This window comes from Bacillus sp. RB3 (assembly GCF_030164735.1).
Lineage (GTDB): Bacteria > Bacillota > Bacilli > Bacillales > Bacillaceae_G > Bacillus_A > Bacillus_A cereus.
On record NZ_JASNGE010000036.1, the window covers coordinates 1 to 48,278 of the forward strand.

The window sequence follows — 48,278 nt, forward strand, 5'->3', positions numbered from 1 at the left end:
AGAAAATTTAGCCATAAAAAATGCACCTCCAATTGTTAGTTATGTGTCTAACAATTGGGGTGCACTTCAAATATAGGAGTCTTTTTGTTACGTTATTTCTTTCGTTTCTTCAAACTTTTTTGATATGCATAAAGCTTATGAATCTCTTCCTTAAATTCATGTAGAAGTACAGTGTTTGCACCATTTGAATACCGCACAGTATTATAAGCATCTATAATAATATCACTTTGAATATTTACATCTTCTTCATCGTTTATTCTTTCTAGCCAAGTTTCAACAGTTTCTCCCCGTTTTCTATTTAAAGGAGAGGTTAACTTACTCTCTAGCTTAAAAATTTCCTTCCGAATTTCGTTATGTGGCGGTTTATTTCGTTTAAAACGATTTTGGCTCATTCCTTCTTTATCAGTAATGATAGTAGATTCGAAGACGTGCATATTTGGTAAACTTAAATGTTTTCGTTTTTTTAATATTTTCCAAACGACGTAAATAGCGATAGCTGTACAGACTATTATTGTAGCGCTATTTATGAGTATTGGATCAAAATCAGGAATTTTTTTCCCGTCTTCAATTTTTGGTTTTAAGAGATGTCCTTTATTTGCCCAAACATCTTCAGTATCTTTTAATTCCGCTGCTTTAATTAATGGCATTAAAGCATAGCCGACGCCTAATGCGACTACTTCCGTTATAAAACCAAAAATAAGTCGAATGAAAGGAAATACTTGAACAATTAATATGCTCATTAAGCCAATCGTAATGATAGAAGCAAAACGTAATAGTTGTTGTTTGCGATTTGCCCCGGTTAACCAAAATGTAATTATAAGATGCAAGGCTAACATTAATAGTTTCCACAACGGTGGAAAGGGTGCATAAAATATAGTTGAAACAACAAACCATACAATACCACCTAAAGATTTTTGAACTGGATATCCAGGTCCGATCGCATGTACGATAAAGAAAAATAGTGGTAATATGATTGTGCCAAAAAGAGAAAAAAGTAAAAATAAAGAGAAAAGAACGATTTGAAGAACTAAAAGTATTACAAATCCTGTTGTTTTTTTCTGCATAAATTTATGAATAAGAAATACTCCAATATAGCCTGTTGTTAAAAATATTGCAATACTAATTAGTTCATCTCTTTCTGTTAATAATGAAAGCAGGAGGAGCAGAATGAAATCATGAATGTGATATAGCCAAGTTTTCAACTGGTTCCACCATCCCTTCACTAGTAATGAGAAACGTTGGCTGCGAGAGAAGAGGGAGTTCATTTCTTTGTAAACCAATGTATATCATTGTAGACGATCGTTCTCTCTTTCTCTTTACATAATGAAGGAATCCTTGTTTCGGAAGTAACGTACTATCATCTGAAATACGGGCTAATTCTTCTAAAGCTTTTGCATATTGTGTTTGTCCTTCATTTAACGGTACATGTAATGCACCGCCTTCTGCTAATACACTAATAAACAATTCAAACGGAATGTGGTGCTTCGTTGTGTACTGGAAAATGTATGTTGCATATGAAATAAGTTCTTCTACATTATCTTTCCAACCAAATCCACGATCGGCAGCTAAAGAAAGACAAATCGTCCAACTATAATTTTTTACAGGTTCATATTGCTTCGCTTGTAATTGTTGCATTTTAGCAGATGCCTTCCAATGAATAGAGCGGAAAGACTCACGCTCATATCGCTTTACACCGATAATAGATGTTTCATCATTGTAAAAAGAAAAATTCGTTCGATAAAATCCATTCAAAAGTTGCTGAAGTTCTTGCAAACCTGCTACTTCTTTAGGAGAAGGATACACAATAATTTCAGTCCTTAATTTATCAAAAACAGGTAAATGTACAGTTAATAGATGAAATGGATCTTTTAATACACATTCAAACTGTTCAATTTGAAACACACCACGCTTCGTTGCGGTTAATGTTAAACCCCATTTTTGTGCCGAATGTGCGGGTTGTGAAAATGGGAAAGAGAATAATGTTTTTGATATTTGTTCAATGCCTTGCTCTTTATGCGGTATAAGGGACGAATTTAAATGAAAGTAACAAACACCATTAACGAGCGGTATGCTGGCTCCATTTTTTAAATGAATAAAAAACTGTCCAGATTCCTCAGGAAAAAGCCGTGTAGTTTGTTTCTCATTTATGATTTGAAACTTCTTCTCTATGAAAGCGACATATTTATAAATAAAAATCGCAAATATATAATAGAAGAAAAAGAGAAACATAAGCATTCGTTGCGGGAAAAAGAATGTGAAAAGTAACGCGATTGGAACGGTTAGTTGAATAATATGGAGTTGAAAAAATAAAGGCACAGTTACAACACGCTGTCCATTCATGCTTGCTCAATCTCCACAGGTACGTCAACTTCTTTTAAAATACTTTTCATAATATCATTTTTTGTCGTACGTAATGCACCTTCCATTGATAAGACGATACGGTGATTCCAAACAGAAGGAACTAACAATTGTATATCTTCTGGTGTGCAATATTCTCTCCCGCGTAAAAAGGCTAAAGCTTGAACAGCACGTACTAAAGCTAATGTGGCACGTGGGCTTACACCGTTAGCGATATAATCATGATTTCTTGTAGCATGAGCAAGTTTAATAATGTAATGTTCTAACGGTTCCGAAACAAATATTTCTTTTACTCGTTTTTGAGATTCTAAAATATCTTCTAATGAGATGACAGATGTGACACTTTCTAATGGTAAATCGTTCCGAAAACGTCGCATCATTTGTAGCTCATCTTCAGGAGTAGGATAACCGATTGAAATCGTCATTAAAAAGCGATCAAGCTGTGCATCTGGAAGAGGGAAAGTCCCTTGTGATTCAATTGGGTTTTGCGTCGCAATAACAAAGAACGGTTTCGGCAGAGGCGTAGATTGTTTTTCGAGTGTCACTTGTCGTTCTTCCATCGCTTCTAACAAACTCGACTGCGTTCTCGGCATTGCACGGTTAATTTCATCTGCTAGCAAAATGTTTGTCATAACTGGTCCAATTCTTAATTCGAATTCGCTTGTTTTTGGGTTGAAGTATTCAATACCTGTTATATCACTTGGAAGTACATCGGGGGTGAATTGAACGCGAGAAAAACTACCACCAATACTTTTGGAAATGGTTTTTGCCAGTAACGTTTTCCCAGTACCAGGCACGTCTTCGAGCAATACATGCCCACCAGCAAGAAGTGAAACGAGCAGTAGATCAATAACATTTTCTTTCCCAACAAACACAGATCCGATGTTTTCTTTCAATTTATTTATCATATGTACCATTCCTTTCATTATAAAAGAGCTAATATTTCTATATTTTAACAAATTATTCAGAAAATTTGTATGGTTTTTTAATTCAAAGAAATGGATATTTAATTATTAAATTACTCTTGCATATTTTGGAATATGATTATACAATATCGATATACGATGTATCGTAAGTCGATATATCATAAGGCGATGTATCGGAGGTAGTTATAATGAATGCGAAGGCGCAAAAATATATTCCGTTAACTGAGGCGACATATTACATATTGTTATCACTAGTGAAACCAATGCACGGATATGGAATTATGCAAATGGTAGAAGAGATGACAAATGGGGAAGTAAAGCTCGGTCCTGGTACTTTATACGGGAATACGACGAAATTACTTAAAGAAAAATTAATTGTTGAAGTTGCCTCTACAGATAGAAAGAAGTGCTATGAGTTAACGCCGTTTGGGAGAGAAGTGTTAGAGCTAGAATATAACAGATTGCAGAGATCTGTAAGGAATGGAAATAGTATATTAGGGGAGTGAATGGAAGATGGAGATAAAAAGGGTATTTAAATTTTTTACGGCATGGAATTTAGAAAAAGAAGAAGCTTTTTTACGAAAGATGCATCAGCAAGGTTGGGCATTACAAAAATATAATTTAATGTATACGTTTCAGAAAACTGAGCCAAAAGATGTAATATACAAAGCTGATTTTAGATTGGTTTATAGAGATTCGAAAGAACAACAACAAGAGTATTTCGAAATATACGAAATGTCAGGTTGGAAACGCGTAACAAGTTTCACAAGATGGAATTATTTTTGTAAAGAGGTAGAAGAGGTTAATGAATTGCCTGATATTTACTCAGAAAAAGAGACGAGGATACAAAAACTAAATGAATTATTGCTATTCCTTGTTATTATATCAGCAAGTATATTACCATCAATGTATAACCTATTTTTAAGCCCGATGGAATCAAGATTGCCAATGTGGGCGAAAGTTACGACAGGTCTTTCAGGTTGTATGTGGATGTACTTTTTTATAAGACTCTCTTGGAAAATCAAAAAATTAAAAAGTGAAATATTATAATAAAGAGTGGAGTTTAAAAGAAGTTGATGAGAGGGAAAACCGGGATCAACTTCTTTTGTTTCTATATAAACGTAATTTGCTCACTCTTTTTTACATAATAAAAACTATGCAATTAAGGTGTAGAACTACTAGTTAAGTATTAAAAATTTTATAACCAAATAAAAATCATAAATGAATAAGAAATGATTCTTAATAATAAACCACTAGTTAAAATGATCCGAAATCCTAAATATTAATATTACTTGATGTATTGCCCTTTTTTGGATATTAGCAAAATAGTGCGAAGTTTAACATATAATAAGGAAGAAATCCATTTTTAATTAACTTATTAAACGAAAAAATCCCTTATAGAAAAATCTATTTCTATAAGGGATAATCATGTTTTTATTAGAAAGACTGATTTTGAGCAGGTTTAATAAATTGTTCTGGGTTTTCAACAAGCCCACATACAGCGCATTGGACGCGATAAGTAGGTCCTTGATAGGCCATATGAAAAGCATTCATCGTTTCATTTGTGTATTCTTCTTCTACTTGACCAGTTTGTGGATTTAATTTGACTGGTTTTACTTGTTGCTCAAGAATATTAAAGCGGGTACGGTTTGTTTTACAACTTGGACATAGCATTGGTTCCATATGTATACACCTCCATTTGTATCATTTCTTAAAATCTTTAATTTTATGCAAGCAAAAAACTTTCTCAATATAAATAGGTGTTTAATGTATTTAAAATTCAGAAAAAATAAAATATAATAAAAGTACGAACTGGTTATGTCCAAACCAAATCTCCTGTTTTATGCCAATAAGCTGGGGGGCCGAGAAATCGGCCTCATTTTTTTTTGCTCATTACTACAAGGAACAAGGTTTTTATGAGACTTTTGTCGAAATTTTAGGAATAGATACAAAGGGGGATGTAAAATGAATTTGAAAATGAAGTACATCATTTTATATGTAGAAAAGTTTGAGGCATGTTTAAGGTTCTATAAAGATATTTTACAGTTACCTATAAAAGCAGAGCACGGAACATATATTGAATTTAATACTGGAACTACCATTTTAGCGATGAATACGCGGCAAGATGTGAAAGAATTAACAGGACTACCGCTTACAGAAGGTGAATTACAGTCTTCTCATTTCGAATTAGGATTCGTTGTTGAGAATGTACAAGAAACGATTGAGCAATTTAGAGAACAAGGAATCAAGATTTTAGTTGAACCTATTGTAAAACCGTGGGGACAAACAATTGCCTACATTGCTGATCCAGATGGAAATTATATTGAAATTTGCAGTTCATTAGAATAGAAGGAGAAAAAGAGATGGGGTTTCCGAGACTAGAAACAGAACGTTTACAATTAAGAGAACTAACACTGTTAGATGCAGAAACGATGTTCCGTTATTTTTCAAAAGAATCTGTTATACGTTATTTCGGAATGGATTCTTTTGAAAATATTGAGCAAGCGAAAACAACGATTCAAACGTTTAAAAATCGTTATGAAGAGGGCAGTGTATTTCGCTGGGGAATCGAGAAAAAAGGGACGGGCCAATTAATCGGAACGTGCGGATTTCATTTAATTAATAATCATCATAAACGAGCTGAAATTGGTTATGAATTAGACGATACATATTGGGGACAAGGGTATGCAACGGAAGCGTTACAGGCAATTTTAACTTACGGGTTTGAAACATTGCAACTTATTAGAGTTGCTGCTGTTGTATATGTAGAAAATAAAGCTTCTCAAAAATTATTAAGTAAAGCAGGATTTCAAGAAGAAGGATTACTTCGAAAACATATGATTCAAAATGGAGTTGCTCATGATACCATTTTATATTCTTTATTAAAAGAAGAGTGGAAGAAGTAATGAGTACAAACGAACTTATAACGATTATGAAGAAGCATAGGGAAAATAGATTCATTTTAGGTATAGATGGTTTAAGTCGATCTGGAAAAACAACATTTGTAGCCAATTTAAAAGAAAATATGGAACAAGAAGGCATTCCGTTTCATATTTTCCATATTGATGATCATATAGTGGAGCGTAATAAACGATATCATACTGGATATGAAGAATGGTACGAGTATTATTATTTACAATGGGACATTGAATGGCTAAGGCAGAAATTTTTTCAAAAGCTACAACACGAAACAAAATTGAAATTACCTTTTTTTCATGAAGAAACAGATATATGTGAAATGGAAAAAGTACAGATTCCTATTGTAGGCGTAATTGTTATTGAAGGAGTTTTTCTGCAGCGAAAAGAATGGAGAGATTTCTTTCATTATATGGTCTATTTGGACTGTCCAAGAGAGACAAGGTTTCTACGTGAGAGTGAGGAGACACAGAAGAACCTTTCAAAGTTTGAAAATAGGTATTGGAAAGCAGAGGATTATTACTTAGAAACGGAATTGCCGAGGGATAGGGCGGATTTAGTCATCCAATGATTTGAAAATAGAAGGTGAATAGAATGAATATTTTATGGGATTTTGATGGGACGTTATTTGATACGTATCCTGCATATACAACAATGCTTTCTGAAATATTAGGTGACTCAGTAGAAAAACAAGAAATATACAAAAACTTAAAAATATCATACTCTCATGCAATTCAGTATTATAATATTTCATGCGAGCAGGAAGAAAAGATTAAAGTTTTGAAGGGGAAATTCACGCCAAAAGATATGAAACCTTTTGCAGGTGTCGAAGAGGTTTTGAAATTTGCAGATAAAAATGTGATTATGACCCATAAACATAGGGCAGGGGTTATGGACATTTTAAAATATTACGGCTGGGAAAAATACTTTGTAGATATGGTTACAATTGACGATGGCTTTCCCCGAAAGCCCAACTCTTTAGCTTATAATCATTTACATAAAAAACATAATATTGATTTAGCTATTGGAGATAGAGAATTAGATTTATTACCTGCAAAAGAATTAGGTATTTCAACATGTATGTTTCAAGGTAATTGTGATGTAGCGGATTATTCTTTATCAAATTACCCGGAGTTTTTTAAGGTAGTGAGTGATAGAGAGTTTTCTTTATAAAAAAAGTTATTAATAAGGACTGAATCTTTCATTTTAAAGGTACAGTCTTTATTTTATATAATTCTTTCATTTTATTCCGCATTAACGGGCAGCCTGATTGCTTCAATTAATATTCAGTGGAGGGTGAACAAAACCTCCACTGATTAAAGTTTCACTTTATTTTCTGTATATAATAATTACTAGAGATTAAAGGATAATCGTCCATCTTTATTAAGGAAGTGGCCAGTTTATTTTAACTAAATTATGGTTATTCATGTTAATATGAACTCATAGCTATATAGAAGGGGTGGGGTTAGTATGAAAACTGAAATAGTTCCTAAAAAGAAGTACAGTATAATAAGCTATGCATCTTTACTCATCGGCATTTTGTGTTTTCTATTCGTTTTTATAACGCCAACAAGGATAGCCAATGCAGGTAATATAGTTGGGGATTATATTACAATTGCCCTGACAGGTGTAGGTATCATGCTTTCAATAATCACAATGACGAAAAGAACAGAGAAGAAGGGAATTGCTATTCTTTCATTAATACTGTCCTCATCATTTTTTATATTTTGGATCATAGCAATTATCCTATTGTTTACTGGTCAAATTAGTTTTGCGCCGTAATGTGTAATAAAAAGAGTCCTTCTCGTATGATATCGGGTTCAGTTACGGGAGAGAAAATATAAAATAACACACAAATTAGGGATGTAAATCACATATGATTTAGCACCCTTTTTTTATTGTTATTATAGTGTTTAAGCACTTTTATATAGTTAAATAGTGTTCTAAATAAAAAGATAAATGGAAAATTTATGTTAAAATAGTTGTAGAGATTATGAAAAAATGTTCTTAAACTAACAGTCAGGTTACTTTAAGAAGGTTTTTTCAAAGGAAATGGTAAATATCATATTTTGAAGGGGTGATTGCAGTGGAGTAAGTGATTTTTTTAATCTTAGTTAAATACTTTGAAGGAAGGCATTTATAACTATGAATACAAAACTAATAATAGTAGAAGGGTTACCTGGATTTGGAAAATCAACCACTGCAAAGCTAATAAATGAAATTCTAAGCCAAAATAAAATTGAAGTTGAACTATTTTTAGAAGGAAATTTGAACCACCCAGCCGACTATGATGGTGTATCTTGTTTTAATAAATTTGAGTTCGATAGATTATTATCTAACAGTGGGGATTTTAAAGAAGTGCTCCTTAAGAAAGTTCTAAAAAAAGGAAGCAATTATTTATTACCATACAGAAAGATAAAAAATGAGTTTGGTGACCAGTTTTCGGACGAATTATTTAACATTATTTCTAAAAATGATATATACGAATTACCATTCGATAAAAATGTTGAATTAATTGCTGATAAATGGAATGACTTTGCTGAAACCGCTCTAGAAGACAATAAGGTTTATATCTTTGAATGTTGTTTCATACAAAATCCATTAACTATTGGGATGATTAAATATGGTGAACAAAAAGAAAAAATAATAAATTATATAATGAAAGTTGCAAAAATCATAGAGAATTTAAATCCAATGTTATTGTATGTAGAACAAGATAATCTTGAATTTTCATTTAGGAAGGCGTTAAAAGAAAGAACTCCAGAATGGTCCACAGGAATTATTGACTATTACACTAACCAAGGCTATGGAAAAGAACATAACCATTCAGGTATAGAAGGAGCGATAAAAGTTCTTGAAGCTAGAAGAAATTTAGAATTAGAAATATTCGATATGTTAAAAATGAAAAAAGAAAAAATCAATAATACAAAATATGAAATTGACTCATATAGGTCAATGTTAAAAGATAAGTTAGCCATACAAATGGTGAAATAGCTTTTTACACTAACTGGTGCTTTAGTTGAATAAGGAAATAAAAACGCTCAGAATATCTTCTGAGCGTTTTAGTTTGTTATTTCTAATGGTTATTAGCATTTTTCTCTTCCTACACTGAACCCATTACTCATATGAAGGACTCTTTTTACTCGGTATCTTCAGGTTGATACTCTAAAATATCACCCGGTTGGCATTCTAATGCTTTACATATTGCTTCTAAAGTTGAAAAACGGACTGCTTTTGCTTTTCCATTTTTCAAGATAGAAAGGTTAGCCATTGTAATTCCAACCTTCTCCGAAAGTTCTGTTACACTCATTTTTCTTTTTGCTAACATTACATCAATATTAATAATAATTGCCATATTATTCACCTCAGACCGTTAAATCATTTTCTGATTTTATATCTATAGCATCTTTTAATAGTCTTTGGAGAACGGCAGCAAAGACCGCGATTACCATTGAAGCAAAAATCATAATCATTCCGATAATAATAATGCCAGGGGCATCATCTCTCTCTGCCACGAGATAAAAAAGTGGCATACCTAATACATATAATACACTAATTGCCAATGCGCTGTACTTAATATTTTTTAAAGCTTGAACAGATAGCTCTGAGAATGCGTTATTTTTATCAATATAGTTTAAAAGCTTAAATGTTTGGTACAGTGCGAAGTAATAAGGTATTGCTGTTGCGTATAAATTGATAAATACAAGATATTTAATATATGCAATAGCTGGATATAATTCTGCGGCGAAATTTCCTATTTTAGGGACTAAAAAAATGCACATAGCAAGAACGGGGATTCCGATCAGAATTACAACGGTCTTTAAAAAGAGTGTGGATCCTTGTTTCATAAAAAGCACCTCATTTATTTAATATCTTATTAATTTAACATGGAATTTATTGTTTAACAATAAATTTTTATTTCTTTTAATCGAGGATTTATTGTTAAACAAGTAATTAATGAAAAGGATGTTAAATCTTTTTTATAAGATAAATGATACATATCAATATTTAATTAAAGAAAGAGAAAGTAACTATTGTTAGCTTTATGAGAATTGGGAACTAATAAAACATATGTAGGTTTTGGTATGGAAAAGGAAATAAGGTGTATTGAAATGAATGCAAAGTTTATGGAGGAACAATCATGTTGAATTATGGTGTGAAGATGAAAAAGTTACTATTAGTGGGAGCTATAATAGTAAGCGTATTAAGTACGGAAAGTATGATGAATTATCATGCGGCCAAAGCTAAGGTGAAAAAAGTAGAACACCAGCCTAAAAATATAATTATGATGGTTATGGACGGAACGAGTTCAACGGCGACAACATTGGCTCGCTGGTATAAAGGGGCACCGCTTACGTTAGATCAAATTGTAACAGGAGGTGTTCGTACGTTTTCGGCGGAATCAGCTATTACAGACTCGGCGCCAGCAGCAACAGCTTTAGCAACTGGAAATAAATCGAATTCAGGATATGTAGGTGTATTACCTTCTATTGTAAGTTCGCCTAGCTTACAGCCAATAAAAGAAGAAGACAAGTTACGGCCGGTCGCAAACGTATTAGAAGGCGCAAAACGTACTGGTCGTGCAACTGGCATTGTTGCTACATCTGAAATTCAGCATGCTACTCCGGCCGGATTCTCCGCTCACCATGTCAATCGCAAACATTTTGACGTAATTGCGAAGCAGCAAGTATATCAAAATATAGATGTCGTATTAGGCGGGGGAAAAGCGGCGCTGTTACCTATGAAAAGTAATGGAATCCGAAAAGATGGTGAAAATTTAGTAAAGGTGATTCAAGACAAAGGATACGATTTCGTTGAAACGAAAGATGCGTTATTGAACTCCAAATCTAATAAAATTTGGGGCTCTTTCTCACATCATGCTCTTGCGTTTGATATGGATCGTATAGCAACAAATCCAGAACAACCAACACTTTCTCAAATGACAGAAAAAGCAATTCAAACATTATCAAAAGATAAAGATGGCTTCTTTTTATTCGTAGAAGGTAGTAAGCCTGATTGGGCAGCCCATGCTAATGATCCAATTGGGATGATTAGTGATGTATTGGCATTTGATGAAGCGGTAGCAAAGGCGTTACAATTTGCGAAGAAAGATGGGGATACGATGCTCATCGCTTTAACTGATCATGGTAACAGCGGCATCTCTATAGGGAATAGGAATACGACAAAAGGATACAATACTACACCGGTTTCTGCATACATTGATCCATTGAAAAAGGCGAAAATGACACTTGAAGGAACTATAAATAAACTGAAATCTGATTTATCAAATGTAGAAGATGTAGCTAAACTATACGGTTTGGATAATCTAACTCATGATGAAAAAGAAAAATTAAAAGTGGCAAAAAAGAAAATGGATGTAGGACGAATTCTTACTACATTATTGGCTAATCGTGCAAATATCGGCTTTACGACAGGAGGACATACAGGTGAGGATGTATTCTTACATTCTTATGGACCTCAAAAACCAGAAGGCTTAATCCAAAATACAGACATTGCGAAGACGATGGCGAAAGCGATGGGCTTTAACTTAGAAGAAGTAACGAATAAAATATTTTTAGAGAGTGAACAAGCCTTTAAGAAAATCGGTGCAACTGTAACAGCCGACAAAACCGAAGGAGCAAACCCGTTACTCGTAGTAAAACATAATAAAGTAGAAGCACAATTATTTGGTAACAAAAATATAATTCGTATCAATGGTAAAGGGTATGAATTAAGAAGTGTTATTGTAGAGAGTAATGGAAAGTGCTATGTACCAGAAGAAGCAATTCAACTATTTGTAAAGCATTCTCGTTAAAAAATTGCCAACCAGTTAAGCTAACTGGTGGCAATTTTTTGTGTTTATTCTAAATATAAGTGTTCGAATTGTTTTGTAAAGTTTTCCATATGAGACTTGTATAAATGTTAAAGGGAAATTATATTTTTTTCTTACATTAAAAAATTTCGTTTTGTAGAATAAGAAGTTATACATATAGTAAAGTCTAATGTGTTATCAATTAATATTTACGAAAAATATATTAATACTTTAGAATTTCTTTAATGTTCATTATTTTTTATTTAAGGTTATCCGTTATATTTATAATATGTTTATTTCAATTTATTGTATTGAAGCTCAGTTTTATATAATTATAAAGCAATCATCAAAATAAAATCTCCACTAGAGTAAATTTATTATTTTTTTGCGGAAATTATTATGCAGCTAAGAAAACTGTAATTTATTGAATTAGAAATATATTAGAATTTAGTTGAAGAAAGAGAGAGGGAATAAAATGAATATAGTGCACTTACGTCCTAAACAGCGGTCTAAGTATCGCATTATGCTAGGGAAGTGGTATTACTCTACAAAGAGGTACATTCAGTGGTTAGCAGACGGAAAAACATATGCAAAAAGGTTTCAACAAGAAAAGCTACCTTGTACAGCAATTCAGCACCGAACGATATTACTTCGTAAGCTCAAAGATGTAGATATGTGGTATCAACAGAATAAGGTTGTTAATTTGAAAATTGCTGTTAAAAAACTAAATGGTATCGTCATTAGACCGGGAGAAACATTTTCTTACTGGCGTTTAATAGGTAAGCCAACGAGGAAAAAAGGGTATGTAGAAGGTATGGTATTACATTACGGATCTTTTCAAACAGGTATTGGAGGAGGTCTTTGTCAGCTTTCGAATTTAATATATTGGATGACTTTACATACACCACTGACAGTAACAGAACGATATCGTCATAGCTTTGATGTCTTTCCTGACTCTAGGCGCACTCAACCGTTTGGGAGTGGGGCGACTTGTTCCTATAACTATTTGGATTTACAAATTAAAAATGAAACGGACCAACCGTATCAACTTCACCTTTATATGACAGATGAACATTTAGTTGGTGAATGGAGAACAGTCTATCCGCAACTTTATCAATATGAAGTGTATGAGAAAGAACACTCAATTCAACCTGCATACTGGGGCGGTTATATACGACATAATGTGATTCAACGTAAAGTATATAATCAACAGAAACAGTTAATAGAAGATCAATATGTAACAGAGAATCACGCTATAATGATGTACGAACCACTATTAGCTTGTAATAATGAGAATAGTGAGTAATATGGTAATCCATAGATTAAATAGTATAGAAAATATTTAATTCTTATTTTTATTAAAAAAGCATGAATCCCAGATTTACTGGATTTTGATTGTAACTAAGAACATATAAAAGTTCACTGTTATTTATAGGAGAGTCTGTTTGTTTTTATATCTTATGTATTTCACCCTGCATAAAAAAATATTTCTCAACATTTTATTTGTTGAAAAAGATTGAATATTCGTATTATAACGAATATTATGTTGTTATCGGCAAAAAACGATAATTTGCAGACACTGGGGAGGAAATACATTGAAAAAGAAAAAGAAATTAAAACCATTAGCGGTATTAACAACAGCAGCAGTACTAAGTAGTACGTTTGCTTTTGGAGGTCACGCAGCGTATGCTGAGACACCAACATCATCTCTACCAATAGATGAGCACTTAATACCGGAGGAGCGTTTGGCTGAAGCGCTAAAACAACGGGGGGTAATTGATCAATCTGCATCACAAGCTGAGACTTCAAAGGCTGTCGAAAAATATGTTGAGAAAAAGAAAGGGGAAAACCCTGGGAAAGAAATCTTAACAGGAGATAGTCTTACGCAAGAAGCCTCTGACTTTATGAAAAAAGTAAAAGATGCAAAAATGAGGGAAAATGAACAGGCGCAGCAGCCTGAAGTAGGCCCAGTAGCTGGACAAGGTGCAGCATTGAACCCTGGGAAATTAAATGGAAAAGTACCTACTACATCAGCGAAGCAAGAAGAATACAATGGAGCTGTTCGAAAAGATAAAGTACTTGTTTTACTTGTAGAATTTAGCGATTTTAAGCATAACAATATTGATCAAGAGCCAGGATATATGTATTCTAAGGACTTTAATCGTGAACATTATCAAAAAATGTTATTTGGTGATGAACCATTTACTTTATTTGATGGATCGAAAATTAACACATTTAAGCAATATTATGAAGAACAATCTGGTGGTAGCTATACAGTTGATGGGACTGTAACAGAATGGCTTACTGTTCCAGGAAAAGCATCAGATTATGGTGCTGATGCGGGTACTGGGCATGATAACAAGGGGCCCTTAGGACCAAAAGATTTTGTGAAAGAAGCATTAAAAGCAGCGGTAGCAAAAGGAATCAATTTAGCAGACTATGACCAATTTGATCAATACGATCAAGATGGTGATGGAAATAAAAATGAGCCAGATGGCATTATTGATCATTTAATGGTTGTACATGCTGGCGTTGGTCAAGAAGCTGGCGGCGGTAAATTGAAAGATGATGCGATTTGGTCACATCGTTCAAAACTAGGTTCAAAACCATATGCAATTGATGGCACGAAATCTTCTGTTTCGAACTGGGGCGGAAAGATGGCTGCATATGATTATACAATCGAGCCTGAAGACGGAGCAGTTGGTGTGTTTGCACATGAGTATGGCCATGATTTAGGCTTACCAGATGAATATGATACAAAGTACTCAGGACAAGGTGAACCTGTTGAGTCATGGTCTATTATGAGTGGTGGTAGCTGGGCTGGAAAAATTGCAGGAACAGAGCCAACGAGTTTCTCGCCACAAAATAAAGAGTTTTTCCAAAAGAATATGAAGGGGAACTGGGCGAATATTCTTGAAGTAGATTATGACAAACTTAGCAAAGGAATCGGTGTTGCAACATATGTAGATCAAAGTACTACAAAATCTAAACGACCTGGAATTGTTCGTGTTAACTTGCCGGACAAAGATATAAAAAATATCGAATCAGCGTTTGGTAAGAAGTTCTATTACAGTACAAAAGGAAATGACATTCATACAACACTTGAGACACCAGTATTTGACTTAACAAATGCAAAGGATGCTAAGTTCGATTATAAGGCATTTTACGAACTTGAAGCGAAGTATGATTTCCTTGACGTATATGCGATTGCAGAAGATGGAACGAAGACACGCATTGATAGAATGGGCGAAAAAGATATAAAAGGCGGCGCGGATACAACTGATGGTAAGTGGGTTGATAAATCATACGATTTAAGCCAATTCAAAGGAAAAAAAGTAAAACTGCAATTTGAGTACTTAACAGATATTGCAGTAGCTTATAAAGGATTTGCGTTAGATAATGCAGCCTTAACTGTAGATGGAAAAGTTGTTTTCTCTGATGATGCAGAAGGTCAGCCTGCAATGACGTTAAAAGGCTTTACTGTGTCTAACGGATTTGAACAGAAAAAACATAATTACTATGTAGAGTGGAGAAATTACGCTGGTTCTGACACTGCGTTACAATATGCACGTGGCCCAGTATTTAATACAGGAATGGTTGTATGGTATGCGGATCAAAGCTTTACAGATAACTGGGTAGGCGTTCATCCAGGTGAAGGGTTCTTAGGAGTAGTAGATTCTCATCCAGAGGCAATTGTAGGGACATTAAACGGACAACCTACTGTGAAGAGCAGTACGCGTTATCAAATTGCCGATGCGGCATTCTCATTTGATCAAACACCAGCATGGAAAGTAAATTCACCAACACGCGGTATCTTTGATTATAAAGGATTACCAGGAGTGGAAAAATTTGATGATTCTAAGCAATACATCAACAGCGTTATTCCTGATGCAGGACGTAAGTTACCGAAGCTAGGACTGAAGTTTGAAGTGGTAGGCCAAGCTGAAGACAAGTCTGCAGGTGCAGTTTGGCTTCATCGATAAAATAAGGTAAAAAGAAGAGAAGCTGCGATAAGTCGGTGAAACTGACTGATTGCAGCTTTTTTCTTCTTGTGAAAAAACTCGCTGTTTTTTATGTACTTATTGGAAAAATATGAAGTTTCTTTGATACATAAAATGCTCCGTCTGTCCAATTATAGAAGCTATTTTGGACGTAAGAAATTTGTAAGTAATGAGTAAGAAAAAAGAGATTTTCATAGTATAAAATATTTATTATAGCTACTTTTAACACCTGATACTAATAGTGTGCTATAATATGAATTAGCAACAAAAAGGAAAGGAATTAGAACAATGACCTTAGAAAATACTAAAAATTTAAAAAAACAAGTTGCTCCTTTTGAAAAATCAACGATTAAAAAAAGTGTTTGGCAACTGATCAACACAATCGTGCCATTTATTATTTTATGGTACCTTGCTTATAAAAGTTTGTCAGTTTCTTATTGGTTAACATTAGTTCCAGCACTGTTAGCCGCTGGATTTATGACAAGGATTTTCATTATTTTTCATGATTGTACCCATTATTCATTCTTTAAGAGTCGACGTGCAAATAGAATAGTTGGAACGTGTATGGGTGTTTTAACATTATTCCCATTTGATCAGTGGGGGCATGAGCATTCTATTCACCACGCTACGAGTGGTAATTTGGATAAGAGGGGTACAGGGGATATTTGGACGCTTACAGTAGATGAATATGTAGCAGCACCATTTAGACTCCGTTTAGCATATCGTTTATATCGCAATCCATTCGTTATGTTTGGGTTAGGCCCGATTTATGTTTTCTTGCTTAAAAATAGATTTAACCGAAAAGGTGCTAGAAAAAAAGAACGTATGAACACTTATTTAACGAATATTTTAATCGTTGCTATTGTAGGAATGCTTTGCTGGGCAATTGGATGGCAATCGTTTCTTTTAGTACATGGTTCTATATTTTTAATAGCAGGTTCAATAGGGATTTGGCTGTTTTACGTACAGCACACATTCGAGGATTCTTATTTTGAAGAAGATAAAGAATGGGAATATGTGAAAGCGGCAGTGGAGGGAAGTTCTTTTTATAAACTTCCAAAAATTTTGCAATTTCTAACGGGTAATATTGGATTTCATCATGTTCACCATTTAAGTCCAAGAGTACCTAACTATAAACTAGAAGAGGCACACAACAATACCCTTCCTTTAAAAAATGTACCAACAATTACGCTTGCTACAAGCTTGCGTTCACTCCGTTTCCGTCTTTGGGATGAGAAAAGTAACAATTTTGTTAGCTTTAAAGATGTCAAAAATATAATTAAAAATAATGTTTCTGTTCGGATGAAATCTGAACTATAATTGCATCGTATATAAAACTCCCCTTAATCATTTTCGATTTAAGGGGAGTTTTTGTTTAAAGATTAGATGCCAGATAAGAAGAAAAATTAAATGTTTCAAATTGTAATGGAAGCAGATTAGGAATTGCTAGTACGTAAGTACAAATACAAGGTGGCAATAAATGTATTATGTTAACAAGTGGAGTTATCATGAATGTTCCATTACGATAACTGTTCATAAATCCAACGAAAATTAATAGCAAAAGGGGGATCGTACAACAGTATATCTAAAAAATTAGAAAAGACTTGAACGGAAATTTCATTCATTTTTCTTGGTGTTCCGCATTCCATACACTTAAATAGGATGCATATTCTAATTCATCTGGATTGTCATGTAACATAGAAATGAATTCTAATTTATTTCTATCACAATCTAGAAAGTATACACTTGCAGCGGGCATCCACCTTTGGACAATTGGCTCTTGATTTCCTTTTCCTTGACTTCCTATCACTTCTATTCCACGCTCCTCTAACCACGCTTTAGAAGTCATTAAAAACTCTAAATTTACACCAAAAGCAAAATGTCTCAGCTCAAAGTCTTCGATATTATTTACTTCCCATAGTCCAAGCATTTGTTTTTTATTTTCTCCGACCCAAAAGAAAGCCACTCTTCTTTTGGAGAGTTTTCTTGCTAACGTTAATCCTAGCTTGTTTTGATAGAAATTTATCGCTTTTTCTAAATTTCTTACATGTAAATGAGTCTCGTATATGTTCTGTATCATTATGATCATTCCTTTCTTTCTTGGTAACTACCAGTTGAGTAATGAATGTAATTCTAATAATGTACAGCTATATCTGATATACCTATTTATTATTATATCGAAATTGAAATACGATAAATCCAACTGAGGTAGCAAGTTCAAATGAAAATTTTACTACTTTTGTAGGAGAAGAGAAAAATCCATTAAATTCAGGTGAACTCATATTTAAATAATAAAAAAAGACAACACATGAAGTGAAACGCCACGTGTTGTCTTTTTTGTATCGTACAATATTACGAAGTTTCGCTAATTTTAGTTTCACTTTGAGTGTTAGTTGCAATTCTTTTCTTAACTTTAAAGTGATAGTAGGTATAGCAAAAGATGATAAATGGTACAGTACAATAAATGCCTAGTCTTTGATCTGGGATAAAGATAAGACTTACTAATATAATGCCATACAATCCAAAACCAAGAATTGGTACAAGGGGATAGAGTGGAGTTCTGAACTTCAAGTCGTCTAATTTTCCACCTTCAGCTAAATAGTGTTTGCGGAAAAAGAATTGAGAAACACAAATTGACATCCAAACAATAATTGTTATGACTCCAGAAATGGAAATTAACCATAAGTAAACCGTTTCAGCAGCTACGACGCTTGTTAAAAGAGAAAAAGCAGAAATAGCTATTGTCATGATTAAAGCGTTGAGAGGAATCCCACGTGATGATAATTTCTTTAAAAATGCTGGAGCCATTTCGTTTTTTGATAAAGACCAAAGCATGCGAGTAGCAGCGTATAGTCCTGAGTTTGCAACAGAAAGAACAGCAGTAAGAATAACAAAGTTCATAATATCAGCTGCATATGGAATACCGATATTATCAAAAACAGCAACGAATGGGCTCTTTGTGAGTCCTGCTTCTTCCCAAGGAATTAAAGCAACAAGAACAAAGATTGCTAAGACGAAGAAAAACATTGTGCGCCATATAATATTTCTAATAGAACGAGGTAAAGTTTTTGCTGGATCTTCACTTTCACCTGCTGCGATTCCGACAAGCTCTGTACCTTGGAAGGAATAATTGACTGTAACCATTGTTAATAGAATAGCTGCAAGTCCATTCGGAAATAAACCACCATGATTTACGAAATTTGAAAGAAGTGGAGCTGGTTCGTCGCCTTTTAAATCAATAAAGCCGAACATAGCGGCGCCACCAAGAATTATAAAAGCTATAATGGCAGATACTTTTATACTTGAAAACCAAAATTCTGTTTCTGCATAACTACGAGCAGATAATGCGTTAATAGTAAAGATTGTAACGCCAAATATTAAACACCAAACCCAAACAGGAATATCAGGAAACCAGCGCTGCATTGTAATACCGGCAGTTGTAAATTCAAGACCGGTCGTATTCGCCCAGCTTAACCAATACAACCATCCGATTGTAAAGCCAGTTGCAGGATTGATGAATTTAGTGGCATATTCCTGGAAAGAACCCGAAACAGGCATGGCTACAGCGAGTTCACCAAGACATAGCATAACGAAATACATTAATAATCCACCGGCCATAAAGGCAAGTACGGATCCACCAGGTCCAGCTTGACTTATTATAAAGCCAGATCCGTTAAATAATCCCGTTCCAATCACACCACCGAGTGCAATCATGAATAAGTGTCTACTTTTCATCGTACGTTTTAATTCATTGTTTGTATTGTTTACTTGCGCCATTGTTTTCCTCACTTTCGTAGTTGATAGAATAAAGTTTGATGTTTTTCCGTATTATGGAATGTATTCCGTGATGTGAAATATTGTTATAATTTTCAGATAATTAAAAAGGAAAGTCAATATTTTTTTGTTTGCGTTTTCAATTCGTTGTTAGTGATATATTTTTATTGTTAGAAAATTGAATAAATATATTGATTTCATTTCGAATGTTTGCTAAATTGATAGTTAATTAAACGTACTAACATACTACGAGTAAAGTTGAGGCGAGTTATGGTACAGTCCATTGATCGAGCGATAAGTATTATTAAATTATTGAATTCTACAAATGAAAAAGAGTATTGGGCTATTTCTGATATAGCTGATGGAACACATCTCCCAGTTAGTACAGTACATAGATTACTTAACTCTCTAATGGAGCATGGGTTAGTTACACAAATTACAGAGACAAAACAGTACAAAATTGGACCAATGTGGATGGAAATAGGGTTACGTCAATTGGAGAAGGTAGACTACAGATCTGTTGCAAGAGAAGTGATGAAACGTTTGGCTGCTGAAGTGGAAGAAAGTGTCTATTTGAATATTCCAAACGGAACGCATTCTATTATCATTGAAAGAATTGATAGTCCTTTAAAAATTCGGGTTATCGATAATCTAGGAGAACAAATTCCACTTTCAATTGGTGCTGCAAATAAAACGATGCTTGCCAATATGAAAACGAATGAAATGGAACATATTGTAGAGTATTTACTTCCTTCATTACCAGAACAAAAGCAAATTCTTCTTAATCAAATAAAGCAAATAAAAAATGAAGGATATGCTGTCAGTTATGGTGAAAAAACAGAAGGGACAGCTTCAGTAGCTGCACCTATTATCGGATTTAATCATAAAGTAGTAGGAGCATTAAGTGTTGGGTTAATTAGTCATCGTATTAATGATGATCGACTATCTTTTCTTATTAGCAAGGTAAAACAAGCAGCTCATGAAATATCAATAAAAATCGGCAGTACATCAGAACTATAATTTTGATAGCTGTCGTCATTTTTTATTCATATATTGGAATTCGTTTTCATAATGCGGAAAAATAGGGGGATTTATATGTCAAAGTGGCAATCAAAAGAACAATTGATTCAATTATTAAGCAGTCTTGTTGAAATTCCTAGTATTACAGGTACAGAGGCTGAAGTGATATTGCCAGACTTTGTTGTGGAGCAATTATCTGATTTACAGTACTTCAAAGAAAACCCGCACCATGTGCAAAAAAATCCGACGGGGGACGGACGATATTTTGTTACAGCACTAGTAAAGAAAAGCGATAGTACAAAAAATACTGTAATTCTAGTAAGTCACTTTGATGTTGTAGATGTACAAGATTACGGAGTGTGGAAAGAAGATGCATTTAATCCTAAAAAGTTAACATCTATGTTTTATTCTCATAAAGATGAACTTCCAGACCATGTACGTGAAGATATAGAACATGGAGATTGGCTGTTTGGTAGAGGAACAATGGACATGAAATGCGGCCTCGCATTACAAATGGCAATGATTGAACAAGCATGTGAAGGAAGATTCGATGGGAATGTTCTTTTATTGGCTGTACCAGATGAAGAAGTGAATTCTGTAGGGATGAGGGCCGCTGTTCCGAGACTATTAGATTTAGCAAGAGAGCATAATTTAGATTATAAAACGGTCTTAAACTCAGAGCCTATGTTTTCAAGACATCCTGGTGACCAAAATAAGTATATTTACACTGGCTCTATTGGTAAAGTGTTACCTGGTTTTCTTTGCTACGGAAAAGAGACACATGTAGGTGAACCTTTTGCAGGGTTAAATGGGAGTTATATGGCTTCATTAATAACAGCAGAACTAGAGTTAAACACAGACCTTTGTGATATTATAGAAGGGGAAGCGAGTCCTCCACCAACTAACTTACTTCAAAGGGACTTAAAAGAGGATTATTCTGTACAAATTCCGCATCGTGCAGTCACATTATTTAATTTGTTTTTATTAGAAAAATCAATGACAGATGTAGTTTCATTGTTACGTCAAAAAGTAACGAAAGTAGCAGAGAAAATAGAAGAGTCGTATGAAAAACATGCATATCGTTTTTCTAAATATAATCCATTTATACCACCTAATCTCAAAGTAAATGTATTAACTTATGAAGAGCTTATCACATATGCAATTGAGCAACATGGACGAGAAAAAATAGATCATATTCAATCTAATATTATAAAAAATAGAGGAGATAAAGATGATCGTGCGGTAACGATTGATTTAGTAGATAAATTAGCGATTTTATGTAAAGAAAAGGCACCGATGATTGTACTTTTCTTCGCTCCGCCGTACTATCCAGCTGTGAGTTCACGCAACAATCCTTTAATAAAAGAGGTAGTTGTAGAAATGGAAAAGTATGCACATTACAATCATAAAATTACATTTGAAAACCAAAATTATTTTGGGGGGATTTCAGATTTAAGCTATGTAGGCTTGCAGTATCCACTGGATTCAATGAGTTCGCTTGTAGACAATATGCCATTATGGGATAAAGGCTATTCAATTCCGCTTCAGGAATTAGAAGAGTTTGATGTTCCAGTATTAAATATGGGACCGGTAGGAAAAGATGCACATCAATGGACAGAACGTCTAGATGTAAACTACGCATTTGAAACACTATTAGATATGTTACCGAAATGCATTGAAAAATTATTAGTTTCTAATAAAATTACACAATCATAGTAGGGAATAGGTAAGGGATAAAACAGAACCTTTAAAGAAGAGTCAAATAAAATTATTTTAATATAATTAAAAAGTAGAACGGCCAAGCTCAATTTTATATGAGTTTGGCCGTTTATCATGTAGTGAATTTTTAATTAAAAGTATGTGAATTCATAGCTAACGTAATCTCTTTTATAGTTTTATTTTTTAGTTTGACCAGATAGTTCAACAGACTTTTTCGTACAACGCTGCATAGCTGAAATAATCGCTGTTCGTAATCCTTTTTCCTCTAATGTCGCTACAGCTTCTATTGTCGTTCCGCCAGGAGAACAAACCATATCTTTCAATTCACCTGGATGTATTCCTGTTTCTAGTACCATTTTTGCAGAGCCTAACACAGCTTGAGCAGCGAATTTATATGCTTGATTTCTTGGCATACCATCTAGTACAGCAGCATCTGCCATCGCTTCTATAATCATATATACATAAGCTGGTGAAGAACCACTTACGGATGTGACAACATCCATTAATTTTTCACTTACGATCTCTGTTTGACCAAAACTATTGAAAATGTTTAGTACATCTTCTAAATCTTTTTCTGTAACCATTTCATTAGGGCATAATGCAGACATTCCTTCTCCAACAAGAGCAGGAGTATTAGGCATTACTCTTACAACCTTTACTTTTTTATTAAAGGCATTTTCAGTACTTTCAATACTTTTTCCAGCAGCGATCGTAACGATGATAGCATCGTTTTTGATTACTTCTTTTATTTCATTAATTATTGATGAATATAGGTCTGGTTTGATTGATAAAATTAAAATATCAGCATTTTTAGCTACTTTATTGTTGTCGGTAGTTGTAGTTAGCCCATATTTTTCACTAGCATTTTTTAAATTAGCAGTGTTTAAATCTGAACAAATAATTTGATTTGCAGACACTATATTTTTGTTTATCATTCCGCCAATCATAGCCATTCCCATATTTCCGCAACCGATGAATCCAATTTGTTTATCCATAATAACTCAATCTTGCTCCTTTTATAATCAATTATATCGGTTTGATATTATTTTCTTAGAATAAGAATAACATCCCTGTGCAATATAAAGAAACATTCTAAGAGAATATATTCCTTTTTGCAACACTAAAAGACAAAAATTAATTATATTCGACATTATGTAAATATATACACTATAATGTAAGGTTTTATGTTTATGAATATGAGTTAAACTTATATCATTTTGTATTTTCATTCAGTAGGGCGATAATTTCATACAAATAACTTGTGGCTCTATTTATTTTTAAAAATACCTCTTGACACCGAATCGAACTATATCGCATAATATAAAAAAATTAGATTGAAAATCGTTGAAGGGAATTAGTACATATGTCTTCTTGCGAAAGAGAGTGGAATTCACCGGCTGAAAGATTCCTCGTATAGAATATATCGAACCTATCCCTGAGTCTTAAATGAAAGTTTAGGCGTTCGCCTGCGTTATAGGCACCAAGTGGATATCTATGTATATCAATTAAGGTGGTACCGCGGAACAATGACCGTTTCGTCCTTTTTATTTTATTAAGGGCGAAGCGGTCATTTTTATTTTGCTCTTAAATACTTCAGTGCAGCATTGATGAGAATAGATATAGTTACAAAGTGAATGAAGTGTAATTTATAAAAAAACTTTGATTTTAGACTTGGGGGATAAAAAAGTGAAAAAACAACGAATTGTTGTAAAGATTGGGAGTAGTTCCTTGGCAGATAGTCATGGAGGCATCTCTACAGAACAGCTTTCAGATCACGTTGCCGCATTGGCTCGGTTGAAAGAAGATGGGCACGAGGTTGTGTTAATTACATCTGGAGCCGTCGCTGCAGGTTTTTCAGCGCTAGGATATCCTAGCAGACCTGTAACGATTAAAGGGAAACAGGCTGCAGCAGCTGTCGGACAAAGTTTGTTAATGCAGGCGTACACGGAGGAATTCCGTAAATATGGCATCGTTACTGCGCAACTTTTGCTGACGAGAAGTGATTTTTCTAGAAAAGAACAATATAGTAATGCTTACGCTACGTTAGGAGAATTATTAAACCGTTCCGCTCTTCCAATTATTAATGAAAATGATTCCATCTCTTTAGAGGAGCTAACGTTCGGTGATAATGATATGCTGTCAGCTTTAGTAAGCGGGCTTGTTTCGGCGGATATGCTTATGATCTTTACGGATGTGAACGGGTTATATGACAAAAATCCTCAGAAAAATGCGGATGCAAAAAAATATTATTTTCTTCCTGAAGTTACGGAAGAAATTTCTTCTCTTGCAGGAGATGCAGGCTCAAAACTTGGGACTGGCGGTATGAAATCAAAAATCGATGCTGCAAAGACAGCACTCTCTCTTGGTGTGAGTGTATTTATCGGAACAGGACGTGGACAGGAAAAGTTTGTAGATGTTTTGAAGGGTAAGGGTGATGGAACGTATGTTGGTAATGCTCCTCAAAAAGAAATGAAGATGAACAAGCAATGGATTGCCTTGCATTCGCTTGTTAGCGGACAAATTGAAGTAGATGCTGGGGCAGCTACTGCCATCATTCAGCATGGGAAGAGTTTACTTCCAGCTGGTGTTACGAATGTATCAGGATTTTTCCAAGTGGGTGAAGTTGTAGAGGTTGTAACGCAACAAGGGCGCGTAATAGGAAAAGGACAATGCACATATAGTGCAGAGGAACTAAGAGATGTAAAAGGTATGCAAAGCCAAGATATTCAAGTAAGAGGCGAGAGACATAGTTATGAAGTCATCCATAGGGATCATTGGGTTTCACTTTAAAAAGGAGGAAATAAAAATGAATGAAGTGTTGGCAAAGGGGATAAAAGCAAAAGAGGTTGCTAGAGAACTTGTGCTTAAAACTACAGATCAAAAAAATGAAGCACTTGCTGCAATTGCTAATCAGCTGATAGTAGAAACAGCTTATATTTTAGAAGAAAACAAACGGGATATTGAAGAAGGTAAGGAGAAAGGATTTTCTCATTCAATCCTTGATCGCCTTTTGCTGAATGAACAGCGAATTGTTGATATGACAGAGGGTATTAAGCAGTTAATTGAATTACGTGATCCTGTAGGAGAATGTGTAAGTGCATGGGAACGACCAAATGGACTATCTATTCAGGAGATGCGCGTACCACTTGGTGTTGTCGGAATGATTTATGAGGCAAGACCGAATGTAACTGTTGATGCTGCTACAATTTGTTTAAAAACAGGAAACGCAGTAATACTACGTGGTAGTTCTTCTGCTATTCATTCTAACAAAGCCATCGTTAGCGTTATTCACAGGGCGCTTAAGCAGACTAGCTTGCCTTCAGAAAGTGTACAGCTCATAGAAGATACAACGAGAGATAGTGCAAAACAGTTGTTTACATTGAACGAGTACTTGGATGTTCTTATACCAAGAGGCGGTAAACAATTAATTGATACAGTAGTGAGGGAAGCGTCTGTTCCAGTACTTGAAACAGGTGCGGGGAATTGTCATATTTTCATTGATGAAACAGCGGATAAACAAATGGCATTTGATATTATTATAAACGCAAAAACGCAGCGTCCATCTGTATGTAATGCAATTGAAACGATTGTACTTCATGAGAAGTGGGCAGAGCAATATGGTAGCGAGTTGTTTTCTTCCTTGAAGGAAAGAGGAGTGGAGCTACGTGGTGATAATAAAGCAGTGGAGATTGATCCTTCTATCTTACTTGCGACAGAAGAAGACTGGGAAACTGAGTTTTTATCTCTCACACTAGCAGTGAAAGTGGTTTCCACTGTTGAAGAAGCGATTCATCATATAAATACGTATGGATCTATGCATTCTGAAGCAATTATTACTGAAAACGAGGAAAACGTCAGCAAGTTTTTTACTTCTGTAGATGCCGCGGTACTTTATCATAATGCATCGACTCGTTTTACAGATGGATCCGAATTTGGATTCGGAGCGGAAATTGGTATCAGTACACAAAAGTTACACGTAAGAGGACCAATGGGGCTTCCAGCATTAACTTCTACAAAATATGTGATTCGTGGAAATGGGCAAATTCGAAAATAATAATAAAAGACACTCAATTGGCTTGGGTGTCTTTTATTATAAAAATTATTTACCATACAAATAGCCCAACGAGCATAGCACTTAATAAAGAAACAGCCATCCCGCTAACAAGAAGCTTCCAAACATTTTTACCGATGACTGATGATTTTTCTCCGCCAAATAATGAATTGTAAGTTCCATAAATCATACCTACTGTACTAAAGTTAGCAAAAGAAGCTAGAAATGTCGTTGCAACCGCAACCGTATGCGGTTGTAGCGACTTTAAGTTTGATTTTAAATCCATCATTGCAACAAATTCATTCGTCGTTATTTTGATCCCCATTAATTCAGCTACATACATAGCATCACTGCCTGATAAACCGAGTAAAAATGCAAAAGGACTAAAGATAATGGAGAAGATTTTTTGAATTGTTAACCCTGTTACAAAAAATCCTAAAATCCCATTTAAACATGCTGTTAAAGCTACATAACCAATTACCATAGCTAAAATAACGATAACCATATTCATCCCAACTAACATACTGTTTGAAATAGTAGAAAAGAAATCCTTTTTTTCATGTTTTGAAGGTGTGTAAACAACGTCTTCTTCTTTCGAAACTTCCACAGGATTTAATACATTGGCTAAAATTAATGCGTTAATACAGTTTAATGGGATTGCGCTGAAAATATATGTTGCTGGCACCATTGATAAATAAGCGCCAAGAATGGATCCGCTAACGCTACTCATACTCATAATTCCAAAAGTTAATAATCGATTTTCTTTTAACACAGATAATTGATCACGAACAACCGCAAGTGCTTCGGTGTTTCCTAAAAACATCATTTGAATCGAAAAGAAACTTTCTAACTTTGGTAAACGAGAAATCTTTGAAATAACTGCACCTACTTTATCAATAATCCAAGTTAAGATTCCGAAATAAGATAGAATATCGAAAAAAGTAATAACAAAAATGATAGGAAGTAACGCACTAAAGAAGAAATCAATGTGCTGACTTTCCATAGCTGAAGGAAATGCAAATCGAATACCTTCATTCGCACATGCTAGTAGCCAACTGAAAAATGACGCAATTTTATTAATGATAATACTGCCGAGCTTTGTGCCTAACATAAACCATGTAATAAAAAGCTCCAATAGGATGAGAATTACAATTGGTCTCCATTTTATATGTTTTTTATTAGGCGAACATAAGAAAACGATTAATATGACAACGAAAATCCCTAACATATTCAATATGAAATACATGTCAACAACTCCTTGAGGCTTATTATTTGTATATAAAAAAGCCTCTATTCTTCCAAATTTGGATTATGATCAGAAGTTATGAAGAGGGTAAATGATGTTTGGGATTCACGTATTTTAATTTGCTTTATTTTGAGCAATCGCAGTAATTATCGAACAATTAGTTGTTTTCAATTGTTTTGTTGGATATTAAACGTATGCGATTTTAAACATCGTTTATCCCGGATTAACGGGCAGTAAGACTTTTACCTCAAAATTCAGGGAAAGCAAAGAAGTGAAGTGGGGATGGGCTGCCCGCAAAATCCCGATTGGTAAGAGCTGATTAAAATTTCACTTTATAAATAAGAACGGTGAGTTGGCCATGAACCTTGAAGTTTCCGAAGCTGTATAATTTGTCCTGTATGATAAGCATCATGCAAAAGGATATTCATATATTGTTGCCAAACTGGTAGAGAAGGACTTAGTTGATCTAGTTCTGCTTCTTGAAGGGCGGTTAATGAAGATTGTAAGGCATCATGTACTTGAAGCGTTCGCTTTTCTCTTCAATAAACCTTCTCTATAGTTGAACAAGAGAGTGAAATACAACGTATAATTGAGCCATTAAAAAATCTCATTTTTAATATGATATTTAATAATCAAGGCTTTCATTGAGTCAGAATGAAAAGAGTATAAACCTTTTTCTGTTTGCTCATTGATTAAAGTTTTTTTAAAGTTGCAAAACGGTTCTAAAAATATAGAAGGTAAAATTCGATAAAAATAGAATATATTATATAGCAAACAAGGAGGGGATAAAAATGGAGGTCTATCACATAACGAGCAGAAAAAGGGAAACATACAACGTTCAGGTGAAATATTCGATACTTTTCGAATGTGCACTTGGCATTGCTGCGATTACTCATAAAAGGTTAATTGATACTCTTGAAAAGAGTCAAAATGAATGGGAAGAAATTAAGGAAGCATTAACAGAAGAAATGAGAGAACACTTACAGTTTGTAGAAGAACATAATACGTGGAAAGCATTACTCCAGTTATTGTATGAAGAGGATTTTCAAGATTTATCGCAGTTTAATTTTAAAATTGATTCATTTTCAGAAGAAGATTTGAAATTTATATGTTTACCGTTTTTAGGAGAGAAGTATGAAGAGAAAAGACGTTTAGCTGCAACGGGAGTTGTATGTGCAATACACGAACTAAAGGAACTAACAGATAATCATCAGTTTTTTTCTACTTATATTAGCTTTATATGTAATGTAGATGTACAAGTGCTGAAATCGCATTTAATCGCTGTTATGACAGGTTGGTATGAGAGTGTTATTAAAAGAGAGGAAGAACAAATACTTTCTATATTAAAACGAGATTATGAAGCGAAAAATGAAATGAATAAAAAGATGAAGCCGGAAGAGTTTGTCGAGTGGGCGACTGGCGGAGTGAACTATATGCCAGAGCCAAGTGTTCATCACGTACTTCTTATTCCGCAAATGACGTACAGACCGTGGAATATTGAAGCGGATATTGATGATACGAAAGTATTTCATTATCCAGTTGCGAATGAAAGCATTCATCCTGAAGATCCGTATGAACCGAATTATTTTTTAGTTCAAAAACATAAGGCTCTTGGGGATGAGGCGAGATTGCGAATTGTAAAAATGTTATTTGAAAAAGAACGTACATTACAGGAAATAACGGAAAGATTACAGCTTGGTAAATCGACTGTACACCATCATTTGAAATTGTTACGTGCAGCGAAGTTAGTTGATATACATGACGGAAAATATGTATTAAGAAAGAAAGCAGTACAGTCTTTAGCGAAAGAATTAGATATGTTTTTGAATAGATAATTAACAACGAGAATGTACATAAAGGGAGGAATATAAAAGAAAAGTTGGTGTGTGAAATTGAAAAATATATTGAAAAATCGTTCGTTCTTTTTCATGTGGATTGGTAGTGCAATCTCTGAATTAGGAGGGGCTTTCGGAACGTTATGTAATTCAATTCTAGTATATGAGTTAACAGGATCGGAAATGGCTTTAAGTAGTATGTGGCTATTATATTTCATCCCATCACTCATACTGCAATTAATAAGTGGCCCATTTATTGATAAATGGAGCCGGAAGTGGATTATGATTTTTTCACAATGGATACGGGCGTCCGTATTCTTATTACCTTTGGTGATGCTAGTTACAGGTAGTATAGAAGTTTGGCACATTTATGTTGTTCAAATTGTAGTGGGACTTATTACACCTCTTTATACACCTGCAAGTCAAGCAATTACACCGAGCATTGTAAGTCAAGGACAACTTCAAGACGCAAATGCGTATATTGATGGAATGACTCGTCTCATGATGTTTCTTGCGCCAGTATTGGGCGGAGTAGTCATTCATTTCATTGGAACAGAACTTACATTATCTTTCGTATGTATTTGTCTATTTGTTAGTGGTGCTTTCTTACTTTATATAAAAGAAAAGAGAACTACAACAGATATACGAAAAACGTGGCTAGAACAATTTCTTCAAGGTTTTACATATTTTTTTACAAAACCAATCATCGTTTGGCTTGGTATATTTCTTACTTTCGTGCAGTTTGGAGTAGGGGTAACGATGGTCACAAATCTTCCTTATATAAAAGACGAGCTGTTAGCGGGATATGCAGAGTACGGCTATTTTATGGCAGGTTTTCCACTTGGCTACGTAATTGGCTCAGTATTAGTCGGAAAAGTAACATATAAAAGCCGGCGTATACTTATGCTTGGGGGATTGTTTATAGGGGGACTCACATACATTTCGCTAGGGTTCAATCATAGTATTATCATTGCAATACTAATTGAAGTAATAGCAGGGATTTGTATTGCATTTTTCAATGTTCATAACACAACAATATGCCAACAAATCGTCCCAAATAATATGATAGGACAAGTATTTTCAGTGCGTTTATTTTTCATACGATCCGCTATGCCATTAGGTGTGTTAGTAGGGGGAATATTGAGTGAAATGTGGGGAGTAAGAGCGCTATATGTAATTATCGGTGCAGTTATATGTGTTACATCTTTAATAGGGATGTTACTTCCATATTTCAAATTTTTAGATGAGGCGATAGAAAAGAAATCAGCATAATTCAAAAAATTAAAACTTTACAATTGAAAATAATTATCATAATCAATTATAATAGAAGAATACTAGTATTCGTATAACAAAGAGGGAGTGGAATATATGTTTATCGAAACGAAAACATTTACAGTAAAAGAAGGTACATCAAATATAGTTGTAGAACGTTTCACTGGAGAAGGTATTATTGAAAAATTTGAAGGCTTCATCGATTTAAGTGTTCTCGTGAAAAAAGTAAGACGCGGCGACGAAGAAGTTGTCGTAATGATTCGCTGGGAATCGGAAGAAGCATGGAAAAACTGGGAAACAAGTGAAGAACACTTAGCTGGACATAGAGCGGGCCGTGATAAACCAAAACCAGATCATATTATTAATGTGGATCATGCGGTTTATTATGTGAAATCATCGAAATCGGCTTATCAACAGTCGTAATATATAAGTAGAGGATACATGTTGTAGATGCTAACATGTATCCTCTTTTTGTAGTAATGGGGGATGGAAATGATGGAGAGTTTTTCATTCATTACAAATGAAAAACATAAAAAATTGGTACAAACAATTTTAAATGAATATTTATTTAGAGATAAAGTAAATGGATTCATGCTAATTGGATCTGTCGCAAGAGGCGATGCATATCCTGAATCTGATTTAGACTTCTATATTATTTTAGAAGAAGGACAAAAGAAAAAATTTCATTTTGAAACGAGAGATGATATTTTAGTTGAATATAAGAGTGCAGATTTTAATCAAATTCAAGTAAACTTTAAAAACAAGATGGAATTTTACTCATTTCTAGAAGGGGAAATTTTGTTTGATAAAAGCGGTGAGTTGAAAAAGTTAAAGGAAATAGCTACATATGAATTTGAAAACTATCGTGTTTCTAGCGACAAAATGAAGGGCATTTCTCATTGGTTGCATAGTTCATTAATTAAAATTCAATCTGCCTTGAAAGCAAATGATGAGTTAAAAGCTTCATACATAGTTCAAATTTCAACTTGGACATTGTTAGATGGGATATGGGCTGTTAATAATAAGCCTATACCACCAGCGGGATCTGTTTTGAAGTATATTGAAACATTATCTAAAGTACCAACTCATTTTAAAGGTTTTATAAATAAACTGTTTTTAGGTGATACGACAGAACGTACCTCTGCAGCAATTTTCTTGATTGAGTGGGTTTTACACAATTTGAAAAATAAATAATGTGGCTATTTTATATAGGTAAAATAATATTTCGCGTCGAACAGTTTATGGAATTACAGTCATAAAAAACGTTCTAGGCTATAGAAAAAAATATTAGACTTATAAAGCATAGTCTTAGACGGAACGCTTGAATATTTTCCCTTACATATTTAAGTGTTATGAAAAAAATGAATCCATATACCCTCAGTTTAAAAGGAGATGAGTACATGAAGCTGAATCATTTAAATTTATGTGTTGATGATTTATAGGAAGCGAGACATTTCTTTGAAACATTTTTTGATTTTCAATTTTTGGAGCAAAAAGGGAAAGCACTTGTAGTCATGAGTGATGAGAGTGGTTTTATACTTGTACTAAGTGATCCAAAAGCATTTAAAGGGAATAAGGAAGTTACGTATCCGGAAGCTTTTCATATTGGTTTTTTAGTGGATACATCAAGTGAAGTGGATCAAGCATATAATCGTTTAGTAGCCGGCGGCATTGAAATAGACAAGGAACCTTATTCGATGAGAGGTAGTAGTTATGGTTTTTATTTTACAGTATTTAATGGCTTATTAATTGAAGTGTCTTGTCTTGATTATAGAGAAGATAAGAAAGTTTCAAAGCTTAATAGTAATCATCAAGAGTAATCATTTGAAGGTGTATAAAATTTAAATATGTATCATATTAGAAGACGGATTAAGAAAGTTTCACTGTAAAGTAAAAAAGACAGACTAATAAATAGTCTGTCTTTTTTACTTTAATTCTTCACATCATCATAAAGTTCAAGTGCCTCTTTCACATTCAATCCATTTTTTACAATGCCATGTATTGCTTGAATCATCGCAGCTGGATGCTCGGATTGCCATATGTTTCGGCCCATGTCTACTCCAATTGCGCCTTCTTGCAGCGCATTGTACGTAATGTTTAATGCGTCTTCAATTGAATCTAGTTTTGGGCCGCCCGCGATGACGACTGGGGCAGGGCATGTGCTCGTTATTTTTTCGAATCCTTCGCAGTAATACGTTTTAATAATATCAGCACCCATTTCAACACATACGCGGGAAGCAAGTGCTAGAAAGCGAGCTTCACGTTTTTGTAATTCTTTTGCGACTGCGGTAATGCCGAGTACAGGTAGGCCGTAATCGTGAGCTTCAGAGACTACATTTGCGAGATTCGAAACAGTTTGTGTTTCATAGTCTGATCCGACAAAAACAGAAACGCCAACGCCAATTGCGTTTTGCTTCACTGCTTCTTTCACAGGTGTAACAATTGTTTCATTCGCTAAATCTTTACCGACGACAGTAGCGCCGCCAGATACACGCATAACCATCGGTGTGCTGCAGTTTTCAGGAATGCAGGAGCTAAGTACACCGCGCGTTAAAAAGAGGGAGTCTGTATAAGGAAGTAAGTTTTTTACTGTTTCAAGTGGTTGTTCTAGTCCGTGAATTGGTCCTAAGAAATAACCGTGATCTATTGCTAACATAACCGCTCTACCATCAGGTAAAATTGTATTTAATCGATTTTTAAATCCCCAAGTCATTCCAAATCACTCCTTCGTTAATGTTGGATTTTCCGTTTGTACCGTATCTTTATTTGGTAAATGTGGTGACTTAATAAAAACAGCTTTAAAAGGTTTGTCAGAATGGTTAATAAGATAGTGAGATTCATGAGGACGAACTTGCAGGACATCACCTTGTTTAATTGGAACTCTTTCATTATTCACATAGAAATCTATTTCACCTTCTAATGCATAAAAGACCTCTTCGCACGTCGTATGATAATGGTTTTGAAACTCCTGGCCCGGTTGAATGACAACAAGGCCAAGATCAATATTTGGACCTTGTATTAAATATTTCGGCCCGTTATCACCGAAGCGATAGGAGAAGTCATTTTCATTCGCTTTTAACATACAGTTCACTCCTTTATGTAATGTGTTACAGTGCACCAGGCGCAATCCACATATGTGAGGTGAGCCCTTTATCAGCTAAAGCGAGCTGACTGTCATATACAGTTTTCCATGTTTCATAGAACTCTTTATATAGTTCGTGATTTTCAGTAACTGGTTCGAATGTTTGCTCCCACTGTACAAACTCTTCGGCAGTTTCTTCCATAGATGAATATATGCCAGCACCAACTCCAGCAGCAATCGCAGTTCCTAAAGCAGCTGCTTCTTTCACAACAGGTACTTTTACAGGAATACCGAGTACGTCTGATAGAATTTGTGGCCATAGTTTTCCTTTAGCGGCACCGCCAGCAAAAATAACTTCAGAAGGGAATGTGCCAGTTAGATTTTTTATTAATTTTAAGTTTCCAAGTGTAATGAAGGCTGCATTTTCTTCAATAGCACGAAACAGTTCTTTTTTTCCGCATTTGTCAGCGTCTAAACTTAAATTTAAAAAAGAAGGTGCGGCATGACGCCAAGAAATGTAGTTCATAACGTTTGAAAAAGTAGGGATAATGCCATGTGAACCGACAGGTACGTCTTTCGCTTGTTCTTCTAGTAATTCATAAGCATCTACACCGAGTTTATCAGCAAGTTTCTTTTCTTCTTGGCAAAAAGCGTCTCGAAACCAGCGCATAACGAGACCTGGGAAAAAGGCGATTGTTTCATATTGCCATAGGTTCGGAACGACGTGACAATTTACTCGAATCGCAGCATGTGGATCTGTTATTGGCTCAGTAACATTCACTTCTTGTTGCCAAAAGCTACCCCCGCATATTAACGTTTGATTCGGTTTCACGATTCCTGTTCCGAGCGATGCCATTTGAGCATCTCCCCCCCCGGCGACGACAGGAATCCCTTCACGTAATCCAGTTAATGCTGCACACTCTTTTGTAACGTTGCCAATTACTGTACCAGCTTCATTTACTGTTGGTGAAAATGGCAAAGATAGACCGCACTCCTTAGCGACATCGTTATCCCACACTCTATTTTGTAAGTCAAAAATACCTGACGTGCATCCGTTTGAGGGATCAATTTGCAGTACGCCGCTTAGTTTATATAAAATCCAATCGTTTAACATTGTAAAAGAGTAAATATTATTATAGACGTCGGGTTCATGTTTTTTTATCCAGAGTAGGCGTGGTAAAGCACCTAATGAAAAAGTTTGACCAGACTTTGCATATAAATCTTTTTCAAGATGTGACCGAATTTCTTTTAATTCACTAACTTCGACGGATGCACGGCCATCAACATTTGCACATGCCCATATTTCTTGCCCATGTTTATCATATAAAACAAAACCTTCTCGCATACTTGTAGCGCTAATAGCTTGAATAGAAGAGGGAAGTATATTACTTTTTTGCAGAACTTCTTTCGTACACTGTTGTACAAGTTGCCAGTTTTCTTTTACATCAAAATTCATAGAACCGGGGTAACGAGGATCAGTTTTATGAACCCATTCCTTTTGGCTTACTGCAATTTGATTGCCATGTAAATCAAAAAGAACAGCTCGAATGCTTCCTGTACCAGCATCGAAAGCTAATAAAGTAGACATTAAGAATCACCTTCCTTTCTTAATAAGGAGAGCGCAGTTTCTTCATCAGTAATTAATGTATGAATAAAATTCCCTTTTAAAGCCCCATAAATGGCATCTATCTTTTGAGTACCTCCAGCCACACCAATGACATGCTTCATGTTGCGAAGAATCGTAAGTGGTGTGCCAATTAGACGATTATGATGCGAGAGCTCTAATAACTCACCATTCGTATTATAAAACTGTCCTAAAATATCGCCCGCCCCGTTTTGACTTCGAATATATGTCATTTCACGTAGCGTTAATTTTTCTTCTTTTACAATTGTAGCGTCTTGAGATAACCCGCCAATACCGACAACTGCTGTATGTGCAAGTGAAGCGACATGAAGCATATCTTTCACACTTGGTTCTGATAAAATACTTCGTGCCATTTCAGTAGAAGATGCTAGAAAAGGAGTAGGAATAATATGAAGTTCGCCTTGCATGTAGTGTAAATAGTTTTGTTTTCTTGGGAGATAGTGGTTTACTCCGCCTGTTAGCGTTACGAATGAAAGATTAATAGAACTTTCAAAATGAATGTTTTCTAGCATTTTACTTATCGTTTCACCCCAGCCGATGCCGAGTAAATCACCTTGTTGGAGATGAGTCTCTAAATATTGTGCAGCGGCTTTTCCGAGAGAAGTAGCATAATTGTTTATTGGAGTAGGGATAATGAAAGCATCTTTTAAGTGGAACTTTTTCATTAAGTCACGTTCAATGCTCAAGCAATGCAAACCGGTTCCTTTTACGTGAAATGTAACGATACCTTCACTGCGTGCCTTATCTAATAACCGGACGACTTTATTTCTTGAAATATGAAGAAGTGAAGCAATCTCTTGTTGTGTTAATTGATCTTTATAATAGTACCAGGCTACTTTAGTTAATAAATTTTCTTCAAAGTTCAGCTGTGACATACTCTTCATCCCTTTCAACAATTGACCAATGCTTAAACATATGTGTCACATATTTTGTTTATTCCAGTTGAAACGATTAATAGTACATTGAAAAAAGTGTTCTAGATATGAAAAAAGGAATATACAATGCTACAAAACAAGTAGAACAAATAATCATTTTCTCAAAAAATGTTCTGGGTAAAGGCAGGTGACATCATGTGGAGAATGTGCCCTTATTACAAGTGAAGAAAATGAGTAAGGCGTTTTCGAATCAACTTGTGCTAAAGGAAGTGAACTTACAAGTAGAGCATGGTGATATATACGCTTTAGTTGGTGGAAATGGCGCCGGGAAATCGACATTAATGAAAATATTAACGGGGTTATATTCGTATGATAGTGGAGAAATGTATGTGAAAGGAAAGAGACAGCAGTTTGCAAATCCAAAAGAAGCACACCAAGAAGGGATTTATTTAATACCACAAGAACCGCTCATTTTTCCGCATATGACCATTGAAGAAAATATATGTATTGGATTAAAGGGGAATAGAAAGAAGCTTAAAGTAAAAGTTCAGCAATTAATTGACAGTTTAAGTTGGGATATTGATCTTAATGAACAGGGAGAATCGTTATCTATTGCGCAGCAACAGTTAGTAGAAATCATTAGAGGATTAATAAGAGAAGCTGAGATTCTTATTCTAGATGAGCCAACATCGACATTAACAACACACGAAATTAAGAGTCTTTTTGTGTTGATGAAAAGTTTACAAGAAAAAGGAATTGGGATGATTTATATTACGCATCGTTTTCCAGAAATCTTTGAAATTGCCAACAAAGTAGCAATACTACGTGATGGAATGGTTGTAAGCCAAGGTGATGTATGTGACTATACATATGACATGCTGATGGAGGGACTATTGCCAAAAGGATATAAACAGAAAGAGAAAATAGAAGTAGTTCAAGAGACAGTAAAGACGAAAAAAATATTAGAAGTGGTTGATATAAATGGTCACGCATTCGAAAATATATCATTCACTGTACATGCGGGTGAGGTTGTAGGTGTTGCTGGCATTATAGGATCTGGCAGAACGGAATTAGCAGAAGCGATATTTGGATTGAAAACTATAAAATCAGGGTCTATCTTATTGGGTGGAAAATCAATTGATACGTGTTCTTTGCATAAAAGGCTAGATGAAGGACTAGTTTATGTGCCAGAGGATAGGGCGAGGAATGGAATTTTCTCAATTGCTTCTGTTAAAGAAAATATTGCAGCGGCAAGTTTATATCAAAATAATCGCTTTTTTATAAATCAAGAAAAAGAAAGCGCTTTAGTTAATTCGTTTATAGAACAATTCCGAATTGTTGTACAGAATATGAATAAAGAACTGGCATCTTTATCAGGAGGTAATCAGCAGAAGGTCGTGCTTGCGAAGTATCTTGCATGTAATCCTAAAATTATTATTCTTGATGAGCCGACTCGCGGAATTGATGCGAAAGCAAGGCTTGAAGTGTATGAGACGATAAAAAAAATGAAAAGGGAAGGACTCGCAATTTTATTAATCTCTTCGGATGTTGAAGAGATTGTCCAATTAGTAAAACGTGTATATGTAATGAGAAATGGGCGATTTGTTTCTCATATGGAAAAAGAACAACTGAGTGTGAATGAAGTTACACGCCTTGCATACGGAGGTGTAACGGAATGAAACGTATGTATAAAAGGCACGAAACGTCTATCATACTGTTATTACTAATTTATATAGCCATTGTCGGTATAATAAATCCTAGTTTTATTCAATTTAACTCGTTATCTTTACTGATGAAATCAAGCGTTATTTTAGTCGTTCTAGCAATTGGCCAATCGTTCGTTTTATTTACGAAAAATATAGACGTATCAGTTGGTTCAAGCATGGGATTAAGTGCAGCAGTTTGCGGAATGATGTTAACGAATGGGTATAGTGCATTCTTGTCGATATTTGTAGCTATTATACTTGGGGCCATTATCGGTTTCGTAAATGGTATTGGAGTTGCAAAGTTTCGGATACCAGCCATTATTATGACATTAGGGATGCTAGGAATTGTTAGGGGTGCAATGTTAATCTTCACAGGCGGGAAGTGGATTGAAGATATTCCAAACGATTTTAAGCAGCTGTTATCTATCATCATTCTTGGTTTACCTATAACTGTATGGTTCGTTCTTATTATTTTACTACTACTATACTTCTTTTTAAGAAAAGTGCCATTGGGAAGATACTTTTATGCGGTAGGTGATAATGAAGATGGCGCGAGGCTTATTGGTATACCTGTTAATCAAGTGAAGATATATGCGTTTATGATTTCAGGCATAAGCGCTGCGCTCGCTGGTTGCATATTTGTTATGAATATCGGGTTCGTCCCAAATCAAACAGGTACAGGATTAGAATTACAAGTAATCGCAGCCGCTGTACTAGGAGGAATTCATTTAAAAGGAGGAACAGGATCTTTATTTGGAGCTGCATTAGGAGCGTTATTTTTAGAAACAATAAGTAGCTCACTCGTCTTTTTAAAAATACCAGCATTTTGGAATAATGCTATTTCAGGTTTTTTACTATTACTTATTATTATATTAGATAGCGTCATGAAGAGGTGGAAAGCAGAAAGGAGGATGAATCTATGAAGTATTTTTACAGATGGGAAGGTGTGTTAATCATATTACTTCTTATAGAATTCATTCTCTTTAGTTTTATAAATAGCGATTTCTTAAATATTAGTAATCTCCTTTTTAGTACAAATGATTTCCTATTTATCGCAATTGCGGCGATACCAATGACTTTTGTTATAGTAACAGGAGGAATTGATGTATCTGTAGGATCAATTATGGGGCTAACCTCGATTTTAATTGGTGTGTTTTGGATGAATGGGATTCATATTTTACTAGCAGTAATAATGGCACTTATAGTCAGTTGCTTAGCAGGAGCTTTAAATGGACTCATTATAAAAATGACAGATGTAGAACCACTAGTCGTTACACTCGGAACGATGTTTTTATACGGAGGAATTGCGCTTGTCGTTTCAGGAGGGGCGGGTGCTTCTGGATATGAAGGGATAAGCGGTTTACCTGATACTTATGTACAACTAGCAAATGGTAGTTTTATAGGAATACCCAATTTATTAGGGCTACTTATTTCATTAACAATTGTATGCACGATTTTGTTTCACCGAACGATATATGGGCGCCACGTACAATTAACAGGTGCGAATGAAAATACAGCAAAATACACCGGGATTAAGACGAAGAAAGTAGTAATCATTGCTTACATACTTTCTGGGTTAGGAGGTGGATTAGGAGGAGCTTTCTTAACTGCATATTTCGGTTCTGCACGTGCTGATATAGGAAGCGAAACAATATTACCAATCATTACAGCAGTCGTCTTAGGCGGTACACTTATTACAGGCGGAAAAGGAAGCATTATCGGTACTGTACTGGCGAGTATTTTCATTGGGCTCATGCAGTATGGCTTGCAAATGACGGGTTTAACAAATGAACAATCCAATGTAGTAATAGGTATTATCCTTATTCTTTCAGTTATTATGAGACATTTCAAATTACATCAATTTTTAGCGGGGAAAAGACAGAGTTTGCATAAGGGGGAAATGTCATGAAGAGAAAACTAGGGATTGTATTGATTGTATGTATTTGTTTAATCGGTTTAATTGCGTGTTCTAGCCAAACGGCAGATAAGAAAAAGACTGATGATGTGAAATTTGCATTTATTCCGAAATTAACAGGAGTTGGTTTCTTCACATCGGGAGGTGAAGGAGCAAAGGAGATGGGAGAGAAGCTAGGCGTACAAGTGAAATATGATGGGCCGTCTGAAGCGAGTGTATCAGGGCAAGTAAAGTATATAAATAATTTTATTAACCAAAACTATGATGCACTTATAGTTTCCTCTACATCAGTTGATGGTTTATCGCAATCACTACAACGTGCTAAGAAAAAAGGAATGACCGTCTTAACATGGGATTCTGATGTGAATCCGAAAGATCGTTCTTTTTATATAAGCCAAGGAACACCAGACCAACTTGCTAACTTATTAATAGAAATGACTTCTAAGCAAATTGGAGATAAAGGAAAAGTAGCATTCTTTTATTCTAGCCCGACAGTAACGGATCAAAACCAATGGGTAACGAAAGCGAAAGAAATTATTAAAAAGAAATATCCGAACTGGGAAATTGTAACGACGCAGTACGGTGAAAATAATGCACAAAAATCTTTATCCGTAGGGGAGAACATATTAAAAACGTATCCAGATATTAACGCAGTTATTTGTCCAGATGCAACAGCACTCCCAGCAATGGCGCAGGCAGCTGAAAACTTAAAAATGGATAAAAAAGTAATGGTAACTGGATTTTCTACACCGAACGTTATGCGTGATTATGTAAAACGAGGAACAGTACAACAATTTGGTTTATGGGATGTAAAACAACAAGGTGCTCTCGCAACGTATGTAGCAAATGAAATTGTTGTAAAAGGGAAGAAGTTAAAAGTAGGGGATAGCTTCGAAGTAAAAGGAATTGGAAAAGTGAAAGTAGAGCCAAACTCCATTCAAGGATATGATTATGAGGCAGAAGGGAACGGAATTATCGTATTACCAGAACGAGTTGTATTTACGAAAGATAATATTGATAAGTATAATTTTTAGTAGACAAAAAAACGTCCGAATATATCGGACGTTTTTTTATTTCTGCATTAATTATGAACAGTTTCTTTTTCGTTTAATCCAAGTGTACGACCAGTAGAAGTGTGAAGATCTTGGAACAATCTTGGATTTTCAGTTAGTGAAATGCCATATGAAGGAATCATTTCTTTTATTTTTTCTTCCCATTCTACCATGCGGCTTGGGAAACATTTTTCTAATACTTCAAGCATGACGTGAACAGCAGTAGAAGCACCTGGTGATGCGCCTAGTAATGCGGCGATTGAGCCGTCAGCTGCACTTACTACTTCTGTACCAAATTGAAGTGTTCCTTTACCGCCAGCATCAGTATCTTTAATTACTTGTACACGTTGTCCAGCAACTACAATATCCCAATCTTCACTTTTCGCGTTCGGAATGAATTCGCGTAATTCTTCCATACGTTTTTCATGTGATAACATAACTTGCTGAATTAAGTATTTTGTAAGTCCCATTTCTTTTACACCAGCGGCTAACATCGTTAAGACATTATTCGGTTTTACAGAACCGATTAAGTCAAGATTTGAGCCAGTTTTTAAGAATTTAGGTGAGAAGCCTGCGAATGGTCCAAACAGTAAAGCTTTTTTATTGTCTATATATCTCGTATCTAGATGAGGTACAGACATTGGCGGAGCGCCAACTTTAGCTTTACCGTACACTTTCGCATGATGCTGCTCTACAACTTTTTGGTTTTTACATACCATAAATAGTCCACTTACTGGGAAGCCACCGATATGCTTTGATTCAGGGATACCAGTCTTTTGAAGTAGAGGTAGGCTACCGCCACCGCCGCCAATAAAGACGAATTTAGCAGTATGATGCTCAATTTTACCACTATTCATATCGTGTACTTTTACTTCCCACAAACCATTTTTCGTGCGCTTAATATTTTCGACACTATGCTTGTAGTTTAGCTCGACATTTTTTGTTTTTAAGTAATCAAACAACATACGTGTTAATGCACCGAAGTTAACATCTGTTCCAGAGTCAATCTTCGTTGCCGCCATCGGTTCATTAGATGTGCGACCTTCCATAATGAGTGGAAGCCATTTTTTTAATGTTTCAGGAGCATCAGAAAATTCCATTCCTTGAAACAGTGGATTTTTTGAAAGCGCTTCAAAACGGTTTTTTAGAAACTCAACATTTTTTTCCCCTTGTACTAAACTCATATGAGGTAGTGGCATAATAAAATCTTGTGGATTACGAATTAATTTGCTCTTTACAAGATATGCCCAAAATTGTCTTGAAAGCTGGAATTGCTCATTCACTTTTACAGCCTTACTAATATCTATAGATCCGTCAGCTTTTTCGGAAGTATAGTTCAGTTCGCATAGCGCAGAATGCCCTGTACCTGCATTATTCCATTCGTTAGAGCTTTCTTCCCCGGCACTTGCGAGTTTTTCAAAAACTTTAATTTCCCATTCTGGTGCTAATTCTTTTAGTAATGAGCCTAACGTTGCACTCATAATTCCTGCACCAATTAAGATAACGTCTGTTTTTTGCTGCATGTTGCTCATGATAATCTCTCCATCCCCTATATTGGCAAAAAAGTGTAGGTGTTTTCTATGTCTAAGCCGTAAAAGAGAAACACCGCCTAGGCCCCACCTAGGTGTATACCTTTTTTGTCTCAATTATATAACCATCTCATACTCTATTATAATAATTAATAGACTAAAATATCTAGTGTTATCTGATAATTTTAAACTATTTAACGTTTTATTCGCTAAAAATCTTATTTAACAAGCTCTTTTAAGGTGGTAAATAGAAAAAAATTTCAGTTTGAAATTATCTCGAAAAAGCTTACGTATCCTTAAGTGACTAAATCGAGTACCTTTTTATGGGATTATTCTTTCTGTAATGGTAAGATTATTCTGAAAAATGAAAAGGAGGGACTCTAATGTGTACAAAAGAACAAATTTCAAACTTATTTCGAAACTTTTCAATAAAGGAATGTAAAGGGTCAAGTGATTTATATGAATGTTTATCAATGAAAATTGCTGAAGATGAGGAAGTACTTACACTATCGTCCTATGCTCAGGTAGGTCAACCAGTCCCAAACTTACTATTAGGTGCAGTACATTATTTATTGCTAGCAGGGAAAGAACATCATTTAAAAACGTATTATAGTAGTTTAGTTGAAAATGCTGATACAAATTTAGATAAAGCTTTTAATCATTTTAAAGATTTCTGTAAAGAGTACCGAGAAGAAATCATTACTTTGTTACAAACGAAACTCGTTCAAACAAATGAAGTAAGACGGTGCGCATACTTATACCCAAGTTTCTGCTACATATTTAACAAAGTGAAGAAGCCGTTAGCGTTAATTGAAATTGGGACAAGTTCTGGGTTGCAACTGTTCTGGGACCAATATCGTTATTCGTACGGGACGGATGAAATGTACGGAAATATAGATTCAAATGTGCATGTAACTTCTGAAATAAGAGGGGAGAATGTGCCGCATTTTCTAAAAGAAAGCCCATCTGTCGTAGAAAGAATCGGACTGGACTTACATGTGAATGATTTACATAATGAGGAAGATTATTTATGGTTACGTGCTTTAATTTGGCCAGAGCATAAAGAAAGGTTTGAGATGTTTGATCAAGCTGCATCTTTAGTGAAAAATGAATCTGTCCAATTAATAGAAGGAGACGGTGTAGAGCTATTATCATCTATTATTGAACAAATAAGTGAAGAAGCTGTTATTTGTATTTTCCATACACACGTCGCAAATCAAATACAAGAACAAGTAAAACATAAGTTAGAAAAACAAATACAAGAAATTGGCGCAAAACGTGATGTATTCCACCTGTATAACAACATGTGGGATCGTGACCTTCATATTGATTATTATATTAACGGAAATGAATATCGTGAAACGGTTGGAGAAACAGAAGGGCATGGGAGATGGTTTAGCTGGAAGATTGGAAATGAGACGCTTATTTAGATTAATAGGGGCGCCCTCACTTGTAAAAGAAGGGACCATAGGCTCAAGCATTGACTAAATGGTTAAGGAATAAATGTATTAGTAACATACAAAAAATGCTTCGGAGAAATCCTAAGCATTTTTTGAATTACATTTAAACCCCATAATGGATCATGTACTTCTGTTCTGCTGTAGCTTGTACAATTTTTGAAGCTAACTCATTCAGCTCATCAGATTTTCTGAAGAACTTTGAAGATGTAACTGTTTCATAGAAAATTGCTAAAGATTCAGGAGGGATAATTGTAATCCATCAACTTGTGATCCGATAAAGAGATTTTTTAACACTTTTTCAGCGTAAATTTTATCCTCTGTATTCATTCTTGAATTCCTCCTTTTCATAAAAATATACCTTATATTTTTATTGTAATAAATAAATTTTCATGTAAAATGAACCTTTTGTGAAAAACAAGCGAATATAGTGTGAAGGATCATGAGAGGGGAACGGAGCTTTGGATGAAGTACAATTAAAAGAATGGCTATATAAACGAAAGTATGTTGTCCAAAAAAGAGTTTGAGAAAGTGTTACTTTGGATTGTTGAATAGATATTTAGTAAAAGAATTAACCAATAATTATATTATGTAAACTTTATTTATAAAACACCCATTTAAAAAATGGATGTTTTATATTTTAATATATTATGTGTAATATATAGTTTAAAAAAGCGGAATACTTTGCGGAAAGTTAAAAATATTTTTCGGATCATATTTCGCTTTTACTTCCATTAATCGGTCAAAGTTGCAACTGAAGTATGCATCTGGCCAATTTTTAATGGATAGGTCAGGCGTATTAACGTAGACACCTTTTGTAAATGGAAGCATCGCTAAGCGGAAGTCTTCAACCCATCGAATACTTCCAGCGGCACCTTCTGGTTGCTCCCAAGTAGCGAATATTGACATGTTTGATAGTGCTTTTCGGTAAAAGTAAGCAGTTGCCTCATTTGGCACCTCAGCAACAGCACCGCCTAATCCGTGGAAAAATACGGAGGTGGTGGAAAAGGGAGGTGCATTATTAATAAAGTGATCGATAATGGATAGTCCTTCTTCTGGTAATAGTTCATATACATATGGACCAACACTTTTAAATGGTAAAGGTGTTGCAGGTTGCTTTTCAGCTATTTTCGCTGCTGCTTCTGCCCATGGTATTTCTTCGATAGTTACTTGCATTGGTGAACCAGCTTCTAGTAATGGCTGTAGTAGCGACTGCAATTCTTGTACAGAACCGAGAAATACACCTTGCATTAATAATGATGGTTCTAATCCTGCAGACATAAAAAGAGTAGTTGTAAATCGTTTATTAGCGCAAGGTAGCGTATATTCTTGCCAAGAGGTTAATACAGGTTTTAAATCTGATATCCCCCAGCTTATTTCTGCAAATCCTACCGTATTAATTTTATGTGTTCGAAACTTAAACGAAGTACATATTCCAAAGTTACCACCACCAGCACCGCGCGAAGCCCAATAGAGATCGGAGTTACACTTGGCGTTAGCGCGTATTATACAACCATTCGCGTCTACCATTTCTAATTCAAGTAAATGATCGAGAGTTAATCCAAACGGACGAGAGAGAATACTATGTCCGCCACCTAAAGTAACACCTGCAATCCCGGGAGTAGGACAAACACCACTCGGCACAACTAACCCTTCAGCTGCAAGTGTTTCAATTAAAGAAATATTTCTCCATCCAGTCCCGATAGTTACAGTTCCATTATTGTGATCTATTTCTAATTGTTTCATTTCACTTACATCAATTACAAGACCAGCATTACTGACGGATAATGCCTCATAATTATGACGTCCAGAGCGCATGCGTATAGGAACGTTATGTAGCCTTGACCAGCGAACAGCGTTTACTACATCCTGCGTATTTTGAGCAAAAACAATGATTAACGGAAATTTGTTGAAGAATGTATTGAATTCTTCACGCGCTGAATTATAATCAGGATCATTAGGTGTAACGATACGACCAGTAAGTTCAATTTTTTGATTATTCATTTCAGTCATCTCTCCTTGACGTGAAATATTTATAATGTGGAAATACAGAACATAAAGAAGAACTGACAATACTTTATAAGTAAATGAATAAAGGAAAAGGATTATTCCAATAAAGAAAAAGGCAGTGCTACATAAGTAGCGTTGCCTTTTTGGAATTATATGTATGTGCTCAAAATTTCCCCAGGTAATCCATCAATCTCACAAACTTTCTCCGATGTAAAACCTACACTTAGTAAAATTTTGCGAGAAGGGATATTATTCGGATGGATAATTGCTTTTAGTACGTTTACATCTGTTTGCTTCGCTATTAAAGCTAGTTGTTAATTTTTGATTATGTACGTACATACAATATGTAATTAAGTGAATGACCATCATAGTAATTACAGAAAAGGGTGAATACAGCATATGAATCAATTTGAGCAAATGATGTACGTTGGTGTCATCATGTCTATTGTACTATCTGTAATGATTTTAGGGTCCTTATATTATAATCCTCGACTATCGTTAACTGATTATCCGAAAGATATTCAAAAAGTAGTTTTTCCAAAATCGATTCATGAAAAAAAGCAAAGCATTTATTTTAATATTGTATATAATACTATTCTTTTCGGTAGTCCTTTCGTTTCTACATATATACTACATAAGCATGAAAAGTTAATGTATATGGATGCCTATTTACACACTTTTGGTATTTTAATGATTTTCAATTTAGTAGATTTACTTATAATTGATTTGCTAATTTTTTGCTGGATTACTCCAAGGTTTGTTGTGATTCCTAGTACGGAAGGTATGAAAGGATATAAAGATTATAAGTTTCATTTAAGAGGGGCTATTGTTGCTACTCAAATTTTAGCAATCGTAAGTTTATTTTTGGCGGGAATTGCCACAACTATTTAGTGTGAAGAAGGGTATGGAGCTTTGATAAAAGATAAGGAGATTTATAATATATAGAATTAGAAATGAGAATTTGATAGTATTGGAGTAAGGAGTTTTAATAACAGTATATTAAACAATATTAATATACTGTTGCAAATGTTTTGATATTATGTAAAATTATACAATTTTACGGAGGCATTTGATAAAATTCAAAAAAATTTAATGGAGGTTAATATGAAAAAAGTAATTGGCGCAGCAACAGCAACTGTTTTTGGATTGGGAGCGTTTACCACAACTGCTACCGCAGAAACAATTGTAACAGCAGATGTACTTAACGTACGTGAAAAACCGACTACAGAATCAAAAGTGGTCGAAAAAGTAAAGAATGGGCAAGAGTTAAAAGTCATAAATACCGAAGATGGCTGGTCAAAAATTGAGTTGAATGGTAAAGAAGTGTTTGTAAGTTCGGAGTTTACAAAAGATGTATATCATGTAACGGCGAATTTGTTAAATGTACGCACTGAAGCAAACACGGATTCAGAAATTCTTGGCAGACTAAAAAAAGATGATGTAATTGAATCAACGCATCAAGTAAAAGACGGATGGCTGCAATTTGAGTATAAAGGAAAAACTGCTTATGCAAACGTTTCTTTCCTATCAAGTACAGCACCAACTGAAAAGAAAACTGAAGAGAAAACGAAGCAAGTAGCGAAAGTACAAAAATCAGTTAAAGAAAAGAAAGAAGTAAAGACGCAGAAAGTAGCAAAAGCGAAAGAAACAACGAAAGCACAAGAAATAGTAAAGCCTAAAGAAGAGTTAAAAGTCAAAGAAGAAGTAAAAGTTAAAAAAGAAGAGAAAGCGCAAGAAATAGTAAAGCCTAAAGAAGAGGTAAAAGTCAAAGAAGAAGTAAAAGTTAAAGAAGAACCGAAAGTGCAAGAAATAGTAAAGCCTAAAGAAGAAGCAAAAGTCAAAGAAGAAGTAAAAGCGCAAGAAATAGTAAAGCCTAAAGAAGAGGCAAAAGTCAAAGAAGAACCGAAAGCGCAAGAAATAGTAAAGCCTAAAGAAGAGGCAAAAGTCAAAGAAGAACCGAAAGCGCAAGGAATAGCAAAAGCTAAAGAAGAAGAAAAAGCGCAAGAAATAGCAAAAGCTAAAGAAGAAGAAAAAGCGCAAGAAATAGCAAAAGCTAAAGAAGAAGAAAAAGCGCAAG

The 48,278-nt window shown here is 34.8% G+C and carries 43 protein-coding genes, 4 pseudogenes and 1 other annotated feature; of the genes and pseudogenes, 28 read left to right on the forward strand and 19 right to left on the reverse strand.

Annotation, left to right across the window (positions count from 1 at the left end):
- Positions 1-92: 92 nt before the first annotated feature.
- The 3 genes from QO049_RS26285 to QO049_RS26295 are packed head-to-tail and all read right to left on the reverse strand — an operon-like array spanning position 93 to position 3,266.
- Positions 93-1,202, reverse strand: coding sequence for a DUF4018 domain-containing protein (locus tag QO049_RS26285; RefSeq protein ID WP_284489638.1), 1,110 nt, complete (start codon positions 1,200-1,202; stop codon positions 93-95).
- The gene (locus QO049_RS26290) at positions 1,174-2,340 is read right to left on the reverse strand and encodes a DUF58 domain-containing protein (RefSeq protein ID WP_001014390.1); all 1,167 of its coding nucleotides are present in this window, start codon (positions 2,338-2,340) and stop codon (positions 1,174-1,176) included. Before QO049_RS26290 ends, QO049_RS26285 begins: the two co-directional genes overlap by 29 nt.
- On the reverse strand, positions 2,337-3,266 hold the full coding sequence (locus tag QO049_RS26295) for an AAA family ATPase (RefSeq protein WP_144501453.1): 930 nt from the start codon (positions 3,264-3,266) through the stop codon (positions 2,337-2,339). The genes QO049_RS26290 and QO049_RS26295 overlap by 4 nt, the downstream gene beginning before the upstream one ends.
- A 206-nt stretch (positions 3,267-3,472) precedes the next feature.
- Between QO049_RS26295 and QO049_RS26300 the strand changes: the two genes are divergently transcribed.
- Both QO049_RS26300 and QO049_RS26305 read left to right on the forward strand, forming a co-directional pair.
- The gene (locus QO049_RS26300; protein WP_000991891.1) at positions 3,473-3,790 is read left to right on the forward strand and encodes a PadR family transcriptional regulator; all 318 of its coding nucleotides are present in this window, start codon (positions 3,473-3,475) and stop codon (positions 3,788-3,790) included.
- Positions 3,791-3,797: 7 nt separating this feature from the next.
- A complete protein-coding gene (locus QO049_RS26305) occupies positions 3,798-4,334 on the forward strand; it encodes a DUF2812 domain-containing protein (protein ID WP_058839993.1) in 537 nt (178 codons plus the stop codon).
- Between the two features lie 387 nt (positions 4,335-4,721).
- Here QO049_RS26305 and QO049_RS26310 read toward each other — a convergent pair whose 3' ends face one another.
- Positions 4,722-4,967: a hypothetical protein gene (locus QO049_RS26310; RefSeq protein WP_000433609.1), complete on the reverse strand. Its 246-nt coding sequence runs from the start codon at positions 4,965-4,967 to the stop codon at positions 4,722-4,724.
- A 282-nt stretch (positions 4,968-5,249) separates the two neighbouring features.
- Between QO049_RS26310 and QO049_RS26315 the strand changes: the two genes are divergently transcribed.
- The 6 genes from QO049_RS26315 to QO049_RS26340 all read left to right on the forward strand — a co-directional run bounded on the left by QO049_RS26315 (position 5,250) and on the right by QO049_RS26340 (position 9,194).
- Entirely contained in the window at positions 5,250-5,633 is a 384-nt protein-coding gene (locus QO049_RS26315; RefSeq protein WP_001049847.1) for a VOC family protein, read from the forward strand.
- Positions 5,634-5,647: 14 nt separating this feature from the next.
- Entirely contained in the window at positions 5,648-6,190 is a 543-nt protein-coding gene (locus QO049_RS26320; protein WP_098569765.1) for a GNAT family N-acetyltransferase, read from the forward strand.
- On the forward strand, positions 6,190-6,771 hold the full coding sequence (locus QO049_RS26325; protein WP_098569766.1) for a kinase: 582 nt from the start codon (positions 6,190-6,192) through the stop codon (positions 6,769-6,771). Before QO049_RS26320 ends, QO049_RS26325 begins: the two co-directional genes overlap by 1 nt.
- Before the next feature lie 23 nt (positions 6,772-6,794).
- On the forward strand, positions 6,795-7,373 hold the full coding sequence (locus tag QO049_RS26330; protein WP_246960335.1) for an HAD-IA family hydrolase: 579 nt from the start codon (positions 6,795-6,797) through the stop codon (positions 7,371-7,373).
- 297 nt (positions 7,374-7,670) lie between these two features.
- Positions 7,671-7,982 carry a hypothetical protein gene (locus tag QO049_RS26335; RefSeq protein ID WP_000845547.1) on the forward strand — a complete coding sequence of 104 codons (312 nt, stop codon included), beginning with the start codon at positions 7,671-7,673 and terminating at the stop codon, positions 7,980-7,982.
- 363 nt (positions 7,983-8,345) lie between these two features.
- Entirely contained in the window at positions 8,346-9,194 is an 849-nt protein-coding gene (locus QO049_RS26340) for a P-loop NTPase family protein (protein WP_001093189.1), read from the forward strand.
- Positions 9,195-9,339: 145 nt separating this feature from the next.
- Here the strand turns inward: QO049_RS26340 and QO049_RS26345 are convergent, their stop codons facing one another.
- Positions 9,340-9,555 (reverse strand): helix-turn-helix domain-containing protein, encoded by a 216-nt coding sequence (locus tag QO049_RS26345; protein ID WP_000974619.1) that lies wholly within the window; start codon positions 9,553-9,555, stop codon positions 9,340-9,342.
- Positions 9,556-9,565: 10 nt separating this feature from the next.
- Positions 9,566-10,048 carry a DUF2975 domain-containing protein gene (locus QO049_RS26350; protein WP_246960332.1) on the reverse strand — a complete coding sequence of 161 codons (483 nt, stop codon included), beginning with the start codon at positions 10,046-10,048 and terminating at the stop codon, positions 9,566-9,568.
- Positions 10,049-10,341: 293 nt separating this feature from the next.
- Here QO049_RS26350 and QO049_RS26355 point away from each other — a divergent pair, with 293 nt between their 5' ends.
- The 4 genes from QO049_RS26355 (at position 10,342) to desA (ending at position 17,333) form a co-directional block, all read left to right on the forward strand.
- Positions 10,342-12,015 (forward strand): alkaline phosphatase, encoded by a 1,674-nt coding sequence (locus tag QO049_RS26355; protein WP_246960330.1) that lies wholly within the window; start codon positions 10,342-10,344, stop codon positions 12,013-12,015.
- A gap of 472 nt (positions 12,016-12,487) precedes the next feature.
- The gene (locus tag QO049_RS26360) at positions 12,488-13,318 is read left to right on the forward strand and encodes a VanW family protein (protein WP_001028242.1); all 831 of its coding nucleotides are present in this window, start codon (positions 12,488-12,490) and stop codon (positions 13,316-13,318) included.
- A 289-nt stretch (positions 13,319-13,607) separates the two neighbouring features.
- The gene (locus tag QO049_RS26365) at positions 13,608-15,995 is read left to right on the forward strand and encodes an immune inhibitor A domain-containing protein (RefSeq protein WP_098280089.1); all 2,388 of its coding nucleotides are present in this window, start codon (positions 13,608-13,610) and stop codon (positions 15,993-15,995) included.
- 306 nt (positions 15,996-16,301) lie between these two features.
- Entirely contained in the window at positions 16,302-17,333 is a 1,032-nt protein-coding gene (gene desA, locus QO049_RS26370) for a Delta(5) desaturase DesA (RefSeq protein ID WP_078438946.1), read from the forward strand.
- Positions 17,334-17,634: 301 nt separating this feature from the next.
- Here desA and QO049_RS26375 read toward each other — a convergent pair whose 3' ends face one another.
- Both QO049_RS26375 and QO049_RS26380 read right to left on the reverse strand, forming a co-directional pair.
- Complete coding sequence (locus tag QO049_RS26375; protein ID WP_000615639.1) at positions 17,635-18,093, reverse strand: VOC family protein; 459 nt, start codon at positions 18,091-18,093, stop codon at positions 17,635-17,637.
- A gap of 272 nt (positions 18,094-18,365) precedes the next feature.
- Positions 18,366-19,790 (reverse strand): amino acid permease, encoded by a 1,425-nt coding sequence (locus QO049_RS26380; RefSeq protein WP_000079967.1) that lies wholly within the window; start codon positions 19,788-19,790, stop codon positions 18,366-18,368.
- A 267-nt stretch (positions 19,791-20,057) separates the two neighbouring features.
- Between QO049_RS26380 and QO049_RS26385 the strand changes: the two genes are divergently transcribed.
- Both QO049_RS26385 and QO049_RS26390 read left to right on the forward strand, forming a co-directional pair.
- Positions 20,058-20,807 carry an IclR family transcriptional regulator gene (locus tag QO049_RS26385; RefSeq protein ID WP_061655471.1) on the forward strand — a complete coding sequence of 250 codons (750 nt, stop codon included), beginning with the start codon at positions 20,058-20,060 and terminating at the stop codon, positions 20,805-20,807.
- A gap of 51 nt (positions 20,808-20,858) precedes the next feature.
- Positions 20,859-22,523 carry a M20/M25/M40 family metallo-hydrolase gene (locus QO049_RS26390; RefSeq protein ID WP_246960327.1) on the forward strand — a complete coding sequence of 555 codons (1,665 nt, stop codon included), beginning with the start codon at positions 20,859-20,861 and terminating at the stop codon, positions 22,521-22,523.
- A 179-nt stretch (positions 22,524-22,702) separates the two neighbouring features.
- Here QO049_RS26390 and proC read toward each other — a convergent pair whose 3' ends face one another.
- Positions 22,703-23,521, reverse strand: coding sequence for a pyrroline-5-carboxylate reductase (proC, locus tag QO049_RS26395; RefSeq protein ID WP_284489639.1), 819 nt, complete (start codon positions 23,519-23,521; stop codon positions 22,703-22,705).
- Between the two features lie 340 nt (positions 23,522-23,861).
- Positions 23,862-24,072: a binding site (T-box leader), on the forward strand.
- Positions 24,073-24,212: 140 nt separating this feature from the next.
- On the opposite strand from proC, the gene proB reads away from it, so the two are divergent.
- Complete coding sequence (gene proB / locus QO049_RS26400) at positions 24,213-25,316, forward strand: glutamate 5-kinase (protein WP_000744736.1); 1,104 nt, start codon at positions 24,213-24,215, stop codon at positions 25,314-25,316.
- Between the two features lie 16 nt (positions 25,317-25,332).
- Positions 25,333-26,580 (forward strand): glutamate-5-semialdehyde dehydrogenase, encoded by a 1,248-nt coding sequence (locus QO049_RS26405; RefSeq protein ID WP_001006617.1) that lies wholly within the window; start codon positions 25,333-25,335, stop codon positions 26,578-26,580.
- A 49-nt stretch (positions 26,581-26,629) separates the two neighbouring features.
- On the opposite strand, the gene QO049_RS26410 is transcribed toward QO049_RS26405, so the two are convergent.
- Complete coding sequence (locus QO049_RS26410; RefSeq protein WP_000273603.1) at positions 26,630-27,823, reverse strand: NupC/NupG family nucleoside CNT transporter; 1,194 nt, start codon at positions 27,821-27,823, stop codon at positions 26,630-26,632.
- A gap of 332 nt (positions 27,824-28,155) precedes the next feature.
- A pseudogene (locus QO049_RS26415) lies at positions 28,156-28,356 on the reverse strand (DinB family protein); the annotation flags it as partial.
- A 258-nt stretch (positions 28,357-28,614) separates the two neighbouring features.
- On the opposite strand from QO049_RS26415, the gene QO049_RS26420 reads away from it, so the two are divergent.
- From QO049_RS26420 to QO049_RS26440, 5 genes and pseudogenes are all read left to right on the forward strand, one after another.
- Entirely contained in the window at positions 28,615-29,658 is a 1,044-nt protein-coding gene (locus tag QO049_RS26420) for an ArsR/SmtB family transcription factor (RefSeq protein ID WP_097856271.1), read from the forward strand.
- 51 nt (positions 29,659-29,709) lie between these two features.
- Positions 29,710-30,930: an MFS transporter gene (locus tag QO049_RS26425; RefSeq protein WP_080450943.1), complete on the forward strand. Its 1,221-nt coding sequence runs from the start codon at positions 29,710-29,712 to the stop codon at positions 30,928-30,930.
- Between the two features lie 96 nt (positions 30,931-31,026).
- Positions 31,027-31,353, forward strand: coding sequence for a heme-degrading monooxygenase HmoA (hmoA, locus tag QO049_RS26430; RefSeq protein ID WP_246960304.1), 327 nt, complete (start codon positions 31,027-31,029; stop codon positions 31,351-31,353).
- A 69-nt stretch (positions 31,354-31,422) separates the two neighbouring features.
- On the forward strand, positions 31,423-32,124 hold the full coding sequence (locus tag QO049_RS26435; protein WP_246960301.1) for a nucleotidyltransferase domain-containing protein: 702 nt from the start codon (positions 31,423-31,425) through the stop codon (positions 32,122-32,124).
- 206 nt (positions 32,125-32,330) lie between these two features.
- Positions 32,331-32,750: pseudogene (locus tag QO049_RS26440) on the forward strand (VOC family protein).
- Between the two features lie 110 nt (positions 32,751-32,860).
- Here QO049_RS26440 and lsrF read toward each other — a convergent pair.
- Genes lsrF through QO049_RS26460 form a run of 4 tightly spaced genes read right to left on the reverse strand, consistent with a single transcriptional unit; the run spans position 32,861 to position 36,550 of the window.
- Positions 32,861-33,643: a 3-hydroxy-5-phosphonooxypentane-2,4-dione thiolase gene (gene lsrF, locus QO049_RS26445; protein ID WP_000219772.1), complete on the reverse strand. Its 783-nt coding sequence runs from the start codon at positions 33,641-33,643 to the stop codon at positions 32,861-32,863.
- A 6-nt stretch (positions 33,644-33,649) separates the two neighbouring features.
- Positions 33,650-34,012 (reverse strand): cupin domain-containing protein, encoded by a 363-nt coding sequence (locus QO049_RS26450; RefSeq protein ID WP_000909986.1) that lies wholly within the window; start codon positions 34,010-34,012, stop codon positions 33,650-33,652.
- 25 nt (positions 34,013-34,037) lie between these two features.
- Positions 34,038-35,600: an autoinducer-2 kinase gene (gene lsrK, locus QO049_RS26455; protein WP_070184052.1), complete on the reverse strand. Its 1,563-nt coding sequence runs from the start codon at positions 35,598-35,600 to the stop codon at positions 34,038-34,040.
- Positions 35,600-36,550: a sugar-binding transcriptional regulator gene (locus QO049_RS26460; RefSeq protein WP_134995477.1), complete on the reverse strand. Its 951-nt coding sequence runs from the start codon at positions 36,548-36,550 to the stop codon at positions 35,600-35,602. Before QO049_RS26460 ends, lsrK begins: the two co-directional genes overlap by 1 nt.
- 179 nt (positions 36,551-36,729) lie before the next feature.
- On the opposite strand from QO049_RS26460, the gene QO049_RS26465 reads away from it, so the two are divergent.
- Genes QO049_RS26465 through lsrB form a run of 4 tightly spaced genes read left to right on the forward strand, consistent with a single transcriptional unit; the run spans position 36,730 to position 41,187 of the window.
- Positions 36,730-38,211 (forward strand): sugar ABC transporter ATP-binding protein, encoded by a 1,482-nt coding sequence (locus tag QO049_RS26465; RefSeq protein ID WP_246960298.1) that lies wholly within the window; start codon positions 36,730-36,732, stop codon positions 38,209-38,211.
- Positions 38,208-39,161, forward strand: coding sequence for an ABC transporter permease subunit (locus tag QO049_RS26470; protein ID WP_246960295.1), 954 nt, complete (start codon positions 38,208-38,210; stop codon positions 39,159-39,161). Before QO049_RS26465 ends, QO049_RS26470 begins: the two co-directional genes overlap by 4 nt.
- The gene (locus QO049_RS26475; RefSeq protein ID WP_118414611.1) at positions 39,158-40,147 is read left to right on the forward strand and encodes an ABC transporter permease; all 990 of its coding nucleotides are present in this window, start codon (positions 39,158-39,160) and stop codon (positions 40,145-40,147) included. The genes QO049_RS26470 and QO049_RS26475 overlap by 4 nt, the downstream gene beginning before the upstream one ends.
- A complete protein-coding gene (gene lsrB / locus QO049_RS26480; protein ID WP_074618807.1) occupies positions 40,144-41,187 on the forward strand; it encodes an autoinducer 2 ABC transporter substrate-binding protein LsrB in 1,044 nt (347 codons plus the stop codon). The genes QO049_RS26475 and lsrB overlap by 4 nt, the downstream gene beginning before the upstream one ends.
- Before the next feature lie 47 nt (positions 41,188-41,234).
- Here the strand turns inward: lsrB and QO049_RS26485 are convergent, their stop codons facing one another.
- A complete protein-coding gene (locus tag QO049_RS26485) occupies positions 41,235-42,737 on the reverse strand; it encodes a malate:quinone oxidoreductase (RefSeq protein ID WP_000069138.1) in 1,503 nt (500 codons plus the stop codon).
- Positions 42,738-43,117: 380 nt separating this feature from the next.
- On the opposite strand from QO049_RS26485, the gene QO049_RS26490 reads away from it, so the two are divergent.
- Positions 43,118-44,164 carry a DUF2332 domain-containing protein gene (locus QO049_RS26490; protein WP_246960292.1) on the forward strand — a complete coding sequence of 349 codons (1,047 nt, stop codon included), beginning with the start codon at positions 43,118-43,120 and terminating at the stop codon, positions 44,162-44,164.
- A 133-nt stretch (positions 44,165-44,297) separates the two neighbouring features.
- Here the strand turns inward: QO049_RS26490 and QO049_RS26495 are convergent.
- The 3 genes and pseudogenes from QO049_RS26495 to QO049_RS26505 all read right to left on the reverse strand — a co-directional run.
- Positions 44,298-44,450 (reverse strand): annotated as a pseudogene (locus QO049_RS26495) (short-chain dehydrogenase); the annotation flags it as partial.
- A 407-nt stretch (positions 44,451-44,857) separates the two neighbouring features.
- Entirely contained in the window at positions 44,858-46,195 is a 1,338-nt protein-coding gene (locus QO049_RS26500) for an FAD-binding oxidoreductase (protein ID WP_246960290.1), read from the reverse strand.
- A gap of 155 nt (positions 46,196-46,350) precedes the next feature.
- Positions 46,351-46,515: pseudogene (locus QO049_RS26505) on the reverse strand (GNAT family N-acetyltransferase); the annotation flags it as partial.
- 85 nt (positions 46,516-46,600) lie between these two features.
- Between QO049_RS26505 and QO049_RS26510 the strand changes: the two are divergent.
- Both QO049_RS26510 and QO049_RS26515 read left to right on the forward strand, forming a co-directional pair.
- Complete coding sequence (locus tag QO049_RS26510) at positions 46,601-47,092, forward strand: hypothetical protein (protein ID WP_001071232.1); 492 nt, start codon at positions 46,601-46,603, stop codon at positions 47,090-47,092.
- A 213-nt stretch (positions 47,093-47,305) separates the two neighbouring features.
- Positions 47,306-48,278: SH3 domain-containing protein (locus tag QO049_RS26515; RefSeq protein WP_284489640.1), on the forward strand; the 973-nt coding region annotated here is incomplete at its 3' end.

Bases quoted from the DNA above. Each gene is read 5' to 3' on its own strand.
- QO049_RS26290 (WP_001014390.1), bottom strand. From the start codon at position 2,340: ATGAATGGACAGCGTGTTGTAACTGTGCCTTTATTTTTTCAACTCCAT.
- QO049_RS26295 (WP_144501453.1), bottom strand. From the start codon at position 3,266: ATGATAAATAAATTGAAAGAAAACATCGGATCTGTGTTTGTTGGGAAA.
- QO049_RS26300 (WP_000991891.1), top strand. From the start codon at position 3,473: ATGAATGCGAAGGCGCAAAAATATATTCCGTTAACTGAGGCGACATAT.
- QO049_RS26305 (WP_058839993.1), top strand. From the start codon at position 3,798: ATGGAGATAAAAAGGGTATTTAAATTTTTTACGGCATGGAATTTAGAA.
- QO049_RS26310 (WP_000433609.1), bottom strand. From the start codon at position 4,967: ATGGAACCAATGCTATGTCCAAGTTGTAAAACAAACCGTACCCGCTTT.
- QO049_RS26315 (WP_001049847.1), top strand. From the start codon at position 5,250: ATGAATTTGAAAATGAAGTACATCATTTTATATGTAGAAAAGTTTGAG.
- QO049_RS26320 (WP_098569765.1), top strand. From the start codon at position 5,648: ATGGGGTTTCCGAGACTAGAAACAGAACGTTTACAATTAAGAGAACTA.
- QO049_RS26325 (WP_098569766.1), top strand. From the start codon at position 6,190: ATGAGTACAAACGAACTTATAACGATTATGAAGAAGCATAGGGAAAAT.
- QO049_RS26330 (WP_246960335.1), top strand. From the start codon at position 6,795: ATGAATATTTTATGGGATTTTGATGGGACGTTATTTGATACGTATCCT.
- QO049_RS26335 (WP_000845547.1), top strand. From the start codon at position 7,671: ATGAAAACTGAAATAGTTCCTAAAAAGAAGTACAGTATAATAAGCTAT.
- QO049_RS26340 (WP_001093189.1), top strand. From the start codon at position 8,346: ATGAATACAAAACTAATAATAGTAGAAGGGTTACCTGGATTTGGAAAA.
- QO049_RS26345 (WP_000974619.1), bottom strand. From the start codon at position 9,555: ATGGCAATTATTATTAATATTGATGTAATGTTAGCAAAAAGAAAAATG.
- QO049_RS26350 (WP_246960332.1), bottom strand. From the start codon at position 10,048: ATGAAACAAGGATCCACACTCTTTTTAAAGACCGTTGTAATTCTGATC.
- QO049_RS26355 (WP_246960330.1), top strand. From the start codon at position 10,342: ATGTTGAATTATGGTGTGAAGATGAAAAAGTTACTATTAGTGGGAGCT.
- QO049_RS26360 (WP_001028242.1), top strand. From the start codon at position 12,488: ATGAATATAGTGCACTTACGTCCTAAACAGCGGTCTAAGTATCGCATT.
- desA (WP_078438946.1), top strand. From the start codon at position 16,302: ATGACCTTAGAAAATACTAAAAATTTAAAAAAACAAGTTGCTCCTTTT.
- QO049_RS26375 (WP_000615639.1), bottom strand. From the start codon at position 18,093: ATGATACAGAACATATACGAGACTCATTTACATGTAAGAAATTTAGAA.
- QO049_RS26380 (WP_000079967.1), bottom strand. From the start codon at position 19,790: ATGGCGCAAGTAAACAATACAAACAATGAATTAAAACGTACGATGAAA.
- QO049_RS26385 (WP_061655471.1), top strand. From the start codon at position 20,058: ATGGTACAGTCCATTGATCGAGCGATAAGTATTATTAAATTATTGAAT.
- QO049_RS26390 (WP_246960327.1), top strand. From the start codon at position 20,859: ATGCGGAAAAATAGGGGGATTTATATGTCAAAGTGGCAATCAAAAGAA.
- proC (WP_284489639.1), bottom strand. From the start codon at position 23,521: ATGGATAAACAAATTGGATTCATCGGTTGCGGAAATATGGGAATGGCT.
- QO049_RS26405 (WP_001006617.1), top strand. From the start codon at position 25,333: ATGAATGAAGTGTTGGCAAAGGGGATAAAAGCAAAAGAGGTTGCTAGA.
- QO049_RS26410 (WP_000273603.1), bottom strand. From the start codon at position 27,823: ATGTATTTCATATTGAATATGTTAGGGATTTTCGTTGTCATATTAATC.
- QO049_RS26420 (WP_097856271.1), top strand. From the start codon at position 28,615: ATGGAGGTCTATCACATAACGAGCAGAAAAAGGGAAACATACAACGTT.
- hmoA (WP_246960304.1), top strand. From the start codon at position 31,027: ATGTTTATCGAAACGAAAACATTTACAGTAAAAGAAGGTACATCAAAT.
- QO049_RS26435 (WP_246960301.1), top strand. From the start codon at position 31,423: ATGATGGAGAGTTTTTCATTCATTACAAATGAAAAACATAAAAAATTG.
- lsrF (WP_000219772.1), bottom strand. From the start codon at position 33,643: ATGACTTGGGGATTTAAAAATCGATTAAATACAATTTTACCTGATGGT.
- QO049_RS26450 (WP_000909986.1), bottom strand. From the start codon at position 34,012: ATGTTAAAAGCGAATGAAAATGACTTCTCCTATCGCTTCGGTGATAAC.
- lsrK (WP_070184052.1), bottom strand. From the start codon at position 35,600: ATGTCTACTTTATTAGCTTTCGATGCTGGTACAGGAAGCATTCGAGCT.
- QO049_RS26470 (WP_246960295.1), top strand. From the start codon at position 38,208: ATGAAACGTATGTATAAAAGGCACGAAACGTCTATCATACTGTTATTA.
- QO049_RS26475 (WP_118414611.1), top strand. From the start codon at position 39,158: ATGAAGTATTTTTACAGATGGGAAGGTGTGTTAATCATATTACTTCTT.
- lsrB (WP_074618807.1), top strand. From the start codon at position 40,144: ATGAAGAGAAAACTAGGGATTGTATTGATTGTATGTATTTGTTTAATC.
- QO049_RS26485 (WP_000069138.1), bottom strand. From the start codon at position 42,737: ATGAGCAACATGCAGCAAAAAACAGACGTTATCTTAATTGGTGCAGGA.
- QO049_RS26490 (WP_246960292.1), top strand. From the start codon at position 43,118: ATGTGTACAAAAGAACAAATTTCAAACTTATTTCGAAACTTTTCAATA.
- QO049_RS26500 (WP_246960290.1), bottom strand. From the start codon at position 46,195: ATGAATAATCAAAAAATTGAACTTACTGGTCGTATCGTTACACCTAAT.
- QO049_RS26510 (WP_001071232.1), top strand. From the start codon at position 46,601: ATGAATCAATTTGAGCAAATGATGTACGTTGGTGTCATCATGTCTATT.